Origin of the sequence: Burkholderia sp. HI2714 (genome assembly GCF_002223085.1) — a bacterium.
Classification (GTDB): domain Bacteria; phylum Pseudomonadota; class Gammaproteobacteria; order Burkholderiales; family Burkholderiaceae; genus Burkholderia; species Burkholderia lata_D.
This window is the reverse complement of record NZ_NKFM01000012.1, coordinates 169848-227518: the sequence shown is the minus strand read 5'-3', so window position 1 is coordinate 227518 and position 57671 is coordinate 169848. Positions and strand designations below refer to the sequence as shown.

49 protein-coding genes (1 of these 49 only partly in view) are annotated in these 57671 nt (G+C 68.3%); 29 read left to right on the top strand and 20 right to left on the bottom strand.

Annotation, left to right across the window (positions count from 1 at the left end; genetic code table 11):
- Positions 1-45: 45 nt before the first annotated feature.
- Positions 46-2847, bottom strand: a complete 2802-nt coding sequence (gene glnE, locus CFB82_RS03890) for a bifunctional [glutamate--ammonia ligase]-adenylyl-L-tyrosine phosphorylase/[glutamate--ammonia-ligase] adenylyltransferase (RefSeq protein ID WP_089483468.1) — start codon at positions 2845-2847, stop codon at positions 46-48.
- A 227-nt stretch (positions 2848-3074) separates the two neighbouring features.
- Here glnE and CFB82_RS03885 point away from each other — a divergent pair, with 227 nt between their 5' ends.
- From CFB82_RS03885 to CFB82_RS03855, 6 genes are all read left to right on the top strand, one after another.
- Positions 3075-7274 carry a YhdP family protein gene (locus CFB82_RS03885; protein WP_069247187.1) on the top strand — a complete coding sequence of 1400 codons (4200 nt, stop codon included), beginning with the start codon at positions 3075-3077 and terminating at the stop codon, positions 7272-7274.
- Positions 7275-7337: 63 nt separating this feature from the next.
- Positions 7338-8165, top strand: a complete 828-nt coding sequence (locus tag CFB82_RS03880) for a carbon-nitrogen hydrolase family protein (RefSeq protein ID WP_089483467.1) — start codon at positions 7338-7340, stop codon at positions 8163-8165.
- Between the two features lie 85 nt (positions 8166-8250).
- Complete coding sequence (gene tldD, locus CFB82_RS03875; RefSeq protein ID WP_039361365.1) at positions 8251-9717, top strand: metalloprotease TldD; 1467 nt, start codon at positions 8251-8253, stop codon at positions 9715-9717.
- Positions 9718-10118: 401 nt separating this feature from the next.
- On the top strand, positions 10119-11192 hold the full coding sequence (gene aroG, locus CFB82_RS03865; RefSeq protein WP_089483466.1) for a 3-deoxy-7-phosphoheptulonate synthase AroG: 1074 nt from the start codon (positions 10119-10121) through the stop codon (positions 11190-11192).
- A gap of 122 nt (positions 11193-11314) precedes the next feature.
- Positions 11315-11584, top strand: coding sequence for a type II toxin-antitoxin system Phd/YefM family antitoxin (locus CFB82_RS03860; protein WP_089483465.1), 270 nt, complete (start codon positions 11315-11317; stop codon positions 11582-11584).
- Positions 11581-11970 carry a type II toxin-antitoxin system VapC family toxin gene (locus CFB82_RS03855; protein WP_011351011.1) on the top strand — a complete coding sequence of 130 codons (390 nt, stop codon included), beginning with the start codon at positions 11581-11583 and terminating at the stop codon, positions 11968-11970. Before CFB82_RS03860 ends, CFB82_RS03855 begins: the two co-directional genes overlap by 4 nt.
- 74 nt (positions 11971-12044) lie before the next feature.
- Here the strand turns inward: CFB82_RS03855 and hmpA are convergent, their stop codons facing one another.
- Positions 12045-13253, bottom strand: a complete 1209-nt coding sequence (gene hmpA / locus CFB82_RS03850) for an NO-inducible flavohemoprotein (protein WP_089483464.1) — start codon at positions 13251-13253, stop codon at positions 12045-12047.
- A gap of 93 nt (positions 13254-13346) precedes the next feature.
- Complete coding sequence (locus tag CFB82_RS03845; RefSeq protein ID WP_039361370.1) at positions 13347-13898, bottom strand: cob(I)yrinic acid a,c-diamide adenosyltransferase; 552 nt, start codon at positions 13896-13898, stop codon at positions 13347-13349.
- A gap of 173 nt (positions 13899-14071) precedes the next feature.
- Here CFB82_RS03845 and CFB82_RS03840 point away from each other — a divergent pair, with 173 nt between their 5' ends.
- The 6 genes from CFB82_RS03840 to proC all read left to right on the top strand — a co-directional run bounded on the left by CFB82_RS03840 (position 14072) and on the right by proC (position 21217).
- Positions 14072-15481: an FAD-binding oxidoreductase gene (locus CFB82_RS03840; protein ID WP_089483463.1), complete on the top strand. Its 1410-nt coding sequence runs from the start codon at positions 14072-14074 to the stop codon at positions 15479-15481.
- Between the two features lie 41 nt (positions 15482-15522).
- Positions 15523-17016 carry an FAD-linked oxidase C-terminal domain-containing protein gene (locus CFB82_RS03835; protein WP_069247182.1) on the top strand — a complete coding sequence of 498 codons (1494 nt, stop codon included), beginning with the start codon at positions 15523-15525 and terminating at the stop codon, positions 17014-17016.
- A 185-nt stretch (positions 17017-17201) separates the two neighbouring features.
- Positions 17202-18290 (top strand): glycolate oxidase subunit GlcE, encoded by a 1089-nt coding sequence (gene glcE, locus CFB82_RS03830; RefSeq protein ID WP_069247181.1) that lies wholly within the window; start codon positions 17202-17204, stop codon positions 18288-18290.
- A gap of 3 nt (positions 18291-18293) precedes the next feature.
- Positions 18294-19520 (top strand): glycolate oxidase subunit GlcF, encoded by a 1227-nt coding sequence (gene glcF / locus CFB82_RS03825; protein ID WP_069247180.1) that lies wholly within the window; start codon positions 18294-18296, stop codon positions 19518-19520.
- 131 nt (positions 19521-19651) lie between these two features.
- Entirely contained in the window at positions 19652-20350 is a 699-nt protein-coding gene (locus CFB82_RS03820) for a YggS family pyridoxal phosphate-dependent enzyme (RefSeq protein ID WP_089483494.1), read from the top strand.
- A 54-nt stretch (positions 20351-20404) separates the two neighbouring features.
- Positions 20405-21217, top strand: a complete 813-nt coding sequence (gene proC / locus CFB82_RS03815) for a pyrroline-5-carboxylate reductase (RefSeq protein WP_089483462.1) — start codon at positions 20405-20407, stop codon at positions 21215-21217.
- 143 nt (positions 21218-21360) lie between these two features.
- On the opposite strand, the gene ubiA is transcribed toward proC, so the two are convergent.
- From ubiA to recG, 7 genes are all read right to left on the bottom strand, one after another.
- A complete protein-coding gene (gene ubiA, locus CFB82_RS03810; protein ID WP_089483461.1) occupies positions 21361-22224 on the bottom strand; it encodes a 4-hydroxybenzoate octaprenyltransferase in 864 nt (287 codons plus the stop codon).
- A gap of 275 nt (positions 22225-22499) precedes the next feature.
- Positions 22500-22988 (bottom strand): non-specific DNA-binding protein DpsA, encoded by a 489-nt coding sequence (gene dpsA, locus CFB82_RS03805; RefSeq protein WP_069247177.1) that lies wholly within the window; start codon positions 22986-22988, stop codon positions 22500-22502.
- A gap of 105 nt (positions 22989-23093) precedes the next feature.
- Complete coding sequence (locus tag CFB82_RS43110) at positions 23094-23234, bottom strand: hypothetical protein (protein WP_179255370.1); 141 nt, start codon at positions 23232-23234, stop codon at positions 23094-23096.
- A 102-nt stretch (positions 23235-23336) separates the two neighbouring features.
- Positions 23337-25523: a catalase/peroxidase HPI gene (katG, locus tag CFB82_RS03800; RefSeq protein WP_089483460.1), complete on the bottom strand. Its 2187-nt coding sequence runs from the start codon at positions 25521-25523 to the stop codon at positions 23337-23339.
- A 120-nt stretch (positions 25524-25643) separates the two neighbouring features.
- Positions 25644-25772 (bottom strand): hypothetical protein, encoded by a 129-nt coding sequence (locus CFB82_RS43880; RefSeq protein ID WP_256990275.1) that lies wholly within the window; start codon positions 25770-25772, stop codon positions 25644-25646.
- A 394-nt stretch (positions 25773-26166) separates the two neighbouring features.
- Positions 26167-27126, bottom strand: a complete 960-nt coding sequence (locus tag CFB82_RS03795; protein ID WP_060084059.1) for a hydrogen peroxide-inducible genes activator — start codon at positions 27124-27126, stop codon at positions 26167-26169.
- A 125-nt stretch (positions 27127-27251) separates the two neighbouring features.
- Positions 27252-29588, bottom strand: coding sequence for an ATP-dependent DNA helicase RecG (recG, locus tag CFB82_RS03790; RefSeq protein WP_089483459.1), 2337 nt, complete (start codon positions 29586-29588; stop codon positions 27252-27254).
- A 167-nt stretch (positions 29589-29755) separates the two neighbouring features.
- Between recG and queA the strand changes: the two genes are divergently transcribed.
- The 6 genes from queA to CFB82_RS03760 all read left to right on the top strand — a co-directional run bounded on the left by queA (position 29756) and on the right by CFB82_RS03760 (position 37615).
- Positions 29756-30823, top strand: a complete 1068-nt coding sequence (gene queA / locus CFB82_RS03785) for a tRNA preQ1(34) S-adenosylmethionine ribosyltransferase-isomerase QueA (RefSeq protein ID WP_089483458.1) — start codon at positions 29756-29758, stop codon at positions 30821-30823.
- A 157-nt stretch (positions 30824-30980) separates the two neighbouring features.
- Entirely contained in the window at positions 30981-32180 is a 1200-nt protein-coding gene (gene tgt / locus CFB82_RS03780; protein WP_089424534.1) for a tRNA guanosine(34) transglycosylase Tgt, read from the top strand.
- A 245-nt stretch (positions 32181-32425) separates the two neighbouring features.
- Positions 32426-32749, top strand: a complete 324-nt coding sequence (gene yajC, locus CFB82_RS03775; RefSeq protein WP_006476868.1) for a preprotein translocase subunit YajC — start codon at positions 32426-32428, stop codon at positions 32747-32749.
- A 106-nt stretch (positions 32750-32855) separates the two neighbouring features.
- A complete protein-coding gene (gene secD / locus CFB82_RS03770; protein WP_069247172.1) occupies positions 32856-34877 on the top strand; it encodes a protein translocase subunit SecD in 2022 nt (673 codons plus the stop codon).
- A gap of 16 nt (positions 34878-34893) precedes the next feature.
- On the top strand, positions 34894-35844 hold the full coding sequence (gene secF / locus CFB82_RS03765; protein ID WP_089483457.1) for a protein translocase subunit SecF: 951 nt from the start codon (positions 34894-34896) through the stop codon (positions 35842-35844).
- Between the two features lie 208 nt (positions 35845-36052).
- Complete coding sequence (locus tag CFB82_RS03760; RefSeq protein ID WP_373558729.1) at positions 36053-37615, top strand: S41 family peptidase; 1563 nt, start codon at positions 36053-36055, stop codon at positions 37613-37615.
- 18 nt (positions 37616-37633) lie between these two features.
- Here the strand turns inward: CFB82_RS03760 and CFB82_RS03755 are convergent, their stop codons facing one another.
- The 4 genes from CFB82_RS03755 to CFB82_RS03740 all read right to left on the bottom strand — a co-directional run bounded on the left by CFB82_RS03755 (position 37634) and on the right by CFB82_RS03740 (position 40899).
- On the bottom strand, positions 37634-38911 hold the full coding sequence (locus CFB82_RS03755; RefSeq protein ID WP_089483456.1) for an MFS transporter: 1278 nt from the start codon (positions 38909-38911) through the stop codon (positions 37634-37636).
- Between the two features lie 211 nt (positions 38912-39122).
- Positions 39123-39704 carry a YceI family protein gene (locus CFB82_RS03750; protein ID WP_089483455.1) on the bottom strand — a complete coding sequence of 194 codons (582 nt, stop codon included), beginning with the start codon at positions 39702-39704 and terminating at the stop codon, positions 39123-39125.
- Between the two features lie 65 nt (positions 39705-39769).
- Positions 39770-40330 (bottom strand): YceI family protein, encoded by a 561-nt coding sequence (locus CFB82_RS03745; RefSeq protein ID WP_011350991.1) that lies wholly within the window; start codon positions 40328-40330, stop codon positions 39770-39772.
- 8 nt (positions 40331-40338) lie between these two features.
- Positions 40339-40899, bottom strand: a complete 561-nt coding sequence (locus tag CFB82_RS03740) for a cytochrome b (protein ID WP_089483454.1) — start codon at positions 40897-40899, stop codon at positions 40339-40341.
- A gap of 258 nt (positions 40900-41157) precedes the next feature.
- Between CFB82_RS03740 and CFB82_RS03735 the strand changes: the two genes are divergently transcribed.
- From CFB82_RS03735 to CFB82_RS03705, 6 genes are all read left to right on the top strand, one after another.
- Positions 41158-41823, top strand: coding sequence for a paraquat-inducible protein A (locus CFB82_RS03735; RefSeq protein WP_069247167.1), 666 nt, complete (start codon positions 41158-41160; stop codon positions 41821-41823).
- On the top strand, positions 41820-42449 hold the full coding sequence (locus CFB82_RS03730; protein ID WP_089483453.1) for a paraquat-inducible protein A: 630 nt from the start codon (positions 41820-41822) through the stop codon (positions 42447-42449). Before CFB82_RS03735 ends, CFB82_RS03730 begins: the two co-directional genes overlap by 4 nt.
- Positions 42442-44061 (top strand): PqiB family protein, encoded by a 1620-nt coding sequence (locus CFB82_RS03725; RefSeq protein WP_069247165.1) that lies wholly within the window; start codon positions 42442-42444, stop codon positions 44059-44061. Before CFB82_RS03730 ends, CFB82_RS03725 begins: the two co-directional genes overlap by 8 nt.
- Positions 44058-44783: a PqiC family protein gene (locus CFB82_RS03720; RefSeq protein ID WP_089483452.1), complete on the top strand. Its 726-nt coding sequence runs from the start codon at positions 44058-44060 to the stop codon at positions 44781-44783. Before CFB82_RS03725 ends, CFB82_RS03720 begins: the two co-directional genes overlap by 4 nt.
- 471 nt (positions 44784-45254) lie before the next feature.
- Entirely contained in the window at positions 45255-47378 is a 2124-nt protein-coding gene (locus CFB82_RS03710) for a site-specific recombinase (protein ID WP_089483450.1), read from the top strand.
- 164 nt (positions 47379-47542) lie between these two features.
- A complete protein-coding gene (locus tag CFB82_RS03705; RefSeq protein WP_089444955.1) occupies positions 47543-48844 on the top strand; it encodes a THUMP domain-containing class I SAM-dependent RNA methyltransferase in 1302 nt (433 codons plus the stop codon).
- A gap of 96 nt (positions 48845-48940) precedes the next feature.
- Here the strand turns inward: CFB82_RS03705 and CFB82_RS03700 are convergent, their stop codons facing one another.
- Positions 48941-49405: an SRPBCC family protein gene (locus CFB82_RS03700; RefSeq protein ID WP_089483449.1), complete on the bottom strand. Its 465-nt coding sequence runs from the start codon at positions 49403-49405 to the stop codon at positions 48941-48943.
- Positions 49398-49730, bottom strand: a complete 333-nt coding sequence (locus CFB82_RS03695) for an ArsR/SmtB family transcription factor (RefSeq protein WP_069247160.1) — start codon at positions 49728-49730, stop codon at positions 49398-49400. The genes CFB82_RS03700 and CFB82_RS03695 overlap by 8 nt, the downstream gene beginning before the upstream one ends.
- A 173-nt stretch (positions 49731-49903) precedes the next feature.
- Here CFB82_RS03695 and CFB82_RS03690 point away from each other — a divergent pair, with 173 nt between their 5' ends.
- Together CFB82_RS03690 and CFB82_RS03685 are read left to right on the top strand one after the other, a co-directional pair.
- Positions 49904-50314, top strand: coding sequence for a VOC family protein (locus tag CFB82_RS03690; RefSeq protein WP_089483448.1), 411 nt, complete (start codon positions 49904-49906; stop codon positions 50312-50314).
- Between the two features lie 73 nt (positions 50315-50387).
- Positions 50388-51074, top strand: a complete 687-nt coding sequence (locus CFB82_RS03685; protein WP_069247158.1) for a helix-turn-helix transcriptional regulator — start codon at positions 50388-50390, stop codon at positions 51072-51074.
- 76 nt (positions 51075-51150) lie between these two features.
- Here the strand turns inward: CFB82_RS03685 and CFB82_RS03680 are convergent, their stop codons facing one another.
- Positions 51151-52074, bottom strand: a complete 924-nt coding sequence (locus CFB82_RS03680; RefSeq protein WP_046544957.1) for a carbon-nitrogen hydrolase family protein — start codon at positions 52072-52074, stop codon at positions 51151-51153.
- 80 nt (positions 52075-52154) lie between these two features.
- Between CFB82_RS03680 and CFB82_RS03675 the strand changes: the two genes are divergently transcribed.
- Positions 52155-53075, top strand: coding sequence for a LysR family transcriptional regulator (locus CFB82_RS03675; RefSeq protein WP_089483447.1), 921 nt, complete (start codon positions 52155-52157; stop codon positions 53073-53075).
- Between the two features lie 88 nt (positions 53076-53163).
- Here CFB82_RS03675 and CFB82_RS03670 read toward each other — a convergent pair whose 3' ends face one another.
- Genes CFB82_RS03670 through CFB82_RS03660 form a run of 3 tightly spaced genes read right to left on the bottom strand, consistent with a single transcriptional unit; the run spans position 53164 to position 56098 of the window.
- Positions 53164-54618, bottom strand: coding sequence for an NAD(P)(+) transhydrogenase (Re/Si-specific) subunit beta (locus CFB82_RS03670; protein WP_089483446.1), 1455 nt, complete (start codon positions 54616-54618; stop codon positions 53164-53166).
- Complete coding sequence (locus tag CFB82_RS03665; RefSeq protein WP_089483445.1) at positions 54615-54941, bottom strand: NAD(P) transhydrogenase subunit alpha; 327 nt, start codon at positions 54939-54941, stop codon at positions 54615-54617. The genes CFB82_RS03670 and CFB82_RS03665 overlap by 4 nt, the downstream gene beginning before the upstream one ends.
- Before the next feature lie 17 nt (positions 54942-54958).
- The gene (locus tag CFB82_RS03660) at positions 54959-56098 is read right to left on the bottom strand and encodes a Re/Si-specific NAD(P)(+) transhydrogenase subunit alpha (protein ID WP_089483492.1); all 1140 of its coding nucleotides are present in this window, start codon (positions 56096-56098) and stop codon (positions 54959-54961) included.
- Positions 56099-56374: 276 nt separating this feature from the next.
- Between CFB82_RS03660 and CFB82_RS03655 the strand changes: the two genes are divergently transcribed.
- Together CFB82_RS03655 and mnmA are read left to right on the top strand one after the other, a co-directional pair.
- On the top strand, positions 56375-56884 hold the full coding sequence (locus CFB82_RS03655) for an NUDIX hydrolase (RefSeq protein WP_089424513.1): 510 nt from the start codon (positions 56375-56377) through the stop codon (positions 56882-56884).
- Positions 56881-57671, top strand: the 5' portion of a protein-coding gene (gene mnmA / locus CFB82_RS03650; protein ID WP_089483444.1) for a tRNA 2-thiouridine(34) synthase MnmA. Its footprint extends 355 nt past the window's final position; 791 of the gene's 1146 nt are visible here — the first part of the coding sequence; its start codon is at positions 56881-56883; its stop codon lies beyond the right edge, outside the window. Before CFB82_RS03655 ends, mnmA begins: the two co-directional genes overlap by 4 nt.

Sequence of the window (57671 nt, the reverse complement as noted above, 5' to 3'; positions counted from 1 at the left end):
GGCAGCACGATCGTGTCCGCCCTGCCCCCGCATCGAACGGCCGTTTCAACTGTCCGTTTCAACCGCCCCGAACACGCGCTCCCACAGCGCCGTCACGGCCGCCCGCTCGTCAGCCACCACGGCCGGATCGACCCGCGCCTTCTCCATCCCGTCGAGCCGCAGCTTGTGCTGCAGCTTCCGGTACTTCCGGTACGCCGCCCCGACGCGCTCGGCCTCGTCCTCGCCCATCAGCCCGAAGCGTGCGACCTCGCGCAGCAGCGCGATGTTGCCCGTGTTGCGGATCAGCTCGGCGTCGCTCGACGCGTGCAGCAGCACCCAGTACTGGACGATGAACTCGATGTCGACCATCCCGCCGCGATCGTGCTTCAGGTCGAACAGCTCGGTCTGGTTCGGGTGGCCGGCGAACACCTTGCCGCGCATGTCGACGATTTCCTTCGCGAGCACGCCGCCGTCGCGCGGCGTCGTCAGCACCTGCTGGCGGATCGCCTCGAAGTCCGCGCCGATCTGCGCGTCGCCCGCGCTGTAGCGGGCACGCGTCAGCGCCTGGTGCTCCCAGACCCACGCGGTATTCGCCGCGTCGCCCTCGCGCAGCTGGTAGCGACGGAACGCGTCGAGATCAGTGACGAGCAGCCCGGCCTCGCCGTTCGGCCGCAGCCGCAGGTCGATGTCGAACAGCGCGCCCGCCCCGGTCGCCGTGGTGAGCCACGTGATCAGGCGCCGCGTGAAGGTCGTGTAGACGTCCGCCGAGCGCTCGTCAGCGTCGTCGTACAGGAAGATCAGGTCGAGATCCGACGCGTAGCCGAGCTCCTTGCCGCCCAGCTTGCCGTACGCGATCACCGCGAACTTCGGCACGTCGCGATGGCGCTTCGCGAGCTGCGACCAGACGACTTCGATCGTCACGTCGAGCACCGCGTCGGCCAGCTCGGACAGCCGGTCGCTCACGTGCTCGACCGACAGTTGCCCGGCCAGATCGATCAGCAGGATCCGGAACACCTCCGCGTGCTGGGCGTGCCGCAGCAGGTCCATCTGTTGCTCGGGGCCGTCGGCCGCGGCGAGTCGCGCGCGCAGTGCGTCCTTGAACGCGGGCCAGTCGAACGGGCTCGCGATCGCCTCGTCGTCGAGCAGTTCGTCGAGCAGTTGCGGATGGCGGATCAGGTAGCCGCCGCCCCAGCGCGTCGCACCGAGCACCGACAGCACGCGGTCGAGTGCAGCCGGATATTCGGTCAGCAGCGCGAGATAGACACCGCGCCGGCTGACCGTCTCGAGCAGGTCGAACAGGCGCACGATCGTGTCGTCACGGCGCGCCGCGTCGATGTTCGGCGCGGCGTCGAGCGCCCGCTGCGCGACGCTGTCGAAGCGCTGCCGGCTCTTTTCCGGCAGGCCCGTGTAGCGCGACGACTGCCAGATCGCGCGCAGCCGGGCGAGCACGGTGGCCGGATCCGTAAAGCCGAGGCCGTCGAGACGCGCGACCAGCGCGTCGTCCTCGCCGTCGTCGGCCAGCGCGCCGCTCCAGATCCACGCGGCGGCCGTGTCGTCGCCGGCCGCGCAGGGCGCGCCGCTCGCCTTGTCGGCAAAAATCTGGTCGAACTGCGCTTCGACGAACGTGCGGTGGCCGTCCAGCACCGTCATCAGCGCCGCATAGTCGGCAAAGCCCAGCGACGCGGCCAGCGCCGCGCGTTCGTCCGGCTCGACCGGCATCGCGTGCGTCTGCGCGTCGTTGCGGTACTGCAGCCGGTGCTCGAGCGTGCGCAGGAAGTTGTAGGCTTCGGTCAGGCGCGCACGCACATCCTCGCCGATCAGCCCGCGCGCCTGCGCATGGCGCAGCACCGCAAGCGTCGGCCGCACGCGGAATTCCGCATCCTGGCCGCCGCGGATCAGCTGGAACACCTGCGCACTGAATTCGATCTCGCGGATCCCGCCGCGCCCGAGCTTGATGTCGTCGGCCTTGTCGGGCCGCATCGACGCGCGGCGCGCGGCTTCCTGCCGGATCTGCTGGTGCAGCGAGCGGATCGCGCCGATCACGCCGAAGTCGAGGTAGCGGCGGTACACGAACGGCTTGACGATCGACTCGAGCTGCGACGCCAGCCGTTGCGCCGCGTCGCTGTCGCCTTCCGACACGAGCCGCCCCTTGATCCACGCATAGCGCTCCCACTCGCGGCCCTGCACGTAGAAATATTCCTCGAGCATGCCGAGGCTGCAGACGAGCGGCCCCGAATCGCCGTTCGGACGCAGCCGCATGTCGACGCGAAACACGTAGCCGTCGGCGGTGACTTCCGACAACACGCCGATCAGCCGCCGGCCGAGCCGCGTGAAGTATTCCTGCGTGGACAGCGGCGAACGCGCGCCGCCGGTCGTCTCGCCGTCGTCCTCGTAGACGAAGATCAGGTCGATGTCCGACGACACGTTCAACTCACGGCCGCCGAGCTTGCCCATCCCGACCACGCCGAGCACGACGCGCTGGCCGTCGGCACCGCGCGGCTCGCCGTACAGCGCCTCGAGCTCGGCCGACAGCAGCGCGAGCGAGCGCTGCACGGCCACTTCCGCGAGATCGGTCATCGCGCCCGTCACTTCGGCGACGTCCGCCACCCCGCGCAGGTCACGCTCCGCCACCGCGCCGAACACCTCGGCGCGCAGTTGCCGCAGTGCGCGCTTCAGTTGCTCCTCGGTCGGCGCGGCCGTGCCGGCCGGCGTCGCGAGCAGTTCGGTGAGGCGCGCGTCGAGCTGCGCGCGACCGAGCGGCGCGGCAACCCACGCAGCGACCTGGTCGACCAGCGCGGGTCGCGCGGCGGCCGCGCGGGCCAGGTAACGGGAATAGGACGTGCAGATCAGGGCGGAAGCGTCGGTCATCGAGAAGCGGGCCTGGCGGAACGGCCGGCCGGCACGGGAAGCGCACGCGCGCCCCGCTCCCGACCGGCTCCATGGACTCGGCGCGGCGTCGCGGGGCGGGTGCGCCCGTCGCCAAACCGCGCGCCGGAAAGCCCGTGCCACGCTGCCGCAACGGCCGCCGGCACGAACCCGTGTGATACATTTCTACGTCAGTCTGCAAAACTACCATATCGCCGCCCGTCCGCCGCATGCCCGACCGTCAGGAATCCGCCGTAGCTGCGCCCGAAGCGGGACCTCCGAAGCACGATCATCCGGTCTTGCGTCGCGTGTTCAAAGTGACGCTGGCAGTCGGGATCGGCACCTACTTCGTCGCTGCGGGCACGTTCCTCGGGCTGCGGTACGTCCTGCTGCCCCGCATCGACGAATTCCGCCCGCGCATCGAACGCGCGGTGTCCGACAAGCTCCACGCGCAGCTTTCGATCGGCAAGCTTTCCCCGAACTGGTCCGGCATGCAGCCGGGCGTCGAACTTACGAACCTGACGATCCGCGGCCGTGACGGCAAGGTCGCGCTGTCGGTGCCGCATGCGACGGCCGCGCTGTCGTGGATGTCGCTGCTGCGGCTGTCGCCCGCACTGTCGAGCCTGATCGTCGACCAGCCCGACCTGGTCGTCGCGCGTGCCGCCGACGGCTCGCTGAGCATCGCGGGCGTCGGCGTGGCGACCACCCACGGCGGCAACGACACGTTCGGCACGTGGCTGCTGAAACAGGAGGCGATCGTGCTGCGCGGCGGCACGCTGCGCTGGCGCGACGCGCAGCATGACGCGCCGGAGCTCGTGCTGTCGGGCATCCGGATCGCGGTGCTCAATGCCGGCCGCGTGCACAAGGCCGCGCTGCAGGCGCCCGCGAACGGCACGCTGCTGCTCGGCCCGCTCGACTTCCGTGCGCGCTTCAGGCACAAGCCGCTCGCGCCGGTCGGCAAGCCGGCGAACTGGACGGGCGACGCGTACCTGTCGACGGGCCCGGTCGACCTGCAGACGCTCGCGCGCTACCTCGACATGCCGCTCACGATCCACGCGGGCCGGATCGACAACGCGATCTGGGCCACCTTCGGCGACGGCCACCTGCATTCGGCGGGCGGCGACCTGCAGGGCGCGGACGTCGCGCTGCGCGTGCGCCCGACGCAGCCGCGGCTCGACGTGCCGACGGTCGGCTTCGGCTGGGACATGCAGCTCGACGCCGGCCACGACTACACGCTGCACCTGACGCGCTTCAACGCGGAGCTCGGCCAGCCGCCGCTGCCGGACGGCACGCCGCTCGCCCGCTCGCTCGCGCTGTCGACGCTGACGGCCCGCTACCGCGTGCCGACCGTGAACCAGGGGCAGTTGCTGAGCGTGGTCGGCGACCGCGTCGATCTCGGCATCCTCAGCGAATTCATCCGCGGGCTGCCGCTGCCGGCACGCCTGCGCAACGAGCTGATCAAGCTCGACCCGCGCGGGATGGTGTCGAACTATCACATCGAGGTCGAGCGCGCGAAACCCGCACACGCGGACCTCGCCGACGAGGAGCGGCGCATGGGCGCGGCGCCGATCGTGCGCTACCGCTTCCTCGGCGACCTGCAAGGCATCAGCTTCGCCGCGCAGGAGCCGCCGCCCGGGCTCTCGCCGCGCGGCCACCCGCGCGCCGGCTGGCCGGGTGTCGAGAACCTGTGGGGCCGCGTCGACGCGAACGAGACAGGCGGCTCCGCGCATTTCGACACGGTCAATGCAGCCGTCACGGTGCCCGGCGAATTCGACGAGCCGCGCCTGACGTTCGACCGGCTGCGCGGCAATGCCAAATGGACGATCACGCCCGCGCCCGGCGACAAGCACGCGCGCGTCGACGTGTCGCTGCCCGACCTGTTCGTGTCGAACCCCGATGCCGAAATCGCGGTGTCGGGCTCGTACACGAACCCCGGCCACGGCCGCGGCTCGCTCGACCTGCGCGCCGATTTCGCCCGGGCGTCGGTGGCGCGCATTCCACGCTACCTCCCGACCGGGATGTCCGAGCACCTGCGCGACTATCTCGGCCACGCACTGCAGGACGGCCAGGTGGCCAAGGGCGCATCGATCGTCGCCCGTGGCCCGCTCGAGAAATTCCCGTTCGAACACGAGCCGGACGCCGGCGTGTTCCACATCGTCGCGCCGTTCACCGGCGGCCGCTTCGAACCGACGCCGTACCCGCCGCGCAAGCTCGCGAACGGCACGCCGAGCATCTGGCCGGCGCTCGACGGGATCGACGGCGTATTCGAACTCGCGCAGAACAAGCTGCGCTTCGACATCCACCGCGCACACTACAAGCGCGTCGCACTGACGAAGGTCGCGGGCCGCATCGACGATCTCGGCAATCCGAGCCACTCGCCGCTGATCATCGACGGCCATGCGCAGGGCCCGCTCGCCGACCTGATCGACTACGCGGACAACAGCTCGCTCGGCACGATGAGCGGGCACATCGGCCAGCGGATCGACGCGCAGGGGCCCGCGTCGCTCGGGCTCAAGATCACGATTCCGCAGCACGTCGCGCATCCGCACACGCACGTCGAAGGCGCGCTCGCATTCGGCGGCAACACGCTGACGACCAGCGGCGTGCCGCCGCTGTCCGCACTGCGCGGCAGTGTCCGGTTCACCGAGGCCGGCGCATCGCTGCACGAACTCTCGGGGCGCTTCCTCGGCGGCCCGGTGCGCGCGAACGGCAACTTCCAGTCGCACGGGCCCTACACGGTGGACGTCGACGGCCGGCTCGCACTCGACGCCGCGCGCGGCCTGAACCTGCACGGCCCGGCCGCCGCGCTGCTCGAGCACGTGGTCGGCGACGCGCCGTACAAGGTCGCCGTACGCGGCGCGCCGGGCCGCCTGCCCGACATCAGCGCGCATTCCGACCTGACCGGCGTCGCGCTGAATTTCCCCGCGCCGTTCGCGAAGGCGGCCGGCACGCCGATGCCGTTCAACTTCACGCTGCAGCCGGCGCCGCAAGCGGACGGCAAGCGCCTCGAGCACGCCGACCTGACGCTCGGCCCCGTGTCCGCGACCTACCTGCTCGACGCGACGCGCGGCCAGCCGCTGCGCGCGGTGCGCGGCGCGATGGGCATCCACCGGATGCCCGACATGCCGCAGGACGGCGTGAGCGCGGCCGTCGACGTCAACGAACTGGACGCCGATGCGTGGCTCGCGCTTGCCCATACGCTGAAGTCCGACACGCCGCGCGCGCCGGAGCCGCAGGCCGCGCCGCGCGTCGATTTCGCGAGCTTCGCGCCGAAGCGCTTCGCGCTCCATTTCGGCACGCTGAAGCTGCTCAAGCGCAACTGGGAAAACGTGATCGTCGGCGCCTCGCACATCGACGAGCTGTGGCAGGCGAACATCGCGTCGAACCAGGTGTCGGGCTACCTGTCGTGGGCGCCGGGCGGCGGCCACAACGGCGCCGGCGTGCTGAACGCGCGGCTCGCGAAGCTCGTGGTGCCCGACAGCGCGCAGCACGATCTCGTCGGCCGCGCGATGAACCTGCCGACGCCGACCGACCGCCCGATACCGTCGATCGACCTGATCGTCGACCAGGTCGTCGCGCGCAACCACGACATCGGCCGCCTCGTCGTCAACGCGCGCAATATCGATGAAGCCGGCACGCCGGTCTGGCAGCTCGACAAACTGGAGCTGTCGAACCCGGACGCGAAGCTGACGGCGACCGGCAACTGGCGCACGTCGCGCCGCGCGCTCGCCCGCGGCACCGACGAGAGCGACGCACCGCGCCGCACCGTGTTCGACTTCAAGCTCGACATCGGCAACGCGGGCGCGCTGCTCGACCGCGTCGGCCTGCCGCGCACGCTGGCGAACGGCCATGGCTCGGTGACCGGCAAGGTCGGCTGGCGCGGCGGCCCGACCGCGCTCGACTTCCCGTCACTCGGCGGCCAGATCGCGATCGATCTCGAACACGGCCAGATCCTGAAGGTCGACCCGGGCGCGGCGAAACTGCTCGGCGTGCTGAGCCTGCAGAGCCTCGCGCGCTTCCTGACGCTGAATTTCCGCGACGTGATCGGCAAGGGGCTGCCGTTCGACAAGATTACCGGCACCGGCCAGATCTCGAACGGGATCGCCCGCACCGACGACTTCTCGATGATGACGGGGCCCGCGAACGTCTCCGTGCGCGGCGCGGTCGATCTCGGCGCCGAGACGCAGGACCTGCATGCGCACGTCGCACCGAAGATCAGCGCGGGCGCCGCCGCGATCGGGGCGGCCATCATCAACCCGCTGCTCGGCGTCGGCGTGCTGGCCGCGAACTATGCGCTGTCGGAGACGCTGTCGCGCGCGTTCGCGCTCGACTACGCGATCACCGGCTCGTGGGCGCACCCGCACATCGAGCGGGTGCGGGGCGATCAGGGTAAGATGAATCACGGTCCGGCCGATGCGGCGAATCATTGAGCCGCGCGTCGAATCGCGCACGGTGCCGGGCCGCACCCCATTTATGACGCAACCGATCCTGCGATGACCGACCACACCCGTTCCGCCACGCCCTTCCAGGTCGCCGCGCTGCAGATGGTGAGCACGCCGGACGTCGCGCGCAATCTCGCCGAAGCCCGCCGCCTGATCGCGGAAGCCGCCGGCGAAGGCGCGCAGCTCGTGCTGCTGCCCGAGTATTTCTGCTTCATGGGCCACCGCGACACCGACAAGCTCGCGCTCGCCGAACCGTACCAGGACGGCCCGGTCCAGCGCTTCCTCGCGGACGCCGCGCGTCGCCACGGCATCTGGGTGATCGGCGGCACGCTGCCGCTGAAGGCGCCGGAGCCCGATCGCGTGCTCAACACGACGCTCGTGTTCGATCCATCAGGCAACGAAGCCGCGCGCTACGACAAGATCCACCTGTTCAACTTCGAGAAAGGCGACGAGTCGTTCGACGAGGCGCGCACGATCCGCGCGGGCGATGCGGTCGTCGCGTTCGACGCGCCGTTCGGGCGGGTCGGCCTGTCGGTCTGTTACGATCTCCGCTTTCCGGAGCTGTATCGCAGGATGGGCGACTGCGCGCTGATCGTCGTCCCGTCGGCGTTTACGTATACGACGGGCCGCGCGCACTGGGAAACGCTGCTGCGCGCGCGGGCCGTCGAAAACCAGTGCTACGTGCTCGCGGCCGCGCAAGGCGGCAAGCACGAGAACGGCCGGCGCACCTGGGGCCACAGCATGCTGATCGACCCGTGGGGCGAGATCGTCGCGGTCCGTGACGTCGGTGCCAGCGTCGTGCTCGGCGGGATCGATCCGCAGCGCATCGCCGACGTGCGCCAGAGCCTGCCCGCGTGGCGGCACCGCGTGCTGACCTGAATCCGCCGCACCGCTTGAAACGCCGCGCGGCCAACCCATCTGCCCAGAAGCACCCGACAACTTTTTGAGAAACCCCGATATCCGCATGAACATCATCGAACCCGGCATCCGCAACCTCGCGCTGGCGAAGGACATCCTGCTCACGCCGTACGGCCTCGACGAAAGCCTGCTCACGCGCACGATCGCCGACATCTTCACGCATCGCGTCGACTATGCGGACCTGTACTTCCAGGCGACCCGCAGCGAAGCGTGGAGCCTCGAGGAAGGCATCGTCAAATCGGGCAGCTTCAGCATCGACCAGGGCGTCGGCGTGCGCGCGGTCGCGGGCGACCGCACCGCGTTCGCGTATTCCGACGACCTGTCGCCGGAAGCGATCGCGCAAGCCGCGGCGGCCACCAAGGCAATCGCGGCGGCCGGCGGCGGCCGCCAGAAGATCAAGGCGGCATCGTCGCTGAAGGGCATCTCGGGCCGCGACCTGTACCTGCCGTCCGATCCGCTCGCGTCGCTCGACGCAACGGCCAAGGTCAAGCTGCTCGAGCGCATCGAGCAGATGGCGCGCGGCCGCGACCCGCGCATCACGCAGGTGATGGCAGGCCTCGCCGGCGAATACGACGTCGTGCTGGTTGCCCGCAGCGACGGCGCGCTCGCAGCCGACATCCGCCCACTCGTGCGCGTGTCGGTCACGGTGATCGCCGAGCAGAACGGCCGCCGCGAGATCGGCTCCGGCGGCGGCGGCGGTCGCTTCGACTACGGCTATTTCACCGACGACGTGCTGTCGCGCTACGTCGACGACGCCGTGCATGCGGCACTCGTGAACCTCGACGCCCGCCCCGCGCCGGCCGGCGCGATGACGGTCGTGCTCGGGCCGGGCTGGCCGGGCGTGCTGCTGCACGAGGCGATCGGCCACGGTCTCGAAGGCGACTTCAACCGCAAGGGTTCGTCGGCATTCGCGGGCCGGATCGGCGAGCGGGTCGCCGCGAAGGGCGTGACCGTCGTCGACGACGGCACGCTGCCGAACCGCCGCGGCTCGCTGAACATCGACGACGAAGGCAACCCGACGCAGTGCACGACGCTGATCGAGGACGGCATCCTGAAGGGCTACATCCAGGACACGCTGAACGCCCGCCTGATGAAGATGCCGGTGACCGGCAACGCGCGCCGCGAGTCGTACGCAGCGCTGCCGATGCCGCGCATGACCAACACGTACATGCTGAACGGCGACAAGGATCCGCAGGAAATCATCGCGTCGGTGAAGAACGGCCTGTACGCGGTGAACTTCGGCGGCGGCCAGGTCGACATCACGAACGGCAAGTTCGTGTTCTCGGCGTCCGAGGCGTACATGATCGAGAACGGCAAGATCACCTACCCGGTGAAGGGTGCGACGCTGATCGGCAGCGGCCCGGAATCGCTGAAGGACGTGAGCATGATCGGCAACGACATGTCGCTCGACTCGGGTGTCGGCGTGTGCGGCAAGGAAGGCCAGAGCGTGCCGGTCGGCGTCGGCCAGCCGACCCTGCGGATCGACAGGATGACGGTCGGCGGTACGGCATAACCGCATCGCGGCGCAGACATTCCGCGCATTTTGAAGAAAACGCGCGGAATGTCCGCATTTTCGACGTTTCCCGGTTGCCAGCCGCCCGGCGACGGGGTATAAATTCCGAATCAACTTTTTTGACGAACCGAATCTCCGTCATGTCCGCCAAGTTTTACTTTTACTTTTTTTGGTATCTCAGACCGCTGGCGGATCGAGAGGGTTGATGGCGCGTAAAGCGCAACCGAAATTCCCGAAAAAACCGCCGGCGAACCCGGCGGTTTTTTTTCGCCCTTCGCCCCCGGTCGCCGCCGCAGCGGTCCCGCGGCCCCGACCGAAACCACTGAATCGCTTGAATTGATGAATCTGCCGCACGCGTACTCGCACTGACCGAACCGCGCCCGGAACCAAGGAGAAACAGCATGCCCCCGCACAACACCGACGACGTCCGCATTCGCGAACTCAAGGAACTGACGCCGCCCGCCCACCTGATCCGCGAATTCGCGTGCTCCGAAGCCGCGTCCGAGCTGATCTACAACTCGCGCCAGTCGATGCACCGCATCCTGCACGGGATGGACGACCGGCTGATCGTCGTCGTCGGGCCGTGCTCGATCCATGACACGAAGGCGGCGATCGAATACGCGGGCCGGCTGGTGAAGGAGCGCGAGCGCTTCAAGGGCGAACTGGAAATCGTGATGCGCGTGTACTTCGAGAAGCCGCGCACGACGGTCGGCTGGAAGGGCCTCATCAACGATCCGCACCTCGACAACAGCTTCAAGATCAACGAAGGGCTGCGCACCGCGCGCGAGCTGCTGCTGCAGATCAACGAAATGGGGCTGCCGGCCGCGACCGAATACCTCGACATGATCAGCCCGCAGTACATCGCCGACCTGATCTCGTGGGGTGCGATCGGCGCGCGCACGACGGAATCGCAGGTGCACCGCGAGCTCGCGTCGGGGCTGTCGTGCCCGGTCGGCTTCAAGAACGGCACCGACGGCAACGTGAAGATCGCGGTCGACGCGATCAAGGCCGCCTCGCAGCCGCACCATTTCCTGTCGGTGACGAAGGGCGGCCATTCGGCGATCGTGTCGACGGCCGGCAACGAGGACTGCCACGTGATCCTGCGCGGCGGCAAGGCGCCGAACTACGACGCGGACAGCGTGAACGCCGCGTGCGCGGACATCGGCAAGGCCGGCCTCGCCGCGCGCCTGATGATCGACGCGAGCCACGCGAACAGCTCGAAGAAGCACGAGAACCAGATCCCGGTATGCGCGGACATCGGCCGCCAGATCGCGGCCGGCGACGAGCGCATCGTCGGCGTGATGATCGAGTCGCATCTCGTCGAGGGGCGCCAGGACCTGAAGGAAGGCTGCGAGCTGACCTACGGCCAGAGCATCACCGACGCGTGCATCGCATGGGACGACAGCGTGAAGGTGCTGGAAGGCCTCGCGGAATCGGTGAAGGCGCGCCGCGTCACGCGCGGCAGCGGCAACTGACGGACACGAACAGGCTGGCCGCATGACCCCGCCTGTGGCGGATTGGCCGTGCGGCCAACGTGCGGTCGTCGTTTCGCTCTGCTAGACTAGCTAACATTATCTAGCTAACCAGGGGAGCGACGATGCCGACCGTCAACATGCACGATGCCAAGTCGCGGCTCTCAAGCCTCGTCGAGGCGCTTGAATTGGGGCGCGAGTCCGAAGTCGTGATCGCCCGCAATGGTCATCCGGTTGCGCGGATCGTTCCTTACGCGGCGCCGAAGCGAATCGGCGCCGCTCGTCAATTGCTTGCCGGGCTGAACATCCCGACAACCGTCGAGGCATTCAACGCCGGTGACGAATCGATCGCGGCCGACTTCGATGCCAGTTCGGAACAGGGGCTCGCACCGTGAAGCTGCTGCTCGATACGCACATCGCACTATGGGCGGCTGAAGGCGCACCTCAACTTTCGGCGACCGCAGCGGCGTTGATCGAGCATCCCGAGAACACGCTGTACGTCAGCGCCGCGTCCATCTGGGAAATCGCGATCAAATACCGCAAAGGCAATCTGCCCGTTCACCCACGTGATGCACGCTCGGCATTCCGGCTCGCCGGTTTTGCGGAGTTACCGATCAGCAGCGATCACGTTGAAGGTGTCGCCGCGTTGCCCGATTTTCCAGATCACGCCGATCCGTTCGACCGCGTAATGGTCGCGCAGGCGCTCCATGAAGGCATGCCGCTCGTCAGTGCCGATCCGAAAGTGTGGCGCTATCACGCGACGCTGATGCTCCGCGCCTGACGCGCTATGCGCGCAACAAAAATGCCCGGCTCGCGCCGGGCTCTTTCATTGGCCGGAATCCCACCGCCCATGCATCACTCGAGCGCGCCCGAGCCGAATATCTCGGTATTCACGCGTTCCGGCGCGACGCCCAGCGCGACGAGCGCGTCACGCTGCGCCTTCATGAACCCGATCGGGCCGCAGATGTAGTAGTCGGCGTCCGGTACCAGTGCGTATTGCCGCACGCGTTCCGGCGTGAGGCGCCCTTCCAGGTCGTGCTCGATGCCCGCGCGATCGTTCGGGCCGACCAGTTCGTACAACACCGTGCGCTTGACATTCGCATGGTCGCGTACCGTATCGTTCAGCCAGTCGCGGAACGCGTGCACCGCGCCCGACCGGCAGGCGTGGACGAACCGCACTTCGCGCCGGCTGCCCTCGGCGATCAGCGTCGACGCCATCGACATCATCGGCGTGATGCCGACGCCGCCGGAGATCAGCACCACCGGCGTCTCGACGCCACGCTTCAGCGAGAATTCGCCCATCGGCGCGGTCACTTCGACGATCGCGCCCTCTTCCACGCCGTCGTGCATCAGCGTCGACACCTTGCCGGCCGGAATGACTTCCGGCTTGCCGGCTTCACGCTTCACCGAGATGCGCAGCCACTTGCCGTGCGGCGCGTCGGACAGGCTGTACTGGCGCGGCTGGTCGACGCCGAGGTCGCCGACGAAGCGCTTCACCGTGATGTACTGGCCGGGCTCGAACGTCGGCGCCGCGCCGCCGTCGGCCGGCGTCAGGTAGAACGACGTGATCTCGTCGCTTTCGCGCACCTTGCGCTCGACCTTGAACGGGCGGAACCCGCTCCACGCGGCGCCCGCGTACAGGTCGGCCTCGACGCCGATCAGGATCTGCGCGAGCTGGCCGTACGCGACCCGCCATGCCTCGAGGGTTTCGGCATCGACCGCGTCGCCCAGCACTTCGACGATCGACGCAAGCAGGTTCTCGCCGACGATCGGGTAATGCTCGGGGCGGATGTTCAGGCTCGCGTGCTTGTGCGCGATCTTGGTCACGGCGCCGCCCAGCGCGCCGAGGTTGTCGATGTTCGCCGCGTACGCGTAGACGGCCTTCGCGAGCGTTTCCGGCTGGCTGCCCGTCTTCTGGTGCGTCTGGTTGAACAGGTTCTTCAGTTCCGGATGGCGCGCGAACATGCGCTGGTAGAAGTGCTTCGTGATCGTCGCGCCGTGCACGGCGAGGACAGGGGCAGTGGCCTTCACGCGAGCCATCTGGTCAGCGGTGATGTGGGTCATGTTCGTTCTCCGTTAAACATGTACACACAATACCTCTTTAAAAACCGACGCCCCCTCGGGCAAATTGTCGCAGTGCGTCAAAGGGGCGACCCGTCAGCGGACGCGGCCGCGCTCCCACAGCACGTCCGATCCGCCGTCGGTGCGGTTCAGCACGCGCGCCAGCACGAACAGCAGGTCCGACAGCCGGTTCACGTAGCGCCGCGGCGCATCGTTGAGCGTCTCGGTCCGCCCGAGCGCGACGATCGAACGCTCCGCGCGGCGGCATACGGTTCGGCATACGTGCGCGAGCGACGCCGCGCGCGAGCCGGCCGGCAGAATGAATTCCTTCAGCGGCGGCAGCGTCGCGTTGTAGTCGGCGAGCCAGCGGTCGAGACGTGCGAGATGCGTGTCGTCGAGCACGGTATGGCCGGGAATGCACAGTTCGCCGCCAAGATCGAACAGGTCGTGCTGGATCGTCACGAGCGCCGTGCGGATCTCGTCCGGCAGCGTTTCGGCGAGCAGCACGCCGAGGTTCGAGTTCAGTTCGTCGACGTCGCCGATCGCGGCGATCCGCGTGTCGTCCTTGCCGATGCGCCGGCCGTCGCCGAGCCCGGTGGTGCCATCGTCGCCCGTGCGCGTGGCGATCTTGCTCAAGCGGTTGCCCATGCGAATGTCCTCTGGTGCGTGGCCGCGCGGCGGCTCGGTTGCGTTCGAACGCGATTATCGCAGCCCGCGGAGGCGGGCGCAGCGGGCGTTACAGCGTAGAATGGACCGAAACCCTGCAGCACGGGAGCCGGGCCGGTGCCAACGCGCCCACCCGGATCGACAAGGAGACGTACGTGAATCACCCTGCCCAGCCGGCTGCCACGCGCCGCCCCCTTCCCCCTGCCATGCTCGATGCGCTGCGCGCCGCCTTCGGCGAGCGCGTGTCGACCGCCGACGCCGTCCGCGCCCACCACGGCCGCGACGAGTCGCCGTTCGACCCGCAACTGCCCGACGCCGTCGTGTTCGCGCACAGCGCGGACGACGTGCGCGAAGTCGTGTCGCTGTGCTCGCTGTACAGCGTCCCGCTGATCCCGTACGGCGCCGGCTCGTCGCTCGAAGGCCACCTGCTCGCGGTGCGCGGCGGCGTCTCGCTCGACCTGTCGGAAATGAACCGCGTGCTGTCGATCAACGCCGAAGACCTGACCGTGACGGTCGAGCCGGGCATCACGCGCAAGGCGCTCAACGAAGCACTGCGCGACACCGGCCTGTTCTTCCCGATCGACCCGGGTGCCGACGCGAGCATCGGCGGGATGACCGCCACGCGCGCGTCGGGCACCAACGCCGTGCGCTACGGCACGATGCGCGAGAACGTGCTCGGCCTGACCGCCGTGCTCGCCGACGGCCGCGTGGTGAAAACCGGCTCGCGCGCCCGCAAGTCGTCGGCCGGCTACGACCTCACGCGCCTGTTCGTCGGCTCCGAAGGCACGCTCGGCGTGATCACCGAGATCACGCTGCGCCTGCATCCGCTACCCGAAGCCGTATCGGCCGCGACCTGCACGTTCCCGTCGATGGGCGACGCGGTGCGCACCGTGATCGAAACGATCCAGATCGGCGTGCCGATTGCGCGCGTCGAATTCGTCGATGCGCTCGCGGTGCGCTCGATCAACCGCCATTCGAACCTGACGCTGACCGAAGCACCGACGCTGTTCTTCGAATTCCACGGCACCGAGGCCGGCGTGAAGGAACAGGCCGAGCTCGTCCAGGCGCTCGCCGGCCAGAACAACGGCCAGGGCTTCGAATGGGCAACCCGCCCCGAAGACCGCAGCCGGCTCTGGGCCGCCCGCCACAACGCGTATTTCGCGATGCTGCAGTTGAAACCCGGCTGCCGCGCGGTGACGACCGACGTGTGCGTGCCGATCTCGCAGCTCGCCGCGTGTGTCGAGGAGACCGAAATCGACCTGCGCGCGTCGTCGCTGCCCTGCCCGATCGTCGGCCACGTCGGCGACGGCAATTTCCACGTCGCGATCCTGATCGACCCCGACAAGCCCGAGGAAATCGCCGAAGCCGAGCACATCAACGACCGGATCGTCGAGCGTGCGCTGCGCCTCGGCGGCACCTGTACGGGCGAGCACGGCGTCGGGCTGCACAAGATGCGCTTCCTGCCGAAGGAGCACGGCGACAACGCGATCGACACGATGCGTGCGATCAAGCTTGCGCTCGATCCGCGCAACCTGATGAATCCGGGCAAGATTTTCACGTGCTGACACGGCGGCGCGACACCGCGCCGCCTGCTGCAGGAGACCCCATGAACGCTCCCGTCGAACTGTCGAGCGCGGCACGCGCGCAGCGCCAGCGCGAAGTCGTGCAGGCGCTGATGGCCGTGCTGCCGACGCACTGCCTGTTGTACCGCGACGAAGACACGGCGCCGTACGAATGCGACGGCCTGTCCGCGTACCGCCGCCTGCCGCTCGCGGTCGCGCTGCCCGAAACGGAATCGCAGGTGCAGCGGATCGTGCAGATCTGCCGCCGCATGGAAGTGCCCATCGTGCCGCGCGGCGCGGGCACGAGCCTGTCGGGCGGCGCGTTGCCGATCGCGCTCGGCGTCGTGCTGTCGCTGGCGCGCTTCACGCGCATCGTCGAAGTCGATCCCTACGCGCGCACCGCGACCGTGCAGCCCGGCGTGCGCAACCTCGCGATCTCGGAAGCCGCCGCGCCGTACGGCCTGTATTACGCGCCCGATCCGTCGTCGCAGATCGCGTGCACGATCGGCGGCAACGTCGCGGAGAATTCCGGCGGCGTCCACTGCCTGAAATACGGGCTGACCGTGCACAACGTGATGCGCGTGCGCGCGGTGACGATCGACGGCGAGATCGTCGAATTCGGCTCGCTCGCGCTCGACATGCCGGGCCTCGACCTGCTCGCCGTGATGATCGGCAGCGAAGGGATGTTCGCGATCGTCACCGAGGTCACGGTGAAGCTGATCCCGAAGCCGCAAACGGCACAGCTCGTGATGGCGAGCTTCGACGACGTCGTCAAGGGCGGCGAGGCCGTCGCGGCGATCATCGCGTCGGGGATCATCCCGGCCGGGCTCGAAATGATGGACAAGCCGGCCACGCAGGCCGTCGAGTCCTTCACGCATGCCGGCTACGACCTCGACGCGAAGGCGATCCTGCTGTGCGAATCGGACGGCACGCCGGAAGAAGTCGCGGAAGAGATCGTGCGGATGACGGCCGTGCTGCGCGAGCATGGCGCGACACGCATCCAGGTATCGCGCAACGAGAGCGAGCGGCTGCGCTACTGGTCGGGCCGCAAGAACGCGTTCCCGGCCGCCGGCCGTATTTCGCCCGACTATTACTGCATGGACGGCACCGTGCCGCGCCGCGCGATCGGCCCGCTGCTCGCGCGCATCGAGCAGCTCGAAACGCGCTACGGGCTGCGCTGCATCAACGTGTTCCATGCGGGCGACGGCAACATGCATCCGCTGATCCTGTACAACGCGAACGATCCGGACGAACTGCACCGCGCCGAGCAGTTCGGTGCGGAAATCCTCGAATGCTGCGTGGAATTCGGCGGCAGCGTGACGGGCGAGCACGGCGTCGGCATCGAGAAGCTCAATTCGATGTGCGTACAGTTCTCGCCGCAGGAGCGCGATGCATTCTTCGCGGTCAAGCGCGCCTTCGATCCGGCGGGGCTGCTGAACCCGGACAAGGGCATCCCGACCCGCGCGCGCTGCGCCGAATACGGTCGCCAGCACGTGCGCGGCGGGCTGCTGCCGCACCCCGACCTGCCGCGCTTCTGAGCGTCGCGCGCGGGTCGCGGCCCGTGCCGGCGGCCGGGTCGCGGCGGCGGCGCGCGCCCGTGCGGCCCGCTCGCGCGACGGCTCAAGCATGCGGCCGGCAATCCGGGGCTTAGGGATAGTCGCGATGTAGATTCGCGCCACCCCGGTACAATCGACCGAACAACAAGTCGAGGCAGCAACAGAACATGGAAGAGGACGACATCGTCGCCGGATGGGCCGAGCGCATCCGCGCCGCCAGTGCCGACGGCCGGCCGCTGCGGATTCGCGGCGGCGGCACCAAGGACTGGTACGGCCAGGCGCTCGAGGGCGAAATACTCGACACGCGCGCGTTTCAGGGCGTCGTGTCGTACGACCCGGCCGAACTCGTCGTCACGGTCCGCGCGGGCACGCCGCTCGCGCAGCTTGAAACCGTCCTCGCCGAGTGCGGCCAGATGCTGCCGTTCGAGCCGCCGCACTTCGGCCGCGCGGCCACCGTCGGCGGCTGCGTCGCGGCCGGCCTGGCGGGCCCGCGGCGCGCCACCTGCGGCGCACCGCGCGATTTCGTGCTCGGCGTCACGCTGATGAACGGCCGCGGCGACATGCTGCGCTTCGGCGGCCAGGTCGTGAAGAACGTCGCCGGCTACGACGTGTCGCGGCTGATGGCCGGCGCGCTCGGCACGCTCGGGCTGATGCTCGACCTGTCGATCAAGGTGCTGCCGATGCCCGTCGCCGAAGTCACGCTGAAGTTCGAGATGACCGCGACCGACGCGGTGCGCAAGCTCAACGAATGGGGCGGCCATCCGCTGCCCGTCAGCGCGAGCGGCTGGCGCAACGGCACGCTCGTGCTGCGCCTGTCGGGCGCCGAAGCGGCCGTGAAGTCCGCGAAGACGCTGCTCGGCGGCGAAGTCGTGGACGCGGTCGAGGCCGAGCGCTTCTGGGCCGGCCTGCGCGAGCATACCGACCCGTTCTTCAACGGCATCCCGCCTGGCTATGCGCTGTGGCGCCTCGCGCTGCCGTCGATCACCGAACCGATGCACCTGCCCGGCACCCAGCTGATGGAATGGGGTGGCGCGCAGCGCTGGTGGATCACCGACGCCGACGCGCAGACCGTGCGGATGAGCGCGAAGCAGGCCGGCGGCCACGCGACGCTGTTCCGTGCGGGCGACGCGTATGACCGCAGCGCGGGCGTGTTCACGCCGCTCCCCGCCCCGATGATGAAAATCCACCGCGGGCTGAAAGCCGCGTTCGACCCCGCGCGCATCTTCAACCGCGGCCGGCTCTATCCGGACCTCTGAGCGATGCAAACGAACCTCGCCGATTTCATCCGCAATACGCCCGACGGCGACGAAGCCGACGCGATATTGCGCAAGTGCGTGCATTGCGGGTTCTGTACCGCGACCTGCCCGACCTACCAGTTGCTCGGCGACGAACTCGACGGCCCGCGCGGCCGGATCTACCTGATCAAGCAGATGGTCGAAGGCGCGCCCGTCACGCGCAGCACGCAGCAGCACCTCGACCGCTGCCTCACCTGCCGCAGCTGCGAGACGACCTGCCCGTCCGGCGTCCAGTACGGACGGCTCGTCGAGATCGGCCGCAAGCACGTCGAGGCGCAGGTGCAGCGCCCGGTGCAGCAGCGTCTCGTGCGCCGCCTGCTCGCGAGCCTCGTGCCGAATGCCGCGCTGTTCTCGCCGGTGATGCGGCTCGGTCAGCACGTGCGGCCGCTGCTGCCGAAGCGGCTGCGCGACAAGGTGCCGCCGCGCACGCGGCTGCTCGAATGGCCGCACCTCACGCATACGCGCAAGATGCTGATGCTCGGCGGCTGCGTGCAGCCGTCGATGTTGCCGAACATCAACATCGCGACCGCGCGCGTGCTGGACGCACTTGGCATCGAGACGGTCGTCGCGCCCGACGCGGGCTGCTGCGGCGCGATCCGCCTGCACCTGAACTATCACGACGAAGCGCTCGACGACGCGCGCCGCAACATCGACGCATGGTGGCCCCACGTCGAACAAGGTGTCGAGGCGATCGTGATGAATGCGTCGGGCTGCGGCGCGACGGTGCTCGAATACGCGCACCTGCTGCGCGACGACCCGGCCTACGCAGAAAAAGCGCAGCGCATCGTGTCCCTCACGCGCGACATCTCCGACGTGCTGCTCGCGTTCGAGGCCGAGCTCGCGACGCTCGCGCGGCGCCGCGCGATCCATACGGTCGCGTACCACCCGCCGTGCACGCTGCAGCACGGCCAGCAGTCACGCGGCAAGGTCGAACGCCTGCTCGAGACGCTCGGCATCGACGTGCGGCTGCCGGCCGACAGCCATCTGTGCTGCGGGTCGGCCGGCACCTATTCGCTGACGCAGCCGTCGCTGTCGTACCGGTTGCGCAAGCAGAAGCTGCTGAAGCTGCAGGCGCTCGAACCGCAGATGATCGTCTCCGGCAACATCGGCTGCATCGCCCACCTGCAGAGCGGCACGCAGATTCCGGTCACCCACTGGATCCAGCTCGTCGAGCACCTGCTGTACGGCTAGCGCGTGCTCATACGAATGACGGGTGGACGCTGGGCCTCGCGCCCGGCGTCCGTATAATGGGCGAATCGATGCGTCGCGTGCCGCGGCGCATCCGCACCATGCCCGCTTCCGTGCCTGCTTTCGTGCCCGTCATGTCCGATCTCGCCGCCCGTCTCGCATCCGTTCATCGCCGCATCGCCGACGCCGCCCGCGCGGCCGGCCGCGATCCCGCCACCGTGTCGCTGCTCGCCGTGTCCAAGACGTTTCCCGCCGACGACGTGCGCGCCGCGCATGCGGCCGGGCAGCGTGCCTTCGGCGAAAACTACGTGCAGGAGTCGATCGACAAGATCGACGCGCTCGCCGACCTGCGTGCCAACCTCGAGTGGCATTTCATCGGGCCGCTGCAATCGAACAAGACGCGCCCCGTTGCCGAACGCTTCGACTGGGTTCATTCGGTCGACCGGCTGAAGATCGCGCAGCGCCTGTCGGAACAGCGCCCCGCGCACCTGCCGCCGCTCAACGTGTGCGTGCAGGTGAACATCAGCGGCGAGGCGTCGAAGAGCGGCGTCGCGCCGGCCGACGTGGCCGAGGTTGCGCACGCGGTCGCCGCGCTGCCGTCGCTGCGGCTGCGCGGGCTGATGGCGATTCCGGAACCGGCCGGCGACACCGACGCGCAACGCGTGCCGCATCGTGCGCTGCGCGCGCTGTTCGACACGTTGCGCGCCGACGGCCTGCCGCTCGACACGTTGTCGATGGGCATGTCCGCCGATCTCGACGCGGCCGTGCTCGAAGGCGCGACGATCGTGCGCGTCGGCACCGCGATCTTCGGCGCGCGCGACTACTCGCACTGAACGCTACGCCCTTTCCGCCCTACCGTTCACTCCTCACTCGCTCAATCGGACATCATGAAAATCGCATTCATCGGCGGCGGCAACATGGCCGCGGCCCTGATCGGCGGCCTGATCAAGCGCGGCGTCGCCGCTGACGGCCTGTATGCCATCGACGTCAACGAAGACGTGCGCGCGCGCGCCGCGCAGCAGTTCGGCGTGCGCACCGGCGCGGCCATCGACGCGACGCTCGCCGGCTACGACGCGGTCGTGCTCGCGGTGAAGCCGCAGGTGCTGAAGGACGTCGCGCAGGCGCTCGCGCCGCACCTGACGTCGCAGCTCGTGATCAGCATCGCGGCCGGCATCCGCGGCAGCGATCTCGCGCGCTGGCTCGGCGACTACGCGCGCGTCGTGCGCACGATGCCGAACACGCCCGCGCTCGTCGGCATGGGCGTGACGGGCCTCGCCGCACTGCCGGGCGTCGACGCGGCGGGCCGTGAACTCGCGTCGAACGTGCTCGGCGCGGTCGGCGAGATCGTGTGGTTCGACGACGAATCGAAGCTCGACGCCGTCACGGCCATTTCGGGCAGCGGCCCCGCGTACGTGTTCTATTTCATCGAAGCGCTGCAGGAAGCCGCGCGCCAGCTCGGCATGAACGACGAACAGGGCCGCGCACTCGCGGTCGCGACGTTCACGGGCGCCGCGCAACTCGCCGCGCAATCGGGCGAGCCGGCGAGCGTGCTGCGCGAGCGCGTGACGTCGAAGGGCGGCACGACGGCCGCCGCGCTCGCGTCGTTCGACGCGCAAGGCGTGAAGGATGCGATCGTGCGCGGCGCGCTCGCAGCCGAAGCGCGTGCGAAGGAAATGGGCGACGAGCTCGGCCGCGCGTAAGCGCGCCTGCGGTACCGGCCGATGCGCGATGCGTCGCACGGGCCGCCCCCTTTGCCTTGCTCGACCCACAAAAAAAGCGGCCCAGGCCGCTTTTTTGTTGCTGCGTTCCGCGCGACATGACGCCGGCGGGCACATCGGGAAACTCAGTTCCCTGCCAGCAGGTAATGCACGGCGATCCCGGCGAACAGCACGCCGCCGAGCCAGTTGTTGTGCCGGAACGCCGCGAAGCACGGCATCCGCTCGCGGTCCTTGATCAGCGTGTAGTGATATAGCGCGCAGCCGACCGCCGCCGCCCAGCCAGCCCAGTATGCGAGGCCGAAGCCGAGCGTCACGCCGATCCATACGTAGATCCCGAGCGTCACCGCGTAGCACAGCATCACGGCCGCGACGTCGAAGCGGCCGAACGTCAGCGCGGACGTGCGGATGCCGATCTTGATGTCGTCGTCGCGATCGACCATCGCGTATTCGGTGTCGTACGCGACCGACCAGAAAATGTTCGCGACCAGCATCACCCACGCGATCGTCGGCACCGTGTCCTGCACGGCCGCGAACGCCATCGGGATGCCGAAGCCGAACGCGATGCCCAGATAGGCCTGCGGAATCGCGAAAAAGCGCTTCATGAACGGATACGAGCCCGCGACGAACAGCGCGACGACGGACAGCTGCTTCGTCAGCGTGTTGAGGGGCAGGATCAGCAGGAACGAGATGAATGCGAGCCCGACCGCGATCGCGATGGCTTCCCACGCGTGGATCTTGCCCGACGTCAGCGGCCGGTCGGCCGTGCGCTTCACATGACGGTCGAAATCGCGGTCGGCGTAATCGTTCATCGCGCAGCCGGCCGAGCGCATCAGCAGCGTGCCGAGCGAGAAGATCACGAGCAGCGGCCAGCGCGGATGGCCGTCGGACGCGATCCACAGCGCGTTGAGCGTCGGCCACAGCAGCAGCAGGCTGCCGATCGGCTTGTCCATCCGGACGAGCCGCAGATACAGGGGAAAGCGGGCAAGCATGGCGAAGCACCGGGAAGATAACCCCGGCATTTTAGAGCCGAGCGGTGCTCCGCGTCATGTCGGCACGGCCCGCGGGCGCGCGCGGCCGGACGCCGGCGCGCTGCCCGTGCCCGCCGCACCTGGCCGAGCCGCGACGCGCATCAATCAAGGGACAGAGCCGGCGCACGCGCGGATTCGCGCAGCGCACCGGCCTTGGTTCGGCCCGACGGCGGTGGATCAATCAGGGCCGGCGTCACGATGCGCAGGCCTCGGCCAGCCTGCCGCGCGTTGCACGCCTACGCGAGCAACGACCGCAGCATCCACGCGGTTTTTTCATGAACTTGCAGGCGTTGCGTCAGCAGGTCGGCGGTCGGCTCGTCGCTCGCCGCATCGGCAAGCGGGAAGATCGCACGCGCGGTACGCACGACGGCCTCGTGCCCTTCGACGAGCTGGCGGATCATGTCCTCAGCCGCCGGCACGCCGTTTGCTTCCGGCACCGACGACAGTTTCGCGAAATCGCCGAAGGTGCCCGGCGCGACGACGCCGAGCGTACGAATGCGCTCGGCAACCGAATCGACCGCGAGCCACAGTTCGTTGTACTGCTCCTCGAACATCAGGTGCAGCGTGTTGAACATCGGGCCCGTGACGTTCCAGTGGAAATTGTGGGTCTTCAGATACAGCGTAAACGTATCGGCGAGCAGGCGCGACAGGCCTTCCGCGATCTTCTTGCGGTCCTTGTCGCTGATGCCGATGTTGATCTGGGCAGCGGGGGTCTTCCTGGCCATGTTCCGGACTCCTTATTCAATGAACCAGAGCAATGAAAGCGAATCGGGCTACCTGCCTATTGATACCACACTCGCCACATGTGCGTGGCGCGTGAAACGCCGCGCTCAGGCGGCCGCGATCGCGTGCAGCGCCTGCGACACGAGTTCGGCCGCCCCGCCGATGACGATGGCGGATCCGACGACGTATCGCGCGACCTCGGCCGGCGACGCCAGTGCAGCGCGCGTTTTCAACATCATTTGCGTCATGAACGTCACTCCTTCAACAAAACTCAGGGTCAGGAAGAAACGGCCGGTCGGACGACCGGCCGTTTCCCGTTACTGCCTCACCGCGCTACTGCACGGCGACGCTTACGCGAGGTCGAAGCGGTCCAGGTTCATCACCTTGTTCCAGGCCGCGACGAAGTCGTGCGCGAACTTCTCCTTCGCATCCGCGCTGCCGTACACCTCGGCCAGCGCACGCAGTTGCGCATGCGAGCCGAAGATCAGGTCGACGCGCGAGCCCGTCCACTTGACCTGGCCCGTCGCCCGATCGCGCCCTTCGAACACGTCGTTCGCGGCCGACACCGGCTTCCATTCCGTGCCCATGTCCAGCAGGTTCACGAAGAAGTCGTTCGTCAGCGCTTCCGGACGGTCGGTGAACACACCCAGCTTCGCATCGCCGGCGTTCGCACCGAGCACACGCAGGCCACCGACGAGCACCGTCATCTCGGACGCGGTCAGCGTCAGCAGTTGCGCCTTGTCGACCAGCAGCGCCTCGGCCGGCGTCTGGTACGCGTGCTTCAGGAAGTTGCGGAAACCGTCCGCGACCGGCTCGAGCACGGCCATCGCTTCGATATCGGTCTCTTCCTGCGACGCATCCGCACGGCCCGGTGCGAACGGCACCGTCACCGCGACACCCGCGTTCTTCGCAGCCTGCTCGACACCGGCCGCACCGGCCAGCACGATCAGGTCGGCGAGCGACACCTTCTTGCCGCCCGTCTGCGCGTCGTTGAACGCCTTCTGCACGCCTTCGAGCGTCTCGAGCACCTTCGCGAGTTCAGCCGGACGGTTCACTTCCCAGTCCTTCTGCGGCGCCAGGCGGATACGCGCACCGTTCGCGCCGCCGCGCTTGTCCGACCCGCGGAACGTCGCAGCCGACGCCCATGCGGTCGACACGAGCTGCGACACCGACAGGCCCGAGGCCAGTACCTTCGCCTTCAGCGCGGCGACGTCGGCGTCGTCGATCAGCGGGTGATCGACGGCAGGGATCGGGTCCTGCCACAGCAGGTGTTCCGCCGGCACGTCCGGGCCCAGATAGCGGGCACGCGGGCCCATGTCGCGGTGCGTGAGCTTGAACCACGCGCGGGCGAACGCGTCGGCGAACTCGGCCGGGTTCTCGTAGAAACGGCGCGAAATCTTCTCGTAGGCCGGATCGAAACGCAGCGACAGGTCGGTCGTCAGCATCGTCGGGCGATGCTTCTTCGACGCGTCGAATGCATCCGGAATCACTTCGCCGGCGTCCTTCGCGACCCACTGGTGCGCGCCGGCCGGGCTCTTCGTGAGCTCCCACTCGTAGCTGAACAGGTGCTTGAAGAAGTCGTTGCTCCACTTCGTCGGCGTCGAGGTCCACGTGACTTCGAGGCCGCTCGTGATGGCGTCCTTGCCCTTGCCCGTGCCGAACGTGCTCTTCCAGCCGAGACCCTGCTGCTCGAGGCCCGCGGCTTCCGGCTCGGGGCCGACGTTCGAGGCCGGACCGGCGCCGTGCGTCTTGCCGAACGTGTGACCGCCCGCGATCAGCGCGACCGTCTCTTCGTCGTTCATCGCCATGCGCGCGAACGTCTCGCGGATGTCATGCGCGGCGGCGACCGGGTCGGGGTTGCCGTCCGGACCTTCCGGGTTCACGTAGATCAGGCCCATCTGCACCGCGGCGAGCGGGCTTTCGAGCTCGCGCTTGCCCGTGTAGCGGCTGTTCGGGCCGCCGCTCAGTTCCAGCCAGATCTTTTCCGAACCCCAGTACACGTCGTCCGGTTCCCACGTATCGACGCGGCCGCCGGCGTAGCCGAACGTCTTGAAGCCCATCGATTCGAGCGCGACGTTGCCGGTCAGGATCAGCAGGTCGGCCCACGAGATGTTGCGGCCGTACTTCTGCTTGATCGGCCACAACAGGCGGCGCGCCTTGTCGAGGCTGACGTTGTCCGGCCAGCTGTTGAGCGGCGCGAAGCGCTGCTGCCCGCCGCCCGCGCCGCCACGGCCGTCGGCCGTGCGGTACGTGCCGGCGCTGTGCCAGGCCATGCGGATGAACAGGCCGCCATAGTGGCCGAAGTCGGCCGGCCACCAGTCCTGCGACGCCGTCATCAGCGCGTGCAGGTCCTTCTTCACCGCCGCGAGGTCCAGCTTCTTGAACGCTTCGGCGTAGTCGAAATCCTTGTCCATCGGGTCGGACAGCGACGAATGCCGATGCAGGATGTTCAGGTCAAGCTGATTCGGCCACCAGTCCTTGTTCGTCGTGCCGCTACCAGCGGTGTGGTTGAACGGGCACTTCGTTTCGTTCGACATGCGATTTCTCCTTGGCTTGCTCGTATGACTCCATCCGTCTGCTCCGGCGGCATGCCGGGCGCGGTGGGTGGAGTGTCATTGCGGGGATGGGAAACGGAACAGGTTGGTCCTCCTGTCGTACTACGGGATGTCGTGCGTGGCCTGTGGTGCGCGCGCCCGCCGTGATGTGCCGCAGGCGGGACGCTCGGCGAACCGGCCGCCGGCAGGCGCGGTGCCGGCGCTGCGGGCGATATTGAAGTTTTCGGACATGCGATGCTCCCTCATGGCTTGACGGCGAGTGAATCGGGGGAACACTGAACCGGCGCGCGGCGATCTTCAGCCGCCATACACACGGTCCGCCAGGTACGCGAACGCAATCGGACGCAGGCTGCGAACCGCCGCCCTGGCGCGATGTACGACCGCGTCGCGCGACGGGACGTTCCGCTGCGCGTGCTGCAATACCGACCGCATCATGACATCCTCCTTTGACGCTTGCATCCAACGTGCTGATCAGTCGTCGACATCACGCCGATCCATGGAGAGGATTCTATCCATATCTATCGATTAATTTAATTTGATAAATTTCATCTATTCGATAGAGAAAAATAAACGGGGTCGCAAGACCCCGTTCATCGTGCTGCCACACGCGCATGCTGCCGCGTGCTCAGTTCATCGTCGCCGGCATGTCGAGCTTCGCGACACCCGGCAGCTCGCACGCGGAAATCGCATCGCTGATCGCATCGATCGCGGGCATCCGCGTGAAGCTCTTGCGCCACACGAGCACCACGCGGCGGTCGGGCACCGGCTCGTTGAACGGCACGTACGACAGCAGTTCGGCATCGGGGCCATTCGCGCGCGGGCCGATCTCGGCGACCGACATCCGCGGCAGCACGGTAATGCCGACGCCGCTCGCGACCATGTGGCGGATCGTCTCGAGCGACGAGCCCTCGAAGGTCTTCTGGATGCCGTCGGCCGTCTGCGAGAAGCGCATCAGCTCAGGGCACACGCCGAGCACGTGATCGCGGAAGCAGTGGCCGTTGCCGAGCAGCAGCATCGTTTCCTGCTTGAGATCCTCGGCGTCGATTTCCTCGCGCTTTTCCCACGGATGGCCGGCGGGCAGCGCGACGACGAACGGCTCGTCGTACAGCGGGCGCACCATCAGGCCGGTTTCCGGAAACGGCAGCGCCATGATCGCGGCGTCGATCTCGCCCTGCTTCAGCAGTTCGAGCAGCTTCAGCGTGTAGTTTTCCTGCAGCATCAGCGGCATCTGCGGGACACGCTGGATCATCTGCTTGACGAGCGTCGGCAGCAGATAGGGCCCGATCGTGTAGATCACACCGAGGCGGAACGGGCCGACCAGCGGATCCTTGCCCTGCTTCGCGATCTCCTTGATCGCGAAGGTCTGCTCGAGCACGCGCTGCGCCTGCGTGACGATCTGGTCACCGATCGGCGTCACGCTCACTTCACTCGCGCCGCGTTCGAAAATCTGCACGTTGAGCTCGTCTTCGAGCTTCTTGATCGCCACCGACAGCGTCGGCTGGCTCACGAAGCATGCTTCGGCCGCGCGGCCGAAATGCCGTTCGCGCGCGACCGCGACGATGTATTTCAATTCAGTCAGCGTCATTGTGGGTCAATCAGAGATATACAAGCGATAGGTTTAATTTATACACCCTGTGACACCGGTTCGCCAAGTTTCTCTGCATCGGAATGCTTCGAACGGCGGTTTTAAATCCGGCCCCGACCCGCGGATCAGGCCTTCAGATACTGCTCCCGCGCGCCGAGCCAGCGCGCGAGATGCTGCGTGACGACCTCCGGATACGCGGCAATCAGCCGCGTCGCGGCCTCGCGGGCCGGATCGATCAGCCAGCCGTCGGTCTCGAGGTTCGCGAAGCGCAGCATCGCCGCGCCCGACTGGCGTGCGCCGAGGAACTCGCCGGGGCCGCGGATCTCGAGGTCGCGCCGGGCTATCTCGAAGCCGTCGGTCGTCTCGCGCATCGTCTTCAGCCGCTCGCGGCCTGTGAGCGACAGCGGCCCCGTGTACAGCAGCACGCACACCGACGCGGCGGTGCCGCGCCCGACCCGGCCGCGCAACTGGTGCAGCTGCGCAAGGCCGAAGCGCTCGGCGTGCTCGATCACCATCAGCGACGCGTTCGGCACGTCGACGCCGACCTCGATCACGGTCGTCGCGACGAGCAGCTGCACTTCGTTGCGCGTGAACGCTTCCATCACGGCCGCCTTGTCGGCCGGCGACAGCCGGCCGTGCACGAGCCCGACCTTCAGCTCCGGGAGCGCGGCGGCCAGCGTCTCGTAAGTCTCGACGGCCGTCTGCAGCTGCAGCGTCTCGCTCTCCTCGATCAGCGGACACACCCAGTACACCTGGCGGCCGGTCAGCGCGGCTTCGCGCACGCGCGCGATCACCTCCTCGCGCCGCGCGTCGCCGACGAGGCGCGTCAGCACCGGCGTGCGGCCCGGCGGCAGCTCGTCGATCGTCGACACCTCGAGATCCGCGTAATACGTCATCGCGAGCGTGCGCGGAATCGGCGTGGCCGACATCATCAGCTGGTGCGGCTGGAAATCGCGCGCGCCGTTGGCCGCGTTCGCGGCCTTCGCACGCAGCGCGAGACGCTGCTCGACGCCGAAGCGGTGCTGCTCGTCGACGATCACGAGGCCGAGCCGCGCGAATTCGACCGTGTCCTGGATGATCGCGTGCGTGCCGATCACGAGCTGCGCGGTGCCGAGCGCCGCGGCCTCGATCGCCGCGCGCTTCTCCTTCGCCTTCAGGCTGCCCGCGAGCCACGCGACCGACACGCCGAGCGGCTCGAGCCACGCGCGCAGCTTGCGGGCGTGCTGTTCCGCGAGGATTTCGGTCGGCGCCATCAGCGCGGCCTGGTAGCCGGCATCGATCGCTTGCGTCGCGGCCAGCGCCGCGACGACCGTCTTGCCGCTGCCGACGTCGCCCTGCAACAGCCGCTGCATCGGGTGCGCGAGCGTGAGGTCGTGCGCGATCTCGTCGACGACGCGCGCCTGCGCGCCCGTCAGCGTGAACGGCAGCGCCGCGTAGAGGCGCGTCGTCAGCGCGTCGGCATCGGTCGCGGTGCGGCGCGGCATCGCGGGCGCCGCACGCGTGCGGCGCTCCTCGTGTGCGCGCTTGAGCGACAGCTGCTGCGCGAGCAGCTCCTCGAACTTGATGCGCGTCCACGCCGGATGCGAGCCGTCCATCAGCGCGGCTTCGTCGGAATCGACGCGCGGGTGATGCAGGATGCGCACCGCCTGCTCGAGGGTCGGCACGTCGAGCGGCTTCAGATAGTCGCGCTGGATCTCGGGCGGCAGCAGCTCGGGCAGCGGCGTGCGCTCGACCGCGTTCTCGATCGCCTTGCGCAGATAGGCCTGCGACACGCCGGCCGTGCTCGGATAGACGGGCGTGAGCACCTGCGGCAGCGGCGCATCCGCTTCGACGACGCGCACCGCCGGATGCACCATCTCCATCCCGAAGAAACCGCCGCGCACGTCGCCGCGCACGCGCAGGCGCTGGCCGACGGCCATCTGCTTGACCTGCGAGCCGTAGAAATTCAGGAAACGCAGCACGAGGTGCTCGCCGTCGTCGTCCTGGATCTTCACGACCAGCTGGCGGCGCGGCCGGTACGCGACCTCGTTGTCGAACACGACGCCTTCGGTCTGCGCGATGCCACCCGGCAGCAGCTCGCCGATCGGCGTGAGCGTGGTTTCGTCCTCGTAGCGCATCGGCAGATGCAGCACGAGATCGATCGAGCGCGTGAGGCCGAGCTTCGCGAGCTTGTCGACGGTCTTCACGGGTTTGTCGGCGGCGGGCTTCTTCTTGCGCTTCGCGCCGGCCGCGCCTGCCGCGTCGCTCGCGGCGGCGCCGTCGGAATCGGCATCGGGCGCGGCGGCGGCCGGCTGCGCGAGCCTGCCGTCGGCGCCGCGCTTCGGCCCGGCGCGGCGCGGTGCGGCGCGCTCCGCGGAATCACGCTCCCCCGCGCTTTGCGCAGGCGGCGCGGCATCCTCCGCGTCGAACGGATCGGCGGAATCGGCAACGGCAGCGGGGGAACGGCGTGGTGACACAGGCATCGGATCGTCTGGGTGCTTCGCAAGGCAAGTACAATAGCGGCTTTCACGTCGTCCGACCGAACGACGCCGGCCAGGCCGCGCATCCCGTCATCATAGCGGCTCGCGCGCCCCATTTACGCGTTTCCGCCCTGCCGGCGACGCCCGCCGGCCGCTTCGAACCAGCCCGCATGTTCACGCTTTCCGATTTCGATTTCAATCTGCCGCCCGAGCTGATTGCACAAACCGCGCTGCCCGATCGCACCGCGAGCCGCCTGCTCGAGGTCGACGGCACGGTCGCGCCCGCACGCCTGCTCGACCGCCAATTCACCGAGCTGCCGTCGTGCATCGCGGCCGGCGACCTGCTCGTCTTCAACGATACCAAGGTGCTGAAGGCGCGTTTCTTCGGCCAGAAGGCCAGCGGCGGCAAGATCGAGGTGCTGATCGAGCGCGTGACCGGCACGCACACGGCGCTCGCGCAGATCCGCGCGAGCAAGTCGCCGGGCGCCGGCACGACGCTGCGCCTCGCCGATGCGTTCGACGTGACGGTGGGCGAGCGCGTCGATCCGTTCTTCACGCTGAACTTCCCCGAGCCGTGCCTCGACCTGATCGAGCAGTACGGCCGCCTGCCGCTGCCGCCCTATATCGAGCACGATCCGGACGCGACCGACGAGACGCGCTACCAGACCGTCTACGCGAGCAACCCGGGCGCGGTCGCAGCACCGACGGCCGGGCTGCACTTCGACCAGCCGATGCTCGACCGGCTCGACGCGATGGGTGTGGAGCGCGCGACGCTGACGCTGCACGTCGGCGCCGGCACGTTCCAGCCGGTGCGCGTCGACAACATCGCCGAGCACAAGATGCACAGCGAGTGGTACGACCTGCCGCAGTCGCTCGTCGACAAGATCGCCGCGACCCGTGCGCGCGGCGGCAACGTGATCGCGGTCGGCACGACGTCGATGCGCGCGCTCGAAGCCGCGGCGCGCGCGGCCGACGAAGCAGGCCGCCCGCTCGCGGCCACGCAGGCCGAGACCGATATCTTCATCACGCCCGGCTATCGTTTCCGCGTGGTCGACCGGCTCGTCACGAACTTCCACCTGCCGAAGTCGACGCTGCTGATGCTGGTGTCCGCGTTCGCGGGCGTCGAGACGATCCGCGCCGCGTACCGGCACGCGATCGACGAGCGCTACCGCTTCTTCAGCTACGGCGACGCGATGCTGCTCACGCGGCGCGACACGCCGGAGGCGCCGGGCGCGTAAGCGCGGCATGGAGGCCGGCCGCCGTACCGAACGGCCGGGTTCCGCTTTCACGTTGTGCGTGCGATGCTCGCACGCACCCGCTTTCCCCGCCGCCGGATTCCCGGCGGCGTTTCCAACCTGCGCCGGACTGTTTTCCGGTAGCGAGGAGAATGACGCGATGACCGAAGGTTCATCCCACGATACGCACGCTGATACGCACGCCCCCGTGCAGGACCGCCCGGCGAACGGGCTCGAATTCGAACTGCTGACGACCGACGGCCATGCGCGCCGCGGCCGCGTGAAGCTCAACCACGGCGTGGTCGAAACGCCGATCTTCATGCCGGTCGGCACGTACGGCACCGTGAAGGCGATCCAGCCGCGCGAGCTGCACGAGATCAAGGCCCAGATCATCCTCGGCAACACGTTCCACCTGTGGCTGCGCCCGGGCCTCGACACGATCGACGCGCACGGCGGCCTGCACGCCTTCATGGGCTGGAACAAGCCGATCCTGACCGACTCGGGCGGCTTCCAGGTGTTCTCGCTCGGCGACCTGCGCAAGATCACCGAGGACGGCGTGACGTTCGCGTCGCCGATCAACGGCGACAAGCTGTTCCTGTCGCCGGAAGTGTCGATGCAGATCCAGAAGGTGCTGAACTCCGACGTCGTGATGCAGTTCGACGAGTGCACGCCGTATGCGACCAACGGCGTGCCGACCACGCACAAGGAAGCGGCCGACTCGATGCGCATGTCGCTGCGCTGGGCGAAGCGCTCGCTCGACGAGTTCAACCGGCTCGGCAACCCGAACGCGCTGTTCGGGATCGTCCAGGGCGGGATGTTCGAGGACCTGCGCGACGAATCGCTCGCGGGCCTCGCGGAACTCGGCTTCCACGGCCTCGCGATCGGCGGGCTGTCGGTCGGCGAGCCGAAGGAAGACATGATGCGCGTGCTGCGCCACGTCGGCCCGAAACTGCCGGCCAACAAGCCGCACTACCTGATGGGCGTCGGCACGCCGGAGGACCTGGTCGAGGGCGTCGCCAACGGCGTCGACATGTTCGACTGCGTGATGCCGACCCGCAACGCGCGCAACGGCTGGCTGTTCACCCGCTTCGGCGACGTGAAGATCCGCAACGCGACGCACAAGAACTCGCTGAAGCCGCTCGATGCGAGCTGCACGTGCTACACGTGCCAGAACTTCTCGCGCGGCTACCTGCATCACCTGCACCGCGTCGGCGAGATCCTCGGCGCACAGCTCAACACGATCCACAACCTGCACTACTACCTGCAGCTGATGAGCGAGATCCGCGAAGCGATCGAGACCCACACGTTCGACGCGTTCCGCCAGCGCTTCGCGGAGGACCGTGCGAGAGGCGTCGACTGACGGGCCGGCAGACGTGCGGGCGGCCCGATGGGCGGCCCGTCACATGGGACGTGTACTAAATAACGCGCCCCAACTGTCGAACCCGACCGTCAAATATTACAATTACCTTTCCAAACAAGTCGCAACGGACCCGGTTCGCGCTTTAACAGCTTGATCCGAAAGCGCATTTGCCGATCCGTTTGCGCATGGGGCCGGTGGTAGAATAACCGGCTTATTTTTCGATCTTCCCCTACGGAGAGACCAACGTGCCGTTCATTTCCAACGCGTTCGCCCAAGGTGCCGGTGGCGCCGAATCGAGCCTGATGAGCTTCCTGCCGCTCATCCTGATGTTTGCCGTGCTCTACTTCATCATGATCCGTCCGCAGATGAAGCGTCAGAAGGAGCACCGCAACATGCTCGCGGCCATGGCCAAGGGCGACGAAGTCGTCACGAGCGGCGGCCTCGTGGGCAAGGTGACGAAGGTCACCGAAGGCTACATCGGCGTCGAAATCGCCGAAGGCACCGAAATCACCGTGCAGAAGGCCGCGGTCACGACCATTCTGCCGAAGGGCACGATCAAGTCGCTGTAAGCCCTTCACCGAGCGTCCGGCTCCCCGCGCCGTGCCCGCCTGAGAGAGCGGGCCGCCGCGGCGCCGGACGCGACGCTTTCACGCCAACCACCCGTTCGGCTCCCTCATGAATCGTTACCCACTCTGGAAATATGTCGTGATGGTCGTGGCGCTCGCCATCGGCCTTCTGTACACATTGCCCAACTTCTTCGGCGAAGCGCCGGCGGTGCAGGTGTCGAGCGGCAAGGCCACGGTCAAGCTCGACTCGACCACGCTGACCCAGGTCGAATCGGCGCTCGCGTCCGCGCAGATCACGCCGGACGACGTCACCTTCGAGAACACGGCGACCAACGCGAACATCCGCGTGCGCCTGAAGGACACCGATACGCAGCTGCGCGTCAAGGACCTGCTGCAGAAGTCGCTGAACGCCGACCCGAACGATCCGCAGTACGTCGTCGCCCTGAACCTGCAGAGCGCGTCGCCGCGCTGGCTGACCTCCCTGCACGCGCTGCCGATGTATCTCGGCCTCGACCTGCGTGGCGGCGTCCACTTCCTGCTCCAGGTCGACATGACGGGCGCGCTGACGAAGAAGCTCGATTCCGACGCGTCCGACGCGCGCACGCTGCTGCGCGACAAGAACATCCGCGACGGCGGCGTGAGCCGCGTCGACCAGTCCGTGGTCGTCAACTTCAGCGATGCGCAGACGGCGGAAGACGCCCGCAAGCTGCTCGCACTGTCGATCACCGAACTGCAATGGGCGACCCAGCCCGGCGGTGGCGGCACGCAGGTCGTCGGCACGTTCACGCCGGCCGTGCAGAAGTCCGTCGAGGACGCCGCGCTCAAGCAGAACCTGACGACGCTCCACAACCGCGTGAACGAACTCGGCGTGTCCGAGCCGATCCTGCAGCAGCAAGGTAGCGACCGTATCGTCGTCGAGCTGCCGGGCGTGCAGGACACCGCGAAGGCGAAGGACATCATCGGCCGCACCGCGACGCTCGAGGCGCGCCTCGCCGATCCGATCAACACGCACCCGAACCCGAACGACCCGGTGCCGCCGGGTGAAGAGCTGTTCACGCAGGGCAACCAGGCGCCGGTGCTGCTGAAGAAGGAAGTGATCTTCACGGGCGACCGCATCATCGATGCATCGGCCGGCTTCGACGAGCACCAGCGTCCGTCGGTCAACATCCGCCTCGATTCGGCGGGTGGCCGCTCGGTGCGCGCGGTGTCGCGCGAGAACATCGGCAAGCCGATGGCGATGGTGCTGTTCGAGAAGGGCAAGGGCGAAGTGCTGACGGTCGCGACGATCCAGTCGGAACTCGGCGACCGCTTCCAGATCACGGGCCAGCCGACGCCGCAGGCCGCGGCCGACCTCGCGCTGCTGCTGCGCGCCGGTTCGCTCGCGGCGCCGATGGACATCATCGAGGAACGCACGATCGGCCCGAGCCTCGGCGCCGACAACATCAAGATGGGCGTCCACTCGGTGATCTGGGGCTTCTGCGCGATCGCCGTGTTCATGATCGCGTACTACATGCTGTTCGGCGTGATCTCGGTGATCGGCCTGTCGGTGAACCTGCTGCTGCTCGTCGCCGTGCTGTCGCTGATGCAGGCGACGCTGACGCTGCCCGGTATCGCCGCAATCGCGCTCGCGCTCGGTATGGCGATCGACTCGAACGTGCTGATCAACGAACGCGTGCGTGAAGAACTGCGCGCCGGCCAGCCGCCGCAGACCGCGATCCAGGCCGGCTACGCGCATGCGTGGGCGACGATTCTCGACTCGAACGTCACGACGCTGATCGCCGGCCTCGCGCTGCTCGCGTTCGGCTCGGGCCCGGTTCGCGCGTTCGCGATCGTGCACTGCCTCGGTATCCTGACGTCGATGTTCTCCGCGGTGTTCTTCTCGCGCGGGATCGTCAACCTCTGGTACGGCGGCCGCAAGAAGCTGAAGTCGCTCGCGATCGGCCAGGTGTGGAAGCCGGAAGGCGCCGCTGCCGCCGCGTCGTTCACCGACGCCGACGAATCGACCGACACCGCACGCGCCGCGAAGCTCGCCGCCCCCGCGAAGGGCAACGCGCCGCGCGCCGGCAAGCCGCAGCTGCGCAACCGCGCGCAGCAAGGCGTGTCGCCGAAGAAACCGGGCTCGACCCAATAAGGCCCCGGAGAAGACCATGGAATTTTTCCGCATCCGTAAAGACATTCCGTTCATGCGGCACGCGCTGGTGTTCAACGTGATCTCGCTGGTCACGTTCCTCGCCGCCGTGTTCTTCCTGTTCCACCGCGGGCTGCACCTGTCCGTCGAATTCACCGGCGGGACGGTGATCGAGGTGCAGTACCAGCAGGCCGCTGAACTCGAGCCCGTGCGCGCGACGCTCGGCAAGCTCGGCTATGCCGACGCGCAGGTGCAGAACTTCGGCACGTCGCGCAACGTGCTGATCCGCCTGCAGCTGAAGGAAGGCCTCACGTCCGCGCAGCAGAGCGACCAGGTGATGGGCGCGCTGAAGGCGCAGAGCCCGGACGTCACGCTGCAGCGCGTCGAGTTCGTCGGCCCGCAGGTCGGCCGGGAGCTCGCGACCGACGGCCTGCTCGCGCTCGCGTGCGTCGTGATCAGCATCGTGATCTACCTGTCGTTCCGCTTCGAGTGGAAGTACGCGGTGGCCGGCATCATCGCCAACCTGCACGACGTCGTGATCATTCTCGGCTTCTTCGCGTTCTTCCAGTGGGAGTTCTCGCTGGCGGTGCTCGCGGCGATCCTCGCGGTGCTCGGCTACTCGGTCAACGAGTCGGTCGTCATCTTCGACCGGATCCGCGAAACGTTCCGCCGCGAACGCAGGATGAGCGTGCAGGAAGTGATCAACCACGCGATCACGACCACGATGTCGCGTACGATCATCACGCACACGTCGACCGAAATGATGGTGCTGTCGATGTTCTTCTTCGGCGGCCCGACGCTGCACTACTTCGCACTCGCGCTGACGGTCGGCATCATGTTCGGCATCTACTCGTCGGTGTTCGTCGCGGGCTCGCTCGCGATGTGGCTCGGCATCAAGCGCGAAGACCTGATCAAGGAAAAGAAGTCCGCGCACGATCCGGACGATCCGAACGCAGGCGCGCAGGTCTAAGCGCCACGCTGTTTCGGCACAGACGAAAAGCCGGCCCGGTTGGGCCGGCTTTTTCATGCCCGCGCCACCGTCGCGCATCGCGCCGCCCGCTCGCCCTGCCCCGTCACGCGCGTCGGCTACAATCGTGACCGTCCCGCCGCGCCACTTTCCGGCCGGCCGTGCGTCAGCGGGACAGCACCTTCGCCCTCCGTTCAAACGTGCGGTCCCGATGATGCCTCCCACGCGTGTCGCTCTTCGCCTTGCCGTTTGCGCCGCCGTCACGGCCGCGCTCCTGCCGTGTGCGTCATCCGTCGGTGCGCAGCAACCGGCGTCCGCCCCGCCCGTATCCGTATCCGCCGCTTCGGCGCCCGCCGCCGCTTCGCCCGCCCCCACCCATCCGCCTTCGCCCTGCCCGCCCGACTGGGAGCCGCAGATCTGCGAGCTCAAGGCGGCCGTCGACGTGCTCAAGAAGCAGCACCTGACCGACGTCGACATCGGCGCGCTGCTCGACGCAACGACCCACGCGGGAATCAAGACGCTGCCGTACGCACGTTTCTTCGACGCGAAGGAGGAGCAGGAGCGGCGCGACGACGAACGGCGCACGCGTGACGGCACGCCCGGCATCGGCATCGTGTTCGAGACGCGGCCCGACGGGCTGCACATCGTCGACGTGATGCCCGACGCGCCCGCGGAAAAGGCCGGTGTGCGCGCCGACGATCTCGTCGTCGCGATGAACGATGCGAGTGTGGTCGGCATCGACCCCGCCGACCTGATCAAACTCGCCAAGGGCGATGCGGGCGTGCCGCTGAAGCTCACGGTCCAGCGTGGCCCGTCGCATGCGGTGCTGAGCTTCGCGCCCGTGCGGACGATCCTCAAGCCCCATCCGGCGACCGCGAAACGGCTCGACGGCGACATCCTGTACACGCGGCTGTCGAGCTTCCCCGAGCCGGCCGTCGGCGACTACATCGACGCGGTGCAGGCCGCGCGCCGCACGGGCCCGCCGGTGAAAGGCGTGATCCTCGACCTGCGCATCAACGGCGGCGGCGCGCTCAATGCAGCGATCGGCATCACCGCGCTGTTCGCGGGCCGCGACCGCACCGCGATGGTGACGGTCGAGCGCGGCGACGCCAACCGCCGCCGCTACACGACCAACTGGCCCGATTACGAATTACCGGTCATGCACGGCCAGGATCCGCTCGCGCCGCTGCAGGCCGACGACTGGTGGCGCACCGTGCCGCTCGTCGTGCTGGTCGACGGACAAAGCGCGTCGGCCGCCGAAGCGACCGCGGCGGCACTGAAGGATCTCGGCCGCGCGAAGCTGCTCGGCATGCCGACCTACGGGAAGGGGCTTGCGCAGACGGGCGTCGACCTGATCGACGGCACGCGCCTGAATTTCACGTTCGCGCGCAACCTGCGGCCGAACGGCTGCCCGATGGACGGCTACGGCGTCATGCCGGACTGGCTCGTGCCGCCGCGCCGCGACTCGGACGTCGACGGCGTGCTGCTGTGGTACCGGGAAGCCGACCTCGCCCGCGCGCCATACGCGGACCGGCTGGCGCCCGATCCGTTCGCGAAGGTGCGCAAGGAACGGCAGAAGCTGCGCGAGCAGCGCATGCTCGCGAAGATCGATACCGCGAAGAGCGCGGCGCTGCCGCAGCGCGAGTTCGGCACGACAACCGACTGGCAGCTCGGTCAGGCGCTTGCGGCGCTCGCCGGGCATCCGGTGCGGACCGTCGAAGCCAGGCCGCAGCTGATGCCCGCCCAACCCGTGTGCGAGCACGCCGGCAACTGACGCACGCCGCCCGTCCGGTTACCGGAAGCCGAACCGCTTGCGCAGCACGACCAGCGCCACGAGGCTCAGCACGGCCGCGAACATCAGGTAGAAGCTCGGCGCGGTCTTCATCCCGGTCGCCTTGATCAGCCACGCGATGATGAACGGCCCGAAGCCGCCGAAGATCGTCACCGCGACGTTATACGCAAGCGACATCCCCGTCGTGCGCGTCTGCACCGGAAACACTTCGGACAGCAAACCCGGCAGCGCCGCGAAGTAGCCCGTCATCAGGAACGCGAGCAGCACCTGCAGCGCGATCAGCGTGCCGAAGCCGGGGTGGGCGACCAGGTACGCGAATGCCGGGTAGATCAGCACGAGGATGCCGACGGCCGGCGCGACCATCACACGTACGCGGCCGTAGGTGTCCGACCAGTGGCCGACGAGCGGCGCGAACGCCATCTGGATCACGCCGACCACGAGGATCGCCGCGAACGCAGCCGACGGCGCGAGGCCGAGCTGCTTCACGCCGTAGGTCGGCATGAACAGCACGAGATAGGTCGCGACGGTGCCGAGCACGACCACGCCCATCGCGGCGACGAGGCGCGCCTTGTGCGACGCGAACGTGTCGCGCAGCGGGTTCGCGGTGCCTTCCGCCGCGAGGAATTCGGGGGTCTCGTCGACCTTCGTGCGGATGTAGTACGCGACCGGCCCGAGCAGCAGGCCGAAGAAGAACGGCACGCGCCAGCCCCACGACGCCATCTGCGCGGCCGTGAGCTGCGCGTTCAACACGGTGCCGAAGCCGGCGGCGAGCAGCGTCGTGAGCCCCTGGCTCGCGACCTGCCAGCTCGCGAAGAAGCCGCGCCGGCCCGGCACGTGCTCGGCGAGGAACGCGGTCGCGCTGCCGAACTCGCCGCCGGCCGAGAAGCCCTGCATCAGTCGCGCGGCGACGAGGATCACCGGCGCCGCGACGCCGATCGTCGAGTAGGTCGGCAGCACCGCGATGATCAGCGTGCCGCCCATCATCAGCAGGATCGACAGCGTGAGCGCGGCCTTGCGGCCCGCGCGGTCGGCGTACGCGCCGAGCACGATCGCGCCGAGCGGGCGCATGAAGAACGACACGCCGAACGTGCCGAGCGTGAGCAGCAGCGACACGGTGTCGTTGCCGGACGGGAAGAACAGCTTCGAGATCGTCACCGCGAAGAAGCCGTAGACGACGAGATCGAACCACTCGAGCGCGTTGCCGATCGACGCGGCGACCACCGCGCGCCACACGCGCGGCGACGAAGCAATGGAACGGGACTGCGTGACGGCATGCATCGGCGATCTCCTTGTCGTTGTACGTTCTGTGCGAAGCGGCCGCGCGCGCCGTCGGCCTGCCCGGCACCGCGCACGGCGCTCGGCGCTCGGCGCTCGGCGCTCGGCGCTCGGGCGATTATAGGCGCGCAAAAAAATACCGCCGCGCCCCCTGACGGGAACGCGGCGGTCGGCTCGCGGCGGGCCGGCGCGAACGCCGGCCCGGCTGGCGGGCTTACTGCTGCTTGACGGCTTCGGCCGTGATCAGCAGCTTCGTCTTCATCTTGAAGCCGTACTGCTTGCCGTAGTCGAGGCCGAAATCGTCGCGGCTGAATTCGCCGACGGCGTCGACACCGCACACTTCACGCTTGAGCATCGGGTGCGGCATGCACTTGAACGAATCGATCTTCAGCGTGACCGGCTTCGTGACGCCATGCAGCGTCAGGTTGCCGACCACCGACACCGGCTTGTCGCCGTCGAACTTGATCGTGCCCTTGTAGTTCGCCTGCGGGAACTTGGACACGTCGAAGAACTCGCCCGTCTGCAGATGCTCGTCGAGCTTCGCGCTGCCGGTGTGGATCGACGCGATGTCGGTCGTCACGTCGACCGTACCCGTCTTCGCCGCGCGGTCGAGCGTCACGGAGCCGCTCGACTTGTCGAACTTGCCGCGCCAGACCGACAAGCCGCCGAAGTGGTCGGCCTCGAAGCTCGGGTACGTGTGGCTCGGATCGAACTGGTACGTTGCGCTATCGGCAAACGCCGAGAACGACAGCGATGCTGCCAGCGCGCCTGCGGCGATGATCAGTTGCTTTTTCAAACTTTTTCTCCTTGGAACGGCGCCGCGCCCTCGCGCGGCATTCGGGTGAGGCAACAGCCCGCCGCTTACTTGGTGGCGACGAGATGGAACTTGATCTGCACTTCGTCCGCGACGACCGACGTGTCCTTCCACTCGCCGGTGCCGACGTTGAACGCCGAGCGCTTGATCGGCAGTACGCCGTCGAAGGTCTGCGTCGCGCCGCTCTGCGTGACCGTGACGGGCACCGTGACGTTCTCGGACTTGCCCTTGATCGTCAGCTTGCCGGTCACGTTGTACTTGTTGCCGCCCGCCGGCGCGATCGCCGACGACACGAACGTGGCCTGCGGATACGCCTTCGCGTCGAACCAGTCCTTGCCGGCGACCTGGTCGTTGTACATCTTGTCGCCGAGGTCATAGCTCGCGACGTCGATCGTCATCTGGGCGCTGCCCTGCGCGGCTTTCGCCGGGTCGAACTTCACCTGCGCGGAAAACTTCTTGAACGCGCCTTCGGTCGGCACGTTCATCTGCTTCGACACGGCGGACACCTTGCTCTTCGCGAGATCGACATCGGCGAGCGCCGCGCCCGACGCGACAAGTGACACCGCGGCGAACGCGGTCAGCATGGAGCGGGAGAAAGACACTTTCATGGGATCCTTCATTTGGCAAAGGGAAGCATCCGCGACAGCAGGCCGTCGCGGTCCAACAACTGGTGCTTGAGCGCCGCGACCACGTGCAGCGAAACGAGCGCAAGCAGAATGTAATTCAATGACACGTGAAGCGTCTTGAAGGTTTCCTTCAGCGCCGGATCGGGGTCGATCAGCCGCGGCAGCGGCACGATGCCGAGGTAGACGACCGGGATGTTCGACGCCGAGCTGTACAGGTAGCCCGTCACCGGAATCACGATCATCAGCACGTACAGCAGGATGTGCACGCCGTGCGACGCCGCACGCTGCCACGCGGGCGTACCGCCCGGCAGCGCCGGCGGCACGTGGGTCGCACGCCACAGCACGCGCGCGACGGCCAGCGCGAAGACCGTCACGCCGATCCACTTGTGCCACGAGAAGTACTTCAGCTTGGTCGGCGTGAAGCCCGGGATGTCGGTCATCACCCAGCCCAGCGCGAACGCGCAGACGATCAGCAGCGCGATCAGCCAGTGCAGCGCGATCGCCGTCTGCGTATAGCGTACCGGCCTGGCCGGCAGCGATTTCGATGCCATCTTGGATTCCTCAGTTCAGCGAACGGCCGCGCCGGCCATGCGTCCGACGCTTGTCAAGGGCGCCATGCTACCGCAACCTTTTGACGCGCGCGGACTCTGAAGACAGGCCCGCCAGCCGGCTGACAGCTTCCTGTCATGTTACCGATCGGTCACCGAACTGGCGATCGTTGACACACCGAAAAAGGCCTTTTGGTAAGATTGGCGCGGGTTCCGGCCCCGTCGACGCGTTCCCCGAGCCGTCGCAACACCGCCTTTTCCATGCAACGATACGACCTGATTGCCTGCCACGAATGCGACGCACTGTTGCATAAACCGCGCCTGAGGCGCCGCGAGATCGCGCGCTGTCCGCGCTGCGACGCGCTGCTCTATCGCAACAGCACCACGCAGATCGAGCGCATCACCGCGCTCGCGGTCGCGGCGCTCGTCACGTTCATCATCGCGCAGACGTTCCCGATCCTCGAAATGGACCTGAACGGCACGCGCGTGCAGACGACGCTGATCGGCGCGATCGACACGCTATGGCATCAGGACATGGCGGTCGTCGGCGTGATGGTGTTCTGCTCGACCGTGCTGTTCCCGCTCGTCGAGATGGCCGCGCTGCTCTACGTGCTGCTGCCGATCCGCCGCGGCGTCGTGCCGCCGGGCCTGAACCTCGTGCTGCGCACCATCCAGCTCGTGCGGCCGTGGGGGATGATCGAGGTGTTCATGCTCGGCATCGTGGTCACGATCGTGAAGATGGTGAGCCTCGCGCGCGTCGTGCCCGACGCGGCGCTGTTCGCGTTCGGCGCGCTCACGCTGATGATCGCCGTCGTGCTGATGTTCGATCCGCGCACGGTGTGGGACATCGCCGACGACCTGCGCGCCGGCCGCTCGCCCGCGGGGCCCGACACCGCGGCGCCGCTGCCGGACGCGCCCCGCCGATGACGACGCCGACCGCCGCCCGCGAGGGCTACGTCAGCTGCCACGCGTGCGGGCTCGTGCAGACGATCGACCAACCGCACGCGCATTGCGCGCGCTGCGGCAGCGCGCTGCACGTGCGCACGCCGAACAGCATCATGCGCACGTGGGCGCTGCTGCTCGCGGCCGCGATCCTGTATATCCCGGCGAACCTGCTGCCGATCATGCGCACGTCGTCGATCGTCGGCTCGCAGGAAGACACGATCATGAGCGGCGTCATCTATTTCTGGACGTCCGGCGACTGGCCGCTCGCGGTCGTCGTGTTCGTCGCGAGCATCCTCGTGCCGATGCTCAAGCTCTGCGTGCTGCTGATCCTCGTGATCAGCGCGCAGCGCCGCACCGCCTGGCGGCCGCTGCAGCGCACGCGCCTGTTCCGGATCGTCGAGCGCATCGGCCGCTGGTCGATGCTCGACATCTTCGTCGTGACGCTCACCGTCGCGCTCGTCCATTTTCGTTCGCTCGCCACCATCACGGCCGGCCCCGGCGCGCTCGCGTTCGGTTCCGTCGTGATCCTGACGATGCTCGCATCGATGCAGTTCGATCCCCGCCTGATCTGGGATCCAGTCGAAACCTCAGGGAATCACCATGAATAGTCCACAAGGCCCGCAGCACGACGCGCCCCGGCCGCCCGATCCGACGATCTCGACGAAAAGCGGCTGGCTGCCGTCGCTCGTCTGGCTCGTGCCGCTGATCGCCGCGCTGATCGGCATCGGCCTCGTGATCAAGTCCGTGCGCGAACGCGGCCCGGAAATCACGATCAGCTTCCACAGCGCCGAAGGGCTCGAGCCCGGCAAGACCCAGGTCAAGTACAAGGACGTCGAGATCGGCATGGTCAAGACGATCAAGCTGTCGAAGGACCTGTCGCGCGTGCTCGTCCACGTGCAGCTCAAGAAGGAAGCGGAGGACTTCGCGGTCAAGGGCTCGCGCTTCTGGATCGTGCGGCCGCGGGTCGGCGCGACCGGCGTGTCGGGGCTCGGCACGCTGCTGTCGGGCGCGTACATCGGCGTCGACGCCGGGCGCTCGGAGGATACGCTGACCGACTTCACGGGCCTCGAGTCACCGCCCGCCGTCACGGGCGACCAGAAAGGCACGCAGTACGTGCTGCGCGGCGATTCGCTCGGCTCGGTCGACATCGGCTCGCCGGTCTACTACCGCCGCGTGCAGGTCGGCCAGGTGGTCGGCTTCTCGCTCGACAAGGACGGCACGGGCGTCACGTTCAACGTGTTCGTCAATGCGCCGTACAACCAGTACGTCGGCGTGAATTCGCGCTGGTGGCAGGCGAGCGGCGTGGACCTGCGGCTCGACTCGAGCGGCCTGAAGCTGAACACGCAGTCGCTCGCGACGGTGATCCTCGGCGGCATCGCGTTCCAGACGCCGCCGAACCAGGGCTCCGGCGCGACGGCGCCGAACAACACGACGTTCCGCCTCGCAGCCGACGAGGGCGACGCGATGCGCGACCCGGACGGCCAGCCGCTGCAGGTCGTGATGAACTTCAACCAGTCGCTGCGCGGGCTCGCGGTCGGCGCGACGGTCGACTTCCGCGGCATCGTGCTCGGCGAAGTGACGAACATCGGCATCGACTTCGATCCGAAGACGAAGAACTTCCTGATGCCGGTGACGATGAACGTGTATCCGGAACGCCTCGGCCGCCGCTTCCGCGAAACGATCGAGAGCAAGGGCGAACCGGCCCGCCGCGAGATCGTCGAGCGGCTCGTCCAGCACGGGCTGCGCGGCCAGCTGCGCACCGGCAACCTGCTGACGAGCCAGCTGTACGTCGCGCTCGACTTCTTCCCGAAGGCGCCGGCCGTGAAGATCGACACGGCGCGCCAGCCGCTCGAGCTGCCGACCGTGCCGAACACGCTCGACGAGCTGCAGCTGCAGGTCGCCGACATCGCGAAGAAGCTCGACAAGGTGCCGTTCGACCAGATCGGCGCGAACCTGAACAGCGCGCTCGCGAACGCCGACAAGCTGTTCAAGCAGCTCGACACGCAGGTCGCGCCGGAAGCGCGCGACACGCTGTCGGCCGCGAAGCAGACCTTCTCGACCGCCGAAGCGACGCTGCAGCAGGATTCGCCGCTGCAGTCCGACGTGCGCGGCGCGTTGAAGGAGCTCACACGCACGCTGCAGTCGCTGAACGCGCTCGCCGACTATCTCGAGCGTCACCCCGAATCGCTGCTCAAGGGCAAGCCAGGAGATCAACCATGACGACACGCGTGAACGGTTTCGCGAGCGGCGCGGCGGCGGCTGTCGCCGCCCTCGCGCTCGCCGCGTGCAGCTCGCCGCCCGCGCGGTTCTACACGCTCAGCCCGGCCGATGCCGCGGCGCCGCTGCGCACCGCGCCGGCCAACCCGGCGTTCCTGATCGAGGTGCCGTCCGTCGGCGTGCCCGAGCAGGTCGCGAAGAACCAGCTGGTCGTGCAGAAGAACGCCGCGCAGGTCGACGTGCTCGAGCAGGAACGCTGGGCGTCGCCGCCCGCCGACGAGATCCGCCGCGCGCTGTCGGACGATCTCGCCGCGCAGCTCGGCACGATCGACGTCGCGAATTCCGCGTACCCGCCCGGCGTGCCCGTGTATCGCATCAGCGTGAACGTGCAGCGCTTTGAATCGTGGCCGGCCAAGCGCGCGGCGATCGACGCCGTGTGGAGCGTGCGCTCGCTCGCCACGCAGGCCGTGATGACCTGCCGCACGAGCGTCGCGGAACCGGTCGCCGACGGCTACGACGCGCTCGTCGCCGGCCACCGGCGCGCGCTCGACGTGATTGCCACGCAAGCCGCGGCCGGCGTGCGCGCGATGGCCGCGCGCCGCGGCACTACGGCTGCCGCGGCGCCCGCGGCCGGCAGCAAGACGGCCGCCGCGCCGGTCGTGTCGTGCCCGGCCAACCCGACCTCCGGCGGCGACGCCGGCGCGACGGGCAAGTCCGGCGCGTAAGCGGGCGGCGCGCAGGCGAGCGCTCGATGGCGTCTCGCCCGCGCGGTTTCGGGCGGCGGGATCGGGATCGTCGACGCGGCGCTGGCCGCGCCGGCGTTGCGGCGCCGCCCGCCTCCCATTACGCTCATCGGCCAAACGGCCAATTTGCATTGTTTGTCAAAGTCGGCCGGAACCGGCGCCATGCCATATGGTCGGCTTGCGTTTTCCGGCTCGATTGACGATCCTACGCACTTTCCGGCTCGCGCCGTTCGTCGTGCGCGCCAGCCAGCGGTGCCGGGCCGCGTTCGGCCCGACCGCCGTGCCTCCCGGCGCCCGCACGCGATCGGCGTGCACCGCAGCGGGGCAGCCGCATCGCGGGTCGCCGCGCATCGTCCGGCAACCGGCCCCGTCTCACCCGTTCTCTCCGGCGCCGCGCCGTTTCCCCGGCCGGCATCCCGAACCCGCCCGCCGAGGGCTTTCGTTATTCCGTTTATGTTTCGTTCCCTGACGACCCTGATCAAGAAGTGGCGCGCGTCGCGCAATGCCGGTCACCAGCTCGATGCGCTGCTCGCGCACGCCGACGCCGATGCGTCGTACGCCGAGCGCAGCGAATGGCTGATCGAGCTCGCGCACTGGCTGCGCCGCACCGGCACGATGCAGGCCGCGCAGGACGCACCGGCCGATCGCGACGCCGATGCGCGTGCGTATCCGGCCCATGCGCGGCTGCGCTACCTGTTCCACGTGCTCGATCGCAATCCCGCGTGGAAAACCCACGCCGCGCGCATCCTGCGCGGCATCCTGCGCGAGTGCGACGGCATCTCGCTCCTGTGCGACGCCGGCATGCCCGTGCACTCGGGCTTTTTCGGCGCGCTGTTCGAGCGGATCGACTCGTCGCTGATCCCGCCCGCGCCGAACCGCCGCGAGCTGTCCGCGCTGTTCACGCTGATGTTCCCGACGCCGGAAGACGCGCAATGGATCGACGCGCTGCCCGACGATCTCCTCACACGCCTCGCCGAGCTGATCTCGTTCGACGTCACCGATGAAGAGCGCCACGAGCCGGGCTCGTTCTCGCGCGACCTGCTGGCCGCGCTGCACAACCTGACCTGCCAGATCAGCTCGACCGGCCTGTCGCAGACGGTGCGCAGCCGGCTCTCCGACGACGATGCACGCAAGCCGCTCGAAACGCAGCCGTTCTACCGCCTCACGCGCGCGATGCTCGCGGTCGAGACCGCGCACGCGGCCGTCGAGGACGGCGGCGACCCGAGCAAATTGCTGCACGAGGTGAACTACCTGCGCGTGCTGCTCGACGAATGCCGGATCGCCGTCGACGAGGTGTTCTCGCATCTGTACCGCAACGGCGTATCGGTCGACATCGTGTTCCAGGTCGAACGGATGCGCATGCGCATCGTGCGCGCCGAGATGCTGCTGAACGCGTGGATGGCGCGCGACGACCTGCACGGGATGGCGCACCTGACGGCCGAGCTCGTCGACGCGAACCACAACAGCCAGAGCGTGTCGCACCTCGTGCGCAGCAACTTCTCGCTGTTCGCGCGCAAGCTCGTCGAGACCAACGCGGACACCGGCGAGCACTACATCTCGCGCGGCCGCGCCGAGTACCTGAAGATGCTGCGGATGGCCGCGGGCGGCGGCCTCGTCACGGTCGTGACCGTGTGCGTGAAGTTCGCGATCACGGGCGCGCACCTGCAGTCGATGCTCGAAGGGCTGCTCGCGGGCGTCAACTACGCGGCCAGCTTCATGCTGATGCACTTCCTGCACTTCACGCTCGCGACCAAGCAGCCCGCGATGACCGCGCCGACCCTCGCGCGCGAGCTCGACGACACCGGCCACGAGGAAGGCGTGAAGGCGTTCGTCGCGTCGGTGATCGCGCTGATCCGCACGCAGGCCGCCGCGATTTCCGGCAACGTGCTCGTCGTGCTGCCCGTGTGCCTGCTGGTGCAGCTGTTCGCGGGCAACGTGATGCACGCGAACCTGATCTCGCCGGAGAAGGCGCACGCGACCCTGCACTCGTTCTCGCTGCTCGGCCCGACGCCGCTCTATGCGGCGCTGACCGGCGTGCTGCTGTGGGCGTCGAGCCTGCTCGCGGGCTGGGCCGACAACTGGTTCGTGCTGCACCGGGTCGGTGACGCGCTCACGTACAACCGCCGGCTGCGCCTCACGCTCGGTACGGCCGGTGCCGCGAAGCTCGCGCACTTCTGCCGGTCGAACGTGGCCGGCGCGGTCGCGAACGTCGGGCTCGGCCTGATGCTCGGCCTCGTTCCGGCGATCGTCACCGTGTTCATGTTCCCGTTCGAGGTGCGGCACGTGACGCTGTCGGCCGGCTCGATCGGCGTCGCGCTCGGCGTGCTGGGCAAGGATGCGCTCGGCACGCCCGAGCTGTGGTGGGCCGGCGCCGGCGTGCTCAGCATGGCGATCCTCAACGTGCTCGTGAGCTTCGCGCTCGCGTTCACGATGGCCGTGCGCTCGCGCAGCCTGCGCCGGACCAAGGTGCGCGCGCTCGTCGCCGCGATCGTCCGCACGGTGCTGTCGAACCCGCTCGCGCTGTTCTGGCCGGGCAGCGGCCACGCGGCGCGCGCCGGCCAGCCGGGCTCGCACTGAGCCTGCGGCGGCATGGCGGTGCCCGTCCGGGCGCCGCCGCGCGGCCTGCCGGCACGCCTGCGCGGCGCCCCGGCCCGCGCCGCGGCACCGAAAGGCGACGCAACGCCGGCCCCGGCCGCCCGCGCCGCGTACAATAGTGGACTTTTGCACGTCCTCACCGCCTTATGTCCTCGCCCACCCTGTACGAATTCTTCGCCCCCTGCCCGCGCGGCCTCGAAGCGGCGCTTGCCGCCGAGCTGGCCGAAATCGCCGGCCGCCACCTGAACGGCGCGCCGTTCACCGCGGGCGCGCAGGTGCCGGGCGGCGTCCATTTCAGCGGCGGCTGGGCCGCCGGCATGGCCGCGAACCTCCATTCGCGGATCGCGAGCCGGATCCTGCTGAAGATCGCGCACGGCCCGTACCGCAACGAACAGGACGTCTACGCGCTCGCGCTCGAGCAGCCGTGGGAACGCTGGTTCGCGTCGACGCAAACACTGCGCATCGACATCACCGCGATCAAGTCGCCGCTGAAAAGCCTCGAATTCACGACGCTGCGCGTGAAGGATGCGATCTGCGACCGGATGCGCGAGAAAACCGGCTCGCGCCCGAGCATCGACACCGGTGCGCCGGACGTGCGCGTATTCGCGTTCCTGACCGTCAACGAGTGCACGCTGTACCTCGACACGTCGGGCGAGCCGCTGTTCAAGCGCGGCTGGCGTCTCGACAAGGGCGCGGCGCCGCTGCGCGAAAACCTCGCGGCCGGCATCCTGCGCCTGACGGGCTGGACGCCCGGCACGGCGCTGTACGACCCGATGTGCGGCAGCGGCACGTTCCTCGCGGAAGCCGCACAGATCGCGCTCGGCGTGGCGCCGGGCGTCGAGCGCCGGTTCGGCTTCGAGAAACTCAAGCAGTACGACATCACCGCATGGCAGGGGCTGAAGGTCCCGGCGCTGGACGCGAAGCGCGCGGCGCGCGGCAAACGCGGCGAAGCGCTCGGCGTGTACGGCAGCGACATCTCCGGCGACATGCTCGAGAAGGCGCGCGCGAACCTCGAGCGTGCAGGCGTGCCGTCTGTATGGCTCAAGCAGGTCGACGCGCGCGGGATGACGCCGCCGTGCGACGGTCCGGGCATCATCCTCGCGAACCCGCCGTACGGCGAGCGGATCGAAGTGCGCGGCCGCAGCGCGCGCGGCGAGGTGCGCGAGACGGGCCGCAACCGCGGCAACGACGACGCCTTCCGCCGCACCCACACCGACGCACCGGACAGCGAGTTCTTCAACGCGCTCGGCGATGCGCTGAAGCAGCGCTTCACCGGCTGGCAGGCGTTCCTGCTGACGTCCGACCGTTCGCTGCCGGGCCAGCTGCGGCTACGCGAATCGGCGAAGACGCCGCTGTTCAACGGCGCGCTCGAATGCCGGCTGTTCCGCTTCGACCTGATCGCCGGCAGCGTGAAGGCGCGCCCGGCCACGCCGGAAGGCGACGCGTAACCTGCATCATGATCGCCACGGGGCCGCCGGTGCGGCCCCGCTGCGGCACCCGGAACGCCGTCGTTACCGCACCCGCGGCAACGGCGGCGTTTCGTTTCAGTGCTTCGAGCACGCCCAGCGCCCCATCGTGAACGGCAGCGCCTGCCCCGTCTCGAGCAGCGTCTTGAGGCTCGACAGCACGACCGGCCAGCCACCGCGAATCCCGCGATCCATCTCCGAGCCCGGCACCAGCCCGTCGTGCGTGACGGTCAGCTTCACGACGCCCTCGTGCGGCTCGACGAGATAGGTCACGCGCGACGTCTCCCCCTCCCCAGACGGCGTACGCCACGTGACGACCAGCCGGTGCGGCGGATCGTTCTCGACCACTTCGCCGACGATGTCGATCCGCGATGGATCGTCGTAGTCCTGATGTTCCCAGCGCGAGCCCGGCCGCCAGTCGGGCGACGCGTTGCGGTGCCGCACCCAGTAGTCCTTCGTCAGCTCGGCGTTGGTGAGCGCATCGAACACACGCTCGGGCGTCGATGCAATGAACGTCACGTACACAAAGGCGGGATTACTCATCGTTGCCTCCAGATTCGCCGGCCGCTTCCAGCCCGCGCTTGAGGTCCGCCAGCGCCTGCAGCCGCTGACGCTCGAACTTGCCGATCCAGCGTTCCGCGATGTCGTGGATCGGCACCGGATTCAGGTAATGCAGCTTCTCCCTGCCGCGCCACGTCGTCGCGACGAGATTCGCGGCCTCGAGCAGCGCGAGATGCTTGCTCACCGCCTGCCGGCTCATCGCGAGCCCGTCGCACAGCTCGGACAGGGTCTGTCCGCTCTTTGCGTGCAGCAAATCAAGCAACTGGCGGCGCGTGGCGTCGGCCAGCGCCTTGAAAACGAGATCCATGCCACTCCCGGGTCAATGACCTTATTATGCAACCAAACAGTTGCATGTCAAGGGTGACAACTCTACTGACAATACGGTGTCAGCAGGCCGCGATCACACTGCAATCCGGGCGCAATGCAAGGCTGGTTTCCGCACCGAACCCGAACAACAAACAACGCAACAAGGAGCTCGTCATGACGTCCGCAACTGCCAATGCCACCGCCACCGTGGAACGCGCGATCGCGTGGTTCGACATTCCGTCCCTCGATTTCGACCGGGCGATCCGCTTCTACGAAACCGTGCTGCAGACGACGCTGCAGCGCGCAGTCATCGGCGGCGTGCCGATGGCCACGTTCGACCGCGACACCTCAAGCACGGGCGGCAGCATCGTGTTCGATCCGCAGCAGATGAAGCCGAGCGCGAACGGCGTGCTCGTCTACCTGAACGCCGGCGAATCGGTCGTCGCGGCGCTCGAACGCGCGAAGCGCGCGGGCGGCGTCGTGCAGGGCTCGGTCGTCGAGCTGCCGAACAACTACGGCTACGTCGGCTACCTGATCGACACCGAAGGCAACCGCGTCGGCCTGCACGCGCCGAAATGCCACTGAGCGCAGCGGCCGTCGGGCCCGTGCGGCGCTATCATCGCGAAGTCCCCACTGCCGTTGGAATCGAGGTGCCGTCATGACGCGCCGTGCCGACCGCCTGTTCCAGATCGCCGAGCTGCTGCGCGGGCGTCGTCTCACGACCGCGCAGCAGTTGGCCGACTGGCTGTCGGTGTCGCCGCGCACCGTCTATCGCGATGTGCGCGACCTGCAACTGTCAGGGGTGCCGATCGAAGGCGAAGCCGGCATCGGCTACCGGCTGAACCGCAACGCGAGCCTGCCGCCGCTCACGTTCACGGCCGAGGAACTCGCGGCGCTCGCCACCGGCGCGCGCATGCTCGAAACCTGGGGCGGAGCGCGCTTCGCGAGCGGCGCGCGCTCGGCGCTCGCGAAGATCGCATCGGCGATGCCGGCCGACAAGCGCACGGCGCTCGACCGCCTGCCCGTGTTCGCGCCGTCGTTCCACATCGACGAGACGTTTTGCGCGAAGGTCGACGCGATCCACCAGGCCATCGACACGCGCCACGTCGTCAGCTTCGGCTACCGCGACCGGCTCGGCGCGCATTCGCAACGCCGCGTGTGGCCGCTCGGGCTCGTCTACTGGGGCGGGCGCTGGACGATCGGCGCCTGGTGCGAGCTGCGCGAGGATTTCCGCACCTTCGACATCGCGCGGATGGGCGACATCGTCGTGCACGAGCAGTTTCCGGACATGGAAGGGCGGCGGATCGCCGACTACATGCGAATCGCGGAAGCGCCGATGCGCTGACGCGGCACGACGGCGAGTGCGCGGCGCGCCGCCGCGCTGTCCATGTTCCGGGCCGCCCAGCGGCGCCCGGCCCACCCTACCCGCCGAACACCACCGTCCGCTTCGGCCGCTCGTCGACGTGCAGCGAGAACACGTCGGGCCGCGCGTAATGCCCGACCACGTCGAAGTCGTAGCGCGCCCGCACGAGTTCGTCGGTATCGATGCGCGCGGTCACAAGCCCGGCTTCGCCGATCAGCGGCTCCGTCAGCAGGTCGCCGAGCGGCCCGACGATCACGCTGCCGCCGCGGATCAGCGGCCGCTCCGGATCCCAGCCCGGCACGTCGATGCCGAGCGCGCGCGGCGACGGCTGCACCTGGCACGCACTGACGACGAAGCAGCGCCCCTCGTGCGCGATATGCCGCATCGAGCTCTGCCAGACGTCGCGCTCGTCGACGGTCGGTGCACACCAGATCTGCACGCCCTTCGCGTACATCGCGCAGCGCAGCAGCGGCATGTGGTTCTCCCAGCAGATCGCGGCGCCCGCGCGGCCCGCGGCCGTGTCGACGACGGGCAGCGTCGAGCCGTCGCCCTGCCCCCAGATCAGCCGCTCGGTGCCGGTCGGCATCAGCTTGCGGTGCTTCGCTACGAGCCCGTCGCGCGGATCGAAGAACAGCGCCGTGCAGTACAGCGTGCTGCCGCCGCGCTCGATCACGCCGACCACGAGGCTCGCGCCCGTGCGCTGCGACAGCGCGGCCAGCTCGTCGGTTTCCGGCCCCGGCACGTCGATCGCCTGCGCGGCATAGCGCGCATACGCGTCGCGGCCTTCGGGCAGCCGGTAGCCGAGCCGGGTGCCGAAGATCTCGCCTTTCGGATAGCCGCCGAGCACGGCCTCGGGCAACACGACGAGCGACGCGCCGCTGTCGCGGATCGCGGTTTCGTAGCCGAGGATCGTGTCGAGCGTGGCGCGCGTGCCGGCGGGCGATGCGCCGATCTGCAGCGCGGCGATGACTGACGTGGACATGAAGGCGTCTCCGGTGAATGGGGTAACGCCATCTTTATCGATAAGATGTCATCGATCAAATCGATAGAACGATAAGTGTCATGAATGCAGATGATATCGCCGGCCTCGACCTGAACCTGCTGAAAGTGTTCGAGGCGCTGTACGAGGAAGGCGGCGCGAGCCGCGCGGCGCTGCGGCTCGGCCTCACGCAGTCGGCGGTGAGCGCGGCGCTCGCGCGGCTGCGCGTGATCTATGGCGATCCGCTGTTCGCGCGCACCGGCCGCGGGCTCGCGCCGACGCCGCGCGCGGACGAACTGAAGCCGATCCTGTCCGACGCGCTCGACCGCTGTCGCGAAAGCCTCGCGATCGCGGCCGACGGTGGCGACCGCATCGGCCGCACGATCTCGATCGGACTGTCGGACGACTTCGAGATCGCGCTCGGCCGCGCGCTGATCGACGCCGTCGCGCGGGAAGCCGCCGGCATCCGGCTGATCTTCCGGCAGACGCACAGCGGCATCGCCGGCGACGCGCTGCTGCGGCACGGCGTCGACCTCGCGATCGCGTCGGGCGGCTTCTCGGCGAACGGGCTCAGCCGGCGCGCGGTCGCGACGGGCGGCTATGCGTGCCTGATCGACCCGGCCGCCAGCCCGAGGCCGCCGCGCACCCTCACGCTCGCCGATTTCCTGCGGCGCGACCACCTGCTCGTGTCGTCGGGCGGCGTGATCGGGATCGTCGACGAAGCGCTGGCCACGCTCGGCTACAAGCGGCGCGTCGCGGCGTCGACCACGCATTTCGCCGCGCTGCCGTACCTGCTCGCCGGCTCCGGCGCGGTCGCGACGATTCCCGCGCATGCGGCACGCGCGATCGCGCAATCCACCCCGCTGCGCGCGCTCGCATGCCCGGTCGACTTGCCGCACTACCCGGTCGAAATCGGCTGGCGCACGAGCACGCAGCGCGACCCGGCGATCGTGCGCGTACGCGACACGATCGCCGCGTGCGTCGCCCATCTCGTCGCGCCATGAAAAAGGCCCGACTGACGTGTGCCAGTCGGGCCTGCCCGGTCACGCTGCCCATGAATCGAAGCAGGCAGCCGCGTTGCCACCGCGTGCGTCATTCGACCGACTTCACCATGTCCTCGATGACCTTCTTCGCATCGCCGAACACCATCATCGTCTTGTCCATGTAGAACAGGTCGTTGTCGAGCCCCGCGTAGCCGGCCGCCATCGAGCGCTTGTTGACGATCACCGTGCGCGCCTTGTACGCCTCGATGATCGGCATCCCCGCGATCGGCGACGCCGGATCGTTCTTCGCGGCCGGGTTCACGACGTCGTTCGCGCCGAGCACGAGCACGACGTCGACCTGGCCGAATTCTCCGTTGATGTCCTCCATCTCGTGCACGATCTCGTACGGCACTTCCGCTTCCGCGAGCAGCACGTTCATGTGCCCGGGCATCCGCCCCGCGACCGGATGGATCGCGTACTTCACGTCGATGCCCTTGTCGACCAGCTTGTCGGTCAACTCCTTCAGCGCGTGCTGCGCACGGGCCACGGCCAGCCCGTAGCCTGGCACGATCACGACCGTCTCCGCGTTGCCGAGCATGAACGACGCGTCTTCGGCCGACCCCGACTTCACCGGCCGCTGCTCCTTCGAACCTGCCGCGCCACCCACCGCCGCCTCGCCGCCGAAGCCGCCGAGGATCACGTTGAAGAACGAGCGGTTCATCGCATGGCACATGATGTACGACAGGATCGCGCCCGACGAGCCGACGAGCGACCCGGCGATGATCAGCATCGCGTTGTTCAGCGAGAAGCCGATGCCGGCCGCGGCCCACCCCGAGTACGAGTTCAGCATCGACACGACCACCGGCATGTCCGCGCCGCCGATCGGGATGATGATCAGCACGCCGAGCGCGAACGCGATCGCCGTCATGATGATGAACGGCAGCCACGACTGCGTGATGAAGAACAGGATGCCGAAGCCGAGCATCGCGAGCGCGAACATCAGGTTGAGCAAATGCTGGCCCGCATACACGACCGGCGCGCCCTGGAACAGCCGGAACTTGTATTTGCCCGACAGCTTGCCGAACGCGATCACCGAACCGGAGAACGTGATCGCGCCGACGACCGTGCCGATGAACAGCTCGACGCGGTTGCCGTACGGGATGAAGTTCGACGACACAGCGTCCTGCGGCACGAGCCCGAACGCTTCCGGCTCCGACACCACCGCATATGCGATGCACACGGCCGCGAGACCGATCAGCGAATGCATCGCCGCGACGAGCTCCGGCATCTTCGTCATCTCGACGCGCGCGGCGACGAACGCCCCCACGCCGCCGCCGACGATCAGCGCGCCGAGCACCAGCGCGATGCCGAGCGGCAGGTTCGCACCGAGCCACTCGGCCTGCTTGACGATCAGCGCGACCGTCGTGAGGATCGCGATGGCCATCCCGGCCATCCCGAACAGGTTGCCGCGCCGCGCGCTCTTCGGGTTCGACAGGCCCTTCAACGCCTGGATGAAGCACACCGATGCGACGAGGTACAGCAGCGTGACGACGTTCATGCTCATCGCGCGCCCTCCTTGCCGCCGTCGGCCTGTTTCGGCGCCTTCTTGCGGAACATCTCGAGCATTCGCCTCGTCACGAGGAAGCCGCCGAACACGTTGACGGCCGCGAGCGCGACCGCGAGCGTGCCGAAGATCTTGCCGGTCATGCCGACGGTGAGCGCCGCCGCCAGCATCGCGCCGACGATGACGATCGCCGAGATCGCGTTGGTCACGGCCATCAGCGGCGTATGCAGCGCCGGCGTGACGTTCCACACCACGTGGTAGCCGACGTACACGGCCAGCACGAAGATGATCACGTTGATCACCGTGTGATTGATGACTTCCATGGTCGCCTTCTCCCCGGTTACTTGCGCGCGACTTCGCCGTCGCGGCACAGAAGCGTCGCGGCGACGATGTCGTCGGTCAGGTCGATGTGCAGCGTGCCGTCCTTCGTGACGATCAGCTTCATGAAGTCGAGCAGGTTGCGCGCATACAGCGCCGACGCGTCCGCTGCGACCATCGACGCGAGATTCGTGTAGCCCGCGATCGTCACGCCGTCGTGCACGATCACCTGGTCGGCGACCGTCAGCGGACAGTTGCCGCTCTTGCGGCCGTCGAATTCCGGACCGCGGCCGGCCGCGAGATCGACGAGCACCGAGCCCGGCTTCATCGACTGCACGGTTTCAACGGAGATCAAGGTCGGCGCCGGGCGCCCGGGAATCAGCGCGGTGGTGATCACGATGTCGGCCTGCTTCGCCCGCTCATGCACCAGCGCGGCCTGGCGGCCGAGCCACGACGGCGGCATCGGGCGCGCATAGCCGCCCACGCCCTGCGCCGCGTCGCGCTCTTCGTCGGTTTCGTACGGGACGTCGAGGAATTTCGCGCCGAGCGACTCGATCTGCTCCTTCACGGCCGGCCGCACATCGGACGCCTCGATCACCGCGCCGAGGCGCTTCGCGGTCGCGATCGCCTGCAGGCCCGCGACGCCCGCGCCGAGAATCAGCACGCGCGCGGCCTTCACGGTGCCGGCGGCCGTCATCAGCATCGGAAAGAAGCGCGGATACAGCGTGGCGGCCACCAGCACGGCCTTGTAGCCCGCGATGTTCGCCTGCGACGACAGCACGTCGAGACTCTGCGCGCGCGTCGTGCGCGGCGCGGCTTCGAGCGCGAAGCCCGTCACGCCGGCCGCGGCGAGCTTCGCCGCCTGCTCGCCGTCGAACGGCTCGAGCATGCCGACCAGCACCGAGCCGCGCTTGAGCAACGGCAGTTCGGCGTCGGTGGGCGCCTGGACCTTCAGCACGATGTCGACATCGAAAGCGGCCGGCTGGCCGGTCAGTTCGGCACCGGCGGCCGCATAGGCGTCGTCGGGATAACTCGCGGCGACACCGGCCCCTTTCGCGATGCTGACCCGATGCCCGGCCGCCGCGTATTTCTTCACGGTTTCCGGCGTCGCAGCCACACGCGCCTCGTTCGCCCGCGTTTCGGCAGGCACGCCAATATGCATCGTCGGTCCCTCCGTCATCGTCAGTGTTTCGTTTCCTGCGTTTTCTACTGCGCAACGAGCCGGGCAGGCCGACTACCGGCTCACGAGCGACGACACTCACTCTCCACTTTAGGCGAAAGCGATGGCCGTACCAGCACGCTCCTACGATCGTGCGAGAAGGCGATGCCGGCCCGTCCGGTGTCGTCGCGTATCAGCAAGGCAGACGAATTGAAAGGGTCAGATTCGTTTAGCGTGGCGACCGGCAGCGTTCGGGCGCAACCGGTAAAATGCCGAACCATGAAACCCGAAATCTGGACCCCGCATGTGACGGTCGCCGCGCTCGTCGAGCACGCCGGCCGCTTTCTCATGATCGAGGAAGAAACCTCGTCGGGCCTGCGCATCAACCAGCCGGCAGGCCACCTCGAAGCCGGCGAAACGCTGGCCGACGCCGTGATTCGAGAAACGCTCGAGGAAACTGCGCACCCGTTCACGCCCGACGCGCTCGTCGGCGTCTATCTCGCGCACTACGACCGCCCCGGCACCGCCGGCGCGACTTACCTGCGCTTCACGTTCTGCGGCACGGCCAGCGAGCCGATCGCGGGCCACGCGCTCGACGACGGCATCGTCCGCACGCTGTGGATGACCGCCGACGAGCTGCGCGCGTGCGGCGAACGCCATCGCTCGCCGGCGGTGATGCGCTGCGTCGACGATTACCTCGCCGGGCGGCGCATTCCGCTCGATTTCGTGCACACGCATTCGGTCGCGCCGCGCCCCGAAGCATTCGAACGTCAGGCGGTCAACAAATGAGCAAGCGCCGTGTAGTGGTGGGCATGTCGGGCGGCGTCGATTCGTCGGTGACCGCGTGGCTGCTGAAGGAACAGGGTTACGACGTGGTCGGCCTGTTCATGAAGAACTGGGAAGACGACGACGGCGAATACTGCTCGACGCGCCAGGACTGGATCGACGTCGTGTCGGTGGCCGACCTGATCGGCATCGACGTGGAAGCCGTCAACTTCGCGGCCGAATACAAGGACCGCGTGTTCGCCGAGTTCCTGCGCGAATACTCGGCCGGCCGCACGCCGAACCCCGACGTGCTGTGCAACGCCGAGATCAAGTTCAAGGCGTTCCTCGATCACGCGATGTCGCTCGACGCGGAAATGATCGCGACCGGCCACTATGCGCGCGTGCGCGAGCGTGACGGGCGTTTCGAACTGCTGAAGGCCTTCGATCATACGAAAGACCAGTCGTACTTCCTGCACCGGCTGAACCAGGCGCAACTGTCGAAGACGATGTTCCCGCTCGGCGAGATCCCGAAGACGAAGGTACGCGAGATCGCCGCGCAGATCGGGCTGCCGAACGCGAAAAAGAAGGATTCGACCGGCATCTGCTTCATCGGCGAACGGCCGTTCCGCGATTTCCTGAACCGCTATCTGCCGACCAAACCCGGCCCGATGAAGACGCCGGACGGCAAGGTCGTCGGCGAGCACATCGGCCTCGCGTTCTACACGTTCGGCCAGCGCAAGGGCATCGGCCTCGGCGGCAGCAAGACCGGCAACGGCGATCCGTGGTTCGTCGCCGCGAAGGACATCGCGTC

Coding starts and splice junctions, on each gene's coding strand:
- secF (WP_089483457.1), top strand. CDS start 34,894: ATGGAATTTTTCCGCATCCGTAAAGACATTCCGTTCATGCGGCACGCG.
- CFB82_RS03670 (WP_089483446.1), bottom strand. CDS start 54,618: ATGAGCATGAACGTCGTCACGCTGCTGTACCTCGTCGCATCGGTGTGC.
- CFB82_RS03720 (WP_089483452.1), top strand. CDS start 44,058: ATGACGACACGCGTGAACGGTTTCGCGAGCGGCGCGGCGGCGGCTGTC.
- recG (WP_089483459.1), bottom strand. CDS start 29,588: ATGCCTGTGTCACCACGCCGTTCCCCCGCTGCCGTTGCCGATTCCGCC.
- CFB82_RS03665 (WP_089483445.1), bottom strand. CDS start 54,941: ATGGAAGTCATCAATCACACGGTGATCAACGTGATCATCTTCGTGCTG.
- CFB82_RS03660 (WP_089483492.1), bottom strand. CDS start 56,098: ATGCATATTGGCGTGCCTGCCGAAACGCGGGCGAACGAGGCGCGTGTG.
- CFB82_RS03795 (WP_060084059.1), bottom strand. CDS start 27,126: ATGACGCTGACTGAATTGAAATACATCGTCGCGGTCGCGCGCGAACGG.
- CFB82_RS03845 (WP_039361370.1), bottom strand. CDS start 13,898: ATGGGCAACCGCTTGAGCAAGATCGCCACGCGCACGGGCGACGATGGC.
- CFB82_RS03680 (WP_046544957.1), bottom strand. CDS start 52,074: ATGTCCACGTCAGTCATCGCCGCGCTGCAGATCGGCGCATCGCCCGCC.
- CFB82_RS03730 (WP_089483453.1), top strand. CDS start 41,820: ATGACGACGCCGACCGCCGCCCGCGAGGGCTACGTCAGCTGCCACGCG.
- CFB82_RS03705 (WP_089444955.1), top strand. CDS start 47,543: ATGTCCTCGCCCACCCTGTACGAATTCTTCGCCCCCTGCCCGCGCGGC.
- glcE (WP_069247181.1), top strand. CDS start 17,202: ATGGAAGAGGACGACATCGTCGCCGGATGGGCCGAGCGCATCCGCGCC.
- CFB82_RS03885 (WP_069247187.1), top strand. CDS start 3,075: ATGCCCGACCGTCAGGAATCCGCCGTAGCTGCGCCCGAAGCGGGACCT.
- CFB82_RS03735 (WP_069247167.1), top strand. CDS start 41,158: ATGCAACGATACGACCTGATTGCCTGCCACGAATGCGACGCACTGTTG.
- secD (WP_069247172.1), top strand. CDS start 32,856: ATGAATCGTTACCCACTCTGGAAATATGTCGTGATGGTCGTGGCGCTC.
- CFB82_RS03685 (WP_069247158.1), top strand. CDS start 50,388: ATGACGCGCCGTGCCGACCGCCTGTTCCAGATCGCCGAGCTGCTGCGC.
- CFB82_RS03820 (WP_089483494.1), top strand. CDS start 19,652: ATGTCCGATCTCGCCGCCCGTCTCGCATCCGTTCATCGCCGCATCGCC.
- tgt (WP_089424534.1), top strand. CDS start 30,981: ATGACCGAAGGTTCATCCCACGATACGCACGCTGATACGCACGCCCCC.
- aroG (WP_089483466.1), top strand. CDS start 10,119: ATGCCCCCGCACAACACCGACGACGTCCGCATTCGCGAACTCAAGGAA.
- ubiA (WP_089483461.1), bottom strand. CDS start 22,224: ATGCTTGCCCGCTTTCCCCTGTATCTGCGGCTCGTCCGGATGGACAAG.
- tldD (WP_039361365.1), top strand. CDS start 8,251: ATGAACATCATCGAACCCGGCATCCGCAACCTCGCGCTGGCGAAGGAC.
- glcF (WP_069247180.1), top strand. CDS start 18,294: ATGCAAACGAACCTCGCCGATTTCATCCGCAATACGCCCGACGGCGAC.
- CFB82_RS03710 (WP_089483450.1), top strand. CDS start 45,255: ATGTTTCGTTCCCTGACGACCCTGATCAAGAAGTGGCGCGCGTCGCGC.
- CFB82_RS03745 (WP_011350991.1), bottom strand. CDS start 40,330: ATGAAAGTGTCTTTCTCCCGCTCCATGCTGACCGCGTTCGCCGCGGTG.
- CFB82_RS03675 (WP_089483447.1), top strand. CDS start 52,155: ATGAATGCAGATGATATCGCCGGCCTCGACCTGAACCTGCTGAAAGTG.
- CFB82_RS03880 (WP_089483467.1), top strand. CDS start 7,338: ATGACCGACCACACCCGTTCCGCCACGCCCTTCCAGGTCGCCGCGCTG.
- CFB82_RS03700 (WP_089483449.1), bottom strand. CDS start 49,405: ATGAGTAATCCCGCCTTTGTGTACGTGACGTTCATTGCATCGACGCCC.
- queA (WP_089483458.1), top strand. CDS start 29,756: ATGTTCACGCTTTCCGATTTCGATTTCAATCTGCCGCCCGAGCTGATT.
- CFB82_RS03695 (WP_069247160.1), bottom strand. CDS start 49,730: ATGGATCTCGTTTTCAAGGCGCTGGCCGACGCCACGCGCCGCCAGTTG.
- katG (WP_089483460.1), bottom strand. CDS start 25,523: ATGTCGAACGAAACGAAGTGCCCGTTCAACCACACCGCTGGTAGCGGC.
- CFB82_RS03760 (WP_373558729.1), top strand. CDS start 36,053: ATGATGCCTCCCACGCGTGTCGCTCTTCGCCTTGCCGTTTGCGCCGCC.
- CFB82_RS43880 (WP_256990275.1), bottom strand. CDS start 25,772: ATGTCCGAAAACTTCAATATCGCCCGCAGCGCCGGCACCGCGCCTGCC.
- CFB82_RS03755 (WP_089483456.1), bottom strand. CDS start 38,911: ATGCATGCCGTCACGCAGTCCCGTTCCATTGCTTCGTCGCCGCGCGTG.
- glnE (WP_089483468.1), bottom strand. CDS start 2,847: ATGACCGACGCTTCCGCCCTGATCTGCACGTCCTATTCCCGTTACCTG.
- CFB82_RS03725 (WP_069247165.1), top strand. CDS start 42,442: ATGAATAGTCCACAAGGCCCGCAGCACGACGCGCCCCGGCCGCCCGAT.
- CFB82_RS03835 (WP_069247182.1), top strand. CDS start 15,523: ATGAACGCTCCCGTCGAACTGTCGAGCGCGGCACGCGCGCAGCGCCAG.
- CFB82_RS03860 (WP_089483465.1), top strand. CDS start 11,315: ATGCCGACCGTCAACATGCACGATGCCAAGTCGCGGCTCTCAAGCCTC.
- CFB82_RS03690 (WP_089483448.1), top strand. CDS start 49,904: ATGACGTCCGCAACTGCCAATGCCACCGCCACCGTGGAACGCGCGATC.
- hmpA (WP_089483464.1), bottom strand. CDS start 13,253: ATGACCCACATCACCGCTGACCAGATGGCTCGCGTGAAGGCCACTGCC.
- dpsA (WP_069247177.1), bottom strand. CDS start 22,988: ATGGCCAGGAAGACCCCCGCTGCCCAGATCAACATCGGCATCAGCGAC.
- CFB82_RS43110 (WP_179255370.1), bottom strand. CDS start 23,234: ATGACGCAAATGATGTTGAAAACGCGCGCTGCACTGGCGTCGCCGGCC.
- CFB82_RS03740 (WP_089483454.1), bottom strand. CDS start 40,899: ATGGCATCGAAATCGCTGCCGGCCAGGCCGGTACGCTATACGCAGACG.
- CFB82_RS03655 (WP_089424513.1), top strand. CDS start 56,375: ATGAAACCCGAAATCTGGACCCCGCATGTGACGGTCGCCGCGCTCGTC.
- proC (WP_089483462.1), top strand. CDS start 20,405: ATGAAAATCGCATTCATCGGCGGCGGCAACATGGCCGCGGCCCTGATC.